Source organism: Streptomyces albidus (ex Kaewkla and Franco 2022), assembly GCF_013870515.1.
In the GTDB taxonomy this organism is placed as follows: Bacteria; Actinomycetota; Actinomycetes; order Streptomycetales; family Streptomycetaceae; genus Streptomyces; species Streptomyces albidus.
This window is the reverse complement of record NZ_JACBXA010000006.1, coordinates 1-57,671: the sequence shown is the minus strand read 5'-3', so window position 1 is coordinate 57,671 and position 57,671 is coordinate 1. Positions and strand designations below refer to the sequence as shown.

50 protein-coding genes and 1 pseudogene (1 of these 51 running past the window's edge) are annotated in these 57,671 nt (G+C 68.6%); 33 read left to right on the top strand and 18 right to left on the bottom strand.

What is annotated here, in order from left to right:
* Together H5J26_RS02545 and H5J26_RS02540 are read left to right on the top strand one after the other, a co-directional pair.
* Positions 1-230, top strand: the 3' portion of a protein-coding gene (locus tag H5J26_RS02545) for an OB-fold nucleic acid binding domain-containing protein (protein ID WP_181763995.1). It extends 181 nt beyond the left edge of the window; 230 of the gene's 411 nt are visible here — the last part of the coding sequence; its start codon lies beyond the left edge, outside the window; the stop codon is at positions 228-230.
* 3 nt (positions 231-233) lie between these two features.
* The gene (locus H5J26_RS02540) at positions 234-1,121 is read left to right on the top strand and encodes a DUF3159 domain-containing protein (protein WP_181763994.1); all 888 of its coding nucleotides are present in this window, start codon (positions 234-236) and stop codon (positions 1,119-1,121) included.
* 114 nt (positions 1,122-1,235) lie between these two features.
* Here H5J26_RS02540 and H5J26_RS02535 read toward each other — a convergent pair whose 3' ends face one another.
* Both H5J26_RS02535 and H5J26_RS02530 read right to left on the bottom strand, forming a co-directional pair.
* Positions 1,236-1,898 (bottom strand): potassium channel family protein, encoded by a 663-nt coding sequence (locus H5J26_RS02535; protein ID WP_181763993.1) that lies wholly within the window; start codon positions 1,896-1,898, stop codon positions 1,236-1,238.
* A 34-nt stretch (positions 1,899-1,932) separates the two neighbouring features.
* Complete coding sequence (locus tag H5J26_RS02530; protein WP_181763992.1) at positions 1,933-2,601, bottom strand: potassium channel family protein; 669 nt, start codon at positions 2,599-2,601, stop codon at positions 1,933-1,935.
* A gap of 78 nt (positions 2,602-2,679) precedes the next feature.
* Here H5J26_RS02530 and H5J26_RS02525 point away from each other — a divergent pair, with 78 nt between their 5' ends.
* The 15 genes from H5J26_RS02525 to H5J26_RS02455 all read left to right on the top strand — a co-directional run bounded on the left by H5J26_RS02525 (position 2,680) and on the right by H5J26_RS02455 (position 23,095).
* Positions 2,680-4,725, top strand: coding sequence for an APC family permease (locus H5J26_RS02525; protein ID WP_210770933.1), 2,046 nt, complete (start codon positions 2,680-2,682; stop codon positions 4,723-4,725).
* 402 nt (positions 4,726-5,127) lie between these two features.
* Positions 5,128-6,159, top strand: coding sequence for a hypothetical protein (locus H5J26_RS02520; RefSeq protein WP_181763990.1), 1,032 nt, complete (start codon positions 5,128-5,130; stop codon positions 6,157-6,159).
* Between the two features lie 71 nt (positions 6,160-6,230).
* A complete protein-coding gene (locus H5J26_RS02515) occupies positions 6,231-7,499 on the top strand; it encodes an FAD-dependent monooxygenase (RefSeq protein WP_181763989.1) in 1,269 nt (422 codons plus the stop codon).
* Positions 7,500-7,607: 108 nt separating this feature from the next.
* A complete protein-coding gene (locus H5J26_RS02510; RefSeq protein ID WP_181763988.1) occupies positions 7,608-9,026 on the top strand; it encodes an MFS transporter in 1,419 nt (472 codons plus the stop codon).
* A 105-nt stretch (positions 9,027-9,131) separates the two neighbouring features.
* Entirely contained in the window at positions 9,132-9,998 is an 867-nt protein-coding gene (locus tag H5J26_RS02505; RefSeq protein WP_181763987.1) for an FAD binding domain-containing protein, read from the top strand.
* Positions 9,995-12,364: a xanthine dehydrogenase family protein molybdopterin-binding subunit gene (locus H5J26_RS02500; protein WP_181763986.1), complete on the top strand. Its 2,370-nt coding sequence runs from the start codon at positions 9,995-9,997 to the stop codon at positions 12,362-12,364. The genes H5J26_RS02505 and H5J26_RS02500 overlap by 4 nt, the downstream gene beginning before the upstream one ends.
* Positions 12,361-12,930 (top strand): (2Fe-2S)-binding protein, encoded by a 570-nt coding sequence (locus tag H5J26_RS02495; RefSeq protein ID WP_303647133.1) that lies wholly within the window; start codon positions 12,361-12,363, stop codon positions 12,928-12,930. Before H5J26_RS02500 ends, H5J26_RS02495 begins: the two co-directional genes overlap by 4 nt.
* The gene (locus H5J26_RS02490; protein WP_181763985.1) at positions 12,903-13,613 is read left to right on the top strand and encodes an SRPBCC family protein; all 711 of its coding nucleotides are present in this window, start codon (positions 12,903-12,905) and stop codon (positions 13,611-13,613) included. Before H5J26_RS02495 ends, H5J26_RS02490 begins: the two co-directional genes overlap by 28 nt.
* Complete coding sequence (locus H5J26_RS02485; protein WP_181763984.1) at positions 13,610-14,302, top strand: isochorismatase family protein; 693 nt, start codon at positions 13,610-13,612, stop codon at positions 14,300-14,302. The genes H5J26_RS02490 and H5J26_RS02485 overlap by 4 nt, the downstream gene beginning before the upstream one ends.
* A gap of 28 nt (positions 14,303-14,330) precedes the next feature.
* Positions 14,331-15,185 carry an alpha/beta fold hydrolase gene (locus H5J26_RS02480; RefSeq protein WP_181763983.1) on the top strand — a complete coding sequence of 285 codons (855 nt, stop codon included), beginning with the start codon at positions 14,331-14,333 and terminating at the stop codon, positions 15,183-15,185.
* Positions 15,186-15,243: 58 nt separating this feature from the next.
* A complete protein-coding gene (locus H5J26_RS02475) occupies positions 15,244-15,726 on the top strand; it encodes a MarR family winged helix-turn-helix transcriptional regulator (protein WP_181763982.1) in 483 nt (160 codons plus the stop codon).
* A gap of 146 nt (positions 15,727-15,872) precedes the next feature.
* Positions 15,873-16,625 carry an aspartate/glutamate racemase family protein gene (locus H5J26_RS02470; protein WP_181763981.1) on the top strand — a complete coding sequence of 251 codons (753 nt, stop codon included), beginning with the start codon at positions 15,873-15,875 and terminating at the stop codon, positions 16,623-16,625.
* A 140-nt stretch (positions 16,626-16,765) separates the two neighbouring features.
* On the top strand, positions 16,766-18,115 hold the full coding sequence (locus tag H5J26_RS02465; protein WP_181763980.1) for a class I SAM-dependent RNA methyltransferase: 1,350 nt from the start codon (positions 16,766-16,768) through the stop codon (positions 18,113-18,115).
* Positions 18,116-18,867: 752 nt separating this feature from the next.
* The gene (locus H5J26_RS02460) at positions 18,868-20,757 is read left to right on the top strand and encodes a DUF2075 domain-containing protein (RefSeq protein ID WP_181763979.1); all 1,890 of its coding nucleotides are present in this window, start codon (positions 18,868-18,870) and stop codon (positions 20,755-20,757) included.
* Positions 20,758-20,980: 223 nt separating this feature from the next.
* Positions 20,981-23,095, top strand: coding sequence for a DUF2075 domain-containing protein (locus H5J26_RS02455; protein WP_210770931.1), 2,115 nt, complete (start codon positions 20,981-20,983; stop codon positions 23,093-23,095).
* 56 nt (positions 23,096-23,151) lie between these two features.
* On the opposite strand, the gene H5J26_RS31210 is transcribed toward H5J26_RS02455, so the two are convergent.
* The 8 genes from H5J26_RS31210 to H5J26_RS02420 form a co-directional block, all read right to left on the bottom strand.
* On the bottom strand, positions 23,152-23,280 hold the full coding sequence (locus tag H5J26_RS31210) for a DUF6408 family protein (RefSeq protein WP_235980347.1): 129 nt from the start codon (positions 23,278-23,280) through the stop codon (positions 23,152-23,154).
* Between the two features lie 564 nt (positions 23,281-23,844).
* A complete protein-coding gene (locus tag H5J26_RS02450; RefSeq protein ID WP_181763977.1) occupies positions 23,845-24,615 on the bottom strand; it encodes a M15 family metallopeptidase in 771 nt (256 codons plus the stop codon).
* 460 nt (positions 24,616-25,075) lie between these two features.
* The gene (locus H5J26_RS02445) at positions 25,076-25,708 is read right to left on the bottom strand and encodes a GAF and ANTAR domain-containing protein (RefSeq protein WP_181763976.1); all 633 of its coding nucleotides are present in this window, start codon (positions 25,706-25,708) and stop codon (positions 25,076-25,078) included.
* Positions 25,709-25,769: 61 nt separating this feature from the next.
* Entirely contained in the window at positions 25,770-26,519 is a 750-nt protein-coding gene (locus tag H5J26_RS02440; RefSeq protein ID WP_181763975.1) for a GAF and ANTAR domain-containing protein, read from the bottom strand.
* A gap of 78 nt (positions 26,520-26,597) precedes the next feature.
* Positions 26,598-27,278 (bottom strand): GAF and ANTAR domain-containing protein, encoded by a 681-nt coding sequence (locus H5J26_RS02435; RefSeq protein ID WP_235980350.1) that lies wholly within the window; start codon positions 27,276-27,278, stop codon positions 26,598-26,600.
* Between the two features lie 406 nt (positions 27,279-27,684).
* Positions 27,685-29,709, bottom strand: a complete 2,025-nt coding sequence (locus tag H5J26_RS02430) for a CocE/NonD family hydrolase (protein ID WP_181763973.1) — start codon at positions 29,707-29,709, stop codon at positions 27,685-27,687.
* 12 nt (positions 29,710-29,721) lie between these two features.
* Positions 29,722-31,002: an ATP-grasp domain-containing protein gene (locus H5J26_RS02425; protein ID WP_181763972.1), complete on the bottom strand. Its 1,281-nt coding sequence runs from the start codon at positions 31,000-31,002 to the stop codon at positions 29,722-29,724.
* Between the two features lie 164 nt (positions 31,003-31,166).
* On the bottom strand, positions 31,167-31,997 hold the full coding sequence (locus H5J26_RS02420; protein ID WP_181763971.1) for a SigB/SigF/SigG family RNA polymerase sigma factor: 831 nt from the start codon (positions 31,995-31,997) through the stop codon (positions 31,167-31,169).
* Between the two features lie 269 nt (positions 31,998-32,266).
* Between H5J26_RS02420 and H5J26_RS02415 the strand changes: the two genes are divergently transcribed.
* The 5 genes from H5J26_RS02415 (at position 32,267) to H5J26_RS02395 (ending at position 37,094) form a co-directional block, all read left to right on the top strand.
* Complete coding sequence (locus tag H5J26_RS02415) at positions 32,267-32,569, top strand: hypothetical protein (RefSeq protein WP_181763970.1); 303 nt, start codon at positions 32,267-32,269, stop codon at positions 32,567-32,569.
* A gap of 246 nt (positions 32,570-32,815) precedes the next feature.
* Positions 32,816-32,989 carry a hypothetical protein gene (locus tag H5J26_RS02410; RefSeq protein WP_181763969.1) on the top strand — a complete coding sequence of 58 codons (174 nt, stop codon included), beginning with the start codon at positions 32,816-32,818 and terminating at the stop codon, positions 32,987-32,989.
* Positions 32,990-33,006: 17 nt separating this feature from the next.
* Entirely contained in the window at positions 33,007-33,276 is a 270-nt protein-coding gene (locus H5J26_RS02405) for a DUF4190 domain-containing protein (protein ID WP_181763968.1), read from the top strand.
* Between the two features lie 114 nt (positions 33,277-33,390).
* On the top strand, positions 33,391-33,636 hold the full coding sequence (locus tag H5J26_RS02400) for a DUF5133 domain-containing protein (RefSeq protein ID WP_181763967.1): 246 nt from the start codon (positions 33,391-33,393) through the stop codon (positions 33,634-33,636).
* Positions 33,637-34,205: 569 nt separating this feature from the next.
* Positions 34,206-37,094, top strand: a complete 2,889-nt coding sequence (locus H5J26_RS02395; RefSeq protein ID WP_181763966.1) for an AfsR/SARP family transcriptional regulator — start codon at positions 34,206-34,208, stop codon at positions 37,092-37,094.
* 216 nt (positions 37,095-37,310) lie between these two features.
* Here H5J26_RS02395 and H5J26_RS02390 read toward each other — a convergent pair whose 3' ends face one another.
* The 5 genes from H5J26_RS02390 to H5J26_RS02370 form a co-directional block, all read right to left on the bottom strand.
* The gene (locus H5J26_RS02390; RefSeq protein WP_181763965.1) at positions 37,311-37,886 is read right to left on the bottom strand and encodes a M23 family metallopeptidase; all 576 of its coding nucleotides are present in this window, start codon (positions 37,884-37,886) and stop codon (positions 37,311-37,313) included.
* A 475-nt stretch (positions 37,887-38,361) separates the two neighbouring features.
* Positions 38,362-38,586, bottom strand: coding sequence for a hypothetical protein (locus tag H5J26_RS02385; protein WP_181763964.1), 225 nt, complete (start codon positions 38,584-38,586; stop codon positions 38,362-38,364).
* A gap of 22 nt (positions 38,587-38,608) precedes the next feature.
* Entirely contained in the window at positions 38,609-43,039 is a 4,431-nt protein-coding gene (locus tag H5J26_RS02380; protein ID WP_181763963.1) for a putative T7SS-secreted protein, read from the bottom strand.
* Entirely contained in the window at positions 43,036-43,527 is a 492-nt protein-coding gene (locus tag H5J26_RS02375) for a hypothetical protein (RefSeq protein WP_181763962.1), read from the bottom strand. The genes H5J26_RS02380 and H5J26_RS02375 overlap by 4 nt, the downstream gene beginning before the upstream one ends.
* Positions 43,524-43,886 carry an SseB family protein gene (locus H5J26_RS02370; protein WP_181763961.1) on the bottom strand — a complete coding sequence of 121 codons (363 nt, stop codon included), beginning with the start codon at positions 43,884-43,886 and terminating at the stop codon, positions 43,524-43,526. The genes H5J26_RS02375 and H5J26_RS02370 overlap by 4 nt, the downstream gene beginning before the upstream one ends.
* Before the next feature lie 203 nt (positions 43,887-44,089).
* On the opposite strand from H5J26_RS02370, the gene H5J26_RS02365 reads away from it, so the two are divergent.
* The gene (locus H5J26_RS02365) at positions 44,090-44,710 is read left to right on the top strand and encodes an L-threonylcarbamoyladenylate synthase (RefSeq protein ID WP_181763960.1); all 621 of its coding nucleotides are present in this window, start codon (positions 44,090-44,092) and stop codon (positions 44,708-44,710) included.
* A gap of 384 nt (positions 44,711-45,094) precedes the next feature.
* Here the strand turns inward: H5J26_RS02365 and H5J26_RS02360 are convergent, their stop codons facing one another.
* On the bottom strand, positions 45,095-45,745 hold the full coding sequence (locus tag H5J26_RS02360; protein WP_181763959.1) for a DUF6338 family protein: 651 nt from the start codon (positions 45,743-45,745) through the stop codon (positions 45,095-45,097).
* Positions 45,746-46,187: 442 nt separating this feature from the next.
* On the opposite strand from H5J26_RS02360, the gene H5J26_RS02355 reads away from it, so the two are divergent.
* From H5J26_RS02355 to H5J26_RS02335, 6 genes and pseudogenes are all read left to right on the top strand, one after another.
* Entirely contained in the window at positions 46,188-46,613 is a 426-nt protein-coding gene (locus tag H5J26_RS02355; protein ID WP_181763958.1) for a WXG100 family type VII secretion target, read from the top strand.
* On the top strand, positions 46,613-47,716 hold the full coding sequence (locus tag H5J26_RS02350; RefSeq protein ID WP_181763957.1) for a putative adhesin: 1,104 nt from the start codon (positions 46,613-46,615) through the stop codon (positions 47,714-47,716). The genes H5J26_RS02355 and H5J26_RS02350 overlap by 1 nt, the downstream gene beginning before the upstream one ends.
* A gap of 100 nt (positions 47,717-47,816) precedes the next feature.
* Complete coding sequence (locus H5J26_RS02345) at positions 47,817-48,185, top strand: DUF4279 domain-containing protein (protein WP_181763956.1); 369 nt, start codon at positions 47,817-47,819, stop codon at positions 48,183-48,185.
* Between the two features lie 27 nt (positions 48,186-48,212).
* Positions 48,213-48,653: a hypothetical protein gene (locus H5J26_RS02340; RefSeq protein ID WP_181763955.1), complete on the top strand. Its 441-nt coding sequence runs from the start codon at positions 48,213-48,215 to the stop codon at positions 48,651-48,653.
* 73 nt (positions 48,654-48,726) lie between these two features.
* Positions 48,727-48,879: pseudogene (locus H5J26_RS31200) on the top strand (AraC family transcriptional regulator); the annotation flags it as partial.
* Positions 48,880-48,906: 27 nt separating this feature from the next.
* A complete protein-coding gene (locus H5J26_RS02335) occupies positions 48,907-49,725 on the top strand; it encodes an endonuclease/exonuclease/phosphatase family protein (protein ID WP_181763954.1) in 819 nt (272 codons plus the stop codon).
* 137 nt (positions 49,726-49,862) lie between these two features.
* On the opposite strand, the gene H5J26_RS02330 is transcribed toward H5J26_RS02335, so the two are convergent.
* Together H5J26_RS02330 and H5J26_RS02325 are read right to left on the bottom strand one after the other, a co-directional pair.
* Positions 49,863-50,759 carry an SAM-dependent methyltransferase gene (locus tag H5J26_RS02330; protein WP_181763953.1) on the bottom strand — a complete coding sequence of 299 codons (897 nt, stop codon included), beginning with the start codon at positions 50,757-50,759 and terminating at the stop codon, positions 49,863-49,865.
* 200 nt (positions 50,760-50,959) lie between these two features.
* On the bottom strand, positions 50,960-52,129 hold the full coding sequence (locus H5J26_RS02325) for an L-talarate/galactarate dehydratase (protein WP_181763952.1): 1,170 nt from the start codon (positions 52,127-52,129) through the stop codon (positions 50,960-50,962).
* Between the two features lie 272 nt (positions 52,130-52,401).
* Here H5J26_RS02325 and H5J26_RS02320 point away from each other — a divergent pair, with 272 nt between their 5' ends.
* The 4 genes from H5J26_RS02320 to H5J26_RS02305 all read left to right on the top strand — a co-directional run bounded on the left by H5J26_RS02320 (position 52,402) and on the right by H5J26_RS02305 (position 57,590).
* Entirely contained in the window at positions 52,402-53,277 is an 876-nt protein-coding gene (locus H5J26_RS02320; RefSeq protein WP_181763951.1) for a LysR substrate-binding domain-containing protein, read from the top strand.
* 136 nt (positions 53,278-53,413) lie between these two features.
* Positions 53,414-54,187: a sulfite exporter TauE/SafE family protein gene (locus tag H5J26_RS02315; protein WP_181763950.1), complete on the top strand. Its 774-nt coding sequence runs from the start codon at positions 53,414-53,416 to the stop codon at positions 54,185-54,187.
* Between the two features lie 606 nt (positions 54,188-54,793).
* Positions 54,794-56,131, top strand: a complete 1,338-nt coding sequence (locus H5J26_RS02310) for a gluconate:H+ symporter (protein ID WP_181763949.1) — start codon at positions 54,794-54,796, stop codon at positions 56,129-56,131.
* A 121-nt stretch (positions 56,132-56,252) separates the two neighbouring features.
* On the top strand, positions 56,253-57,590 hold the full coding sequence (locus H5J26_RS02305; RefSeq protein ID WP_181763948.1) for an enolase C-terminal domain-like protein: 1,338 nt from the start codon (positions 56,253-56,255) through the stop codon (positions 57,588-57,590).
* The last annotated feature ends 81 nt before the right edge of the window (positions 57,591-57,671 follow it).

Here is a 57,671-nt window from a genome sequence, read left to right as displayed (position 1 = left end):
CAGGTACGCTGCGCACCGTCACCCTCCGGCCGCGTGCCGGGGTGCCGACCCTGGAGGCGGAGCTGTTCGACGGTTCCGCCGCCCTGGACGTGGTCTGGCTGGGCCGTCGCGCCATAGCGGGCATAGAGCCGGGGCGCATCCTGGTCGCCTGGGGCAGGGTCTCGCTCAGTCACGGCCGCCCGGTGATGTTCAACCCGAAGTACGAGCTGCGACCCCTCGGACAGGAGTAGCGGGTGACCCCCCTCGACAAGCCGGCCGCCGACGGAACCGGCGAACGGGCCGACGCAGGCCCGGAATCCGGAACCGCGACCCGAACCGACGGCGAGGCGGCGGCGCCGCGCGCCGTCACGGAAGCAGCCCTCTTCGACGCCTTCGGCGGAGTGCGCGGCCTCGTGGAGACGACGGTCCCCGGCCTCGTCTTCATCACCATGTTCACCATCAACAAGGACATCCACGCCGCGGCGCTGACGGCCCTCGGCCTGTCCGCCGTGCTGGGCGTCTTCCGGCTGATCCGCAAGGACACCGTCAAGCACGCCTTCAGCGGCGTCTTCGGTGTTGCCTTCGGTGTGCTGTTCGCGATGATGACCGGCGACGCCAAGGCGTTCTACCTGCCGGGCATGCTCTACACGCTGGGTCTCGCCCTGGCGTACATCATCACAGCGGCCGCGGGCGTGCCGCTCCTCGGCTTGGTCCTCGGGCCGGTGTTCAAGGAGAACCTGTCCTGGCGCAAGAGGAATCCGGGCCGCAAGAAGGCCTACACGAAGGCCAGTTACGCATGGGGCCTCATCCTGCTCGGCAAGAGCGCCATCCTCTTCCCGATGTACCTCTCGGGGGCCGACGCCACCAGGTTCGGCTGGGTCACCGTGGCGTTGAAGATCCCGCCGTTCCTGCTGGCCGTCTATCTGACCTGGATCTTCCTGGCGAAGGCCCCGGCGCCGATCAATGTCATCGCCGAGATGGAGGCCGAGGAGCGGGCCGAGAAGGAACGGGAGCGCGAGGAGAAGACCCTCGGGGACATCGGCGACGCTCTCTCCGACGACGCCTCCCGTGAGCTGCTCGCCGAGTCGGAGAGGCTGCCGGAGGACCCCGGCCGCGGACAGGCCGGGCGCCACCGCCGCTGAGCACACCCGGTGCGGTCTCCGGGCGCGGCATCAGGGGGAACTGCCCCAGCGCTGCGCCTGGTTGACGGTGTCGCGACGTGACTGACGTGTGGACCGCCGTGGAGCCGCGGCAGGTCAGCCCCGGACCGACAGCAGGTCCTCCAACTGCTCTTCACGCGCGGGTGCGGCGACGAACAGCAGCTCGTCGCCCACCTCCAGCGCGTCGTCCTTGTCCGGCACCAGCACCCTGTTGCCGCGGATGATGGTGACCAGGGCCGTGTCCTCCGGCCAGGAGACGTCGCCCACCCGGGTCCCGGCCAGCGCAGCCTCCGGCGGCAGCGTCAACTCGACCAGGTTCGCGTCACCCTGCGAGAAGCGGAGCAGGCGCACCAGGTCGCCGACGCTCACCGCCTCCTCGACCAGGGCCGACATCAGCCGCGGGGTCGAGACGGCGACGTCGACGCCCCACGATTCGTTGAACAGCCATTCGTTCTTGGGGTTGTTGACGCGCGAGACGACCCGCGGCACCCCGTACTCGGTCTTGGCGAGCAGCGAGACCACGAGGTTGACCTTGTCGTCGCCCGTCGCCGCGATGACCACGTTGCAGCGTTCCAGGGCCGCCTCGTCGAGCGAGGTGATCTCGCAGGCGTCGGCCAGGAGCCACTCGGCCTGCGGCACACGCTCCACCGAGATCGCTGTCGGCGCCTTGTCGATGAGCAGCACCTCGTGCCCGTTCTCCAGCAGCTCGCCCGCGATGGAGCGGCCGACGGCGCCCGCACCCGCAATAGCTACCCTCATCGGCCGCGTCCCCTGTTCGCTGTGCGTGCGCCGTTCACGAATTTCCCTCCTCGGGGCCCCTCGAGAAGACGGCCTCCACCTGATCGATCTGATCGCAGCGCATCATCACATGCACCAGATCGCCTTCCTGGAGCACCGTTTCCGAGGTCGGCAGCATCGCCTCGCCCACGCGTGTGAGGAACGCCACGCGGACGCCGCCCTCCTCCTGGAGCTTGCTGACACGGTGACCCACCCACTTCGCGGACGTGTGCACCTCCGCCAACTGCACTCCGCCGCTGGGGTCCCGCCACAGCGGTTCGGCGCCTGAGGGAAGCAGCCGGCGCAGCATCTGGTCGGCCGTCCACCGCACCGTCGCCACGGTGGGGATGCCCAGGCGCTGGTAGACCTCGGCCCGCTTGGGGTCGTAGATGCGGGCGGCGACGTGCTCGATTCCGAACATCTCCCTGGCCACCCGGGCTGCGATGATGTTCGAGTTGTCGCCGCTGCTGACCGCCGCGAAGGCGCCGGCCTCCTCGATGCCGGCCTCCCGCAGGGTGTCCTGGTCGAATCCCACACCGGACACCCGTCGCCCGCCGAAGCCCGATCCCAGACGGCGGAATGCCGTCGGGTCCTGGTCCACGACCGCGACTGTATGGCCCTGCTGCTCCAATGCCTGTGCGAGCTCAGCGCCAACTCGGCCGCAGCCCATGATCACTACATGCACGCCCGTCCCTCTCGTCACGTACAGCGGGCCGTATCAGGATCGCACGGCCGACCGCATACGATCCTCCCCGTGCCCAGGATGACCCATCTGCCAAAACGACTCCTGCTGGGGCGAGCGCTTCGCAGCGACCGGCTCGGCGAAACGCTGCTGCCCAAGCGCATCGCGCTGCCGGTCTTCGCCTCCGACCCGCTCTCGTCGGTGGCGTACGCACCGGGAGAGGTGCTGCTCGTCCTGTCCATCGCCGGTGCGTCGGCGTATCACTTCAGCCCGTGGATCGCCCTCGCGGTCGTGGTGCTGATGTTCACGGTGGTCGCTTCCTACCGGCAGAACGTGCGCGCCTACCCGTCCGGCGGTGGTGACTACGAGGTCGCCACCACCAACCTCGGCCGCCGCGCGGGTCTGACGGTCGCCAGCGCCCTGCTCGTCGACTACGTGCTGACGGTGGCGGTCTCCATCTCCTCGGGCGTGGAGAACCTCGGTTCGGCGGTGCCGTTCATCGTCGAGCACAAGACCGCCGCAGCGGTCGTGACGATCCTCCTGCTGACGCTGATGAATCTGCGGGGGGTACGGGAGTCGGGCAAGCTGTTCGCGATTCCCACGTACTGCTTCGTCGCCGGCGTCTTCCTGATGATCGCGTGGGGGGTCATACGCGGGGCAGTGCTCGGACAGGAGATGCGGGCGCCCACTGCCGACTTCGAGATCCAGGCCGAACACGGCGGCGGACTGGCGGGTTTCGCCCTCGCATTCCTCCTGCTGCGTGCGTTCTCCTCCGGCTGCGCGGCCCTCACGGGGGTCGAGGCGATCAGCAACGGCGTGCCGGCCTTCCGCAAGCCCAAGTCCAAGAACGCCGCCAACACCCTCGCGATGATGGGCCTGATCGCCGTCGTGATGTTCTGCGGCGTGATCATCCTGGCACTGGTCACCCATGTGAAGATGGCGGAGAACCCGGCGAAGGACCTGATCATCAACGGCCAGCCGGCAGGCCCGGGTTACGCCCAGAACCCGGTCATCTCCCAAGTGGCGGCCGCGGTGTTCGGGGACGGCACGGCCCCGTTCGTGTTCCTGGCCGGAGCGACCGCCCTGGTCCTCTTCCTCGCCGCCAACACCGCCTACAACGGCTTCCCGCTCCTCGGCTCGATCCTCGCCCAGGACCGTTACCTGCCGCGGCAGTTGCACACCCGCGGCGACCGTCTCGCCTTCTCCAACGGCATCGTGATGCTCTCCGGTGCCGCCGCGATACTGGTCGTCGTCTACGAGGCCGACTCCACGCGCCTCATCCAGCTCTACATCGTCGGCGTCTTCGTCTCCTTCACCCTCAGCCAGATCGGCATGGTCCGTCACTGGAACCGCCTGCTGAGCGACGAGACCGACACGAGCGCGCGCCGCCGCATGCACCGCTCCCGGGCGATCAACTCCTTCGGTGCCTTCTTCACGGGGCTCGTCCTGGTCGTCGTGCTGGTCACGAAGTTCTCGCACGGCGCGTGGGTCTCGCTCTTGGGCATGCTGCTCTTCTACGGCGTGATGACGGCGATCCGGCGGCACTACGACCTCGTCTCGGAGGAACTCGCCGCGGACGACCCCGACGAGAAGCGCGTGCGGCCCTCCCGCGTCCACTCCATCGTCCTGGTCTCCAAGACGCACAAGCCGACGCTGCGTGCGCTCGCCTACGCCCGTCTGATGCGCTCGGACTCCCTGGAGGCGCTCACCATCAGCGTGGACGCCCAGGAGACCGCACAGCTGCGCAAGGACTGGGAAGAGGCCGGCATCGACGTACCGCTGAAGATCCTGGACTCGCCCTACCGCGAGATCACGCGCCCCGTCATCGACTACGTGAAGCGGCTGCGCAAGGAGAATCCCCGCGACGTGGTGAGCGTGTACATCCCGGAGTACGTCGTGGGCCGCTGGTACGAGCAACTGCTGCACAACCAGAGCGCGCTGCGCCTGAAGGGACGGCTGCTCTACACGCCCGGCGTCATGGTGACCTCGGTGCCCTGGCAGCTGGAGTCGTCCGAGCTGGCACGCAAGCGGCTGAAGAAGCGCGCGAACTGGGCGGCGCCCGGTTCGGTGCGGCGGGGGCCCGCCGCCGGCCCCTCGTCCGGCAAGCGCAACGGGCGCGAGAAGTAGCGGGCCCGGCGAACAGGCGCGGCATACAGAGGGCTTCCACAACTCCGCCCGAACGAGGCCGAGTTGGCTCTCATCCGCGCTACGGGCCCGCCCGGGGGCGCGGTCGTACGACTCTTTCGTACCGGCGCAGACGCAACGCCTGATCGATCAGACGCCCCTGAAAAATCCCCGTGAACTCCTGCGCGAACCCTTGCCAAGGCAAGTTAGTACGTGTTCGGATTAGTTCCACCAGGCACCCAGAGCCTGCGTATTTCTGCTGGTCAAAGGCAAAGCGGAGGGCCGGATTCGGCCTGCGCTCGTTCCCTGTGATCTCAACGCGACGCATTGAGACGGACGCTCCCGTACCGGGGAGGCACCGTCCCGCGGTCCATAGCTGAAGCGAAGACTCCTGGAGGAACACCCATGTTCGATCTGTCGTCCGTCGACCTGCTGGACGCCTTCACCCGCGAACTGGAGCTGTGCAAGCTGAAGGAGGACGAGCACGTCGTCGTCCTGTCCGAGCCGGGAAGCCGAGGGGACTACGTCGCCGCGGCCTTCGGAGCCGCGAAGTCGCTGGGAGCCCACGTCATCGCCGCCACCGTGCCCGGCGGCAACGCGTCCCCGTCGGACAGCACACGCACCGGCTCCGGGCCGGGACTGACCTCCGTGCTCAACGACAGCACCGCCCAGGACCTGCTGAAGTCGGCCGACCTCGTCGTCGACCTCACCCAGGAGGGCTTCATCCACGCCCCCCTTCAGCAGGAGATCCTCAAGGCGGGCACCCGGATCATCTTCGTCTGCGACGCACCTGACGTGCTCATACGCAATCTCCCTCAGGAGGGCGACAAGGAGCGCGTGCTCCAGGCGGCCGGCCTGCTGAAGCGCTCGGAGATCATGCGCGTCACCTCCGACGCGGGCACCGATCTGACCGTTCAGCTCAAGGGCGCGCACCCCGAGTTCCAGGTGGGCTTCGCCGACGACCCCGGCCGCTGGGACCACTGGCCCAGCACGATGGTGCTGTGCTGGCCGGAGTTCTCCGACGGGCAGCTGGTGCTGGCCGAGGGCGACATCCTGCTGCCCTTCAAGGAGTACGTCCGCGACCCCGTCACGCTGCACATCGCCGACGGGCACATCGAGAAGATCTCGGGTGGCGCCGAGGCGAAGCTGCTGGAGAGCTTCTTCGAGGACGCGGACGACCAGTGGGCCCGCAGCCTCTCCCACATGGGCTGGGGCCTGATGAAGAGCGCCGACTGGTTCGCCACGGCCCTGTACGGCAAGGGCGAGCTGATGGGCATGGACGCCCGTGCGTTCGCCGGGAACTTCCTCTGGTCGACAGGTCCGCACCCGGTCCTGGGCCGCGAGTCGTACGCGCACGTGGACATCGCGATGCGCGGCTGCACCGTCTCCGTCGACGGCACGGACACCGTCGTGGGTGGCCGGCTCGTCGAGGACTGACCAGCGCCCGGTACGGCCTTCGCGGCCGCCGGCGCCCCACGAACACCCAGTTCACGCGCCTTGGAGGAACATTGGCGTCCAGCCAGTCTTTCGAAGTCACCGTCGTCGGCGGCGGACTCGGCGGCATGACCGCCGCCCTCGCCCTGCGGCACAGGGGCATCCGGGTCACCGTCCTGGAGCAGGCCCCCGAGCTGGGCGAGGTGGGAGCCGGAATCCAGACGGCGCCCAACGCAAGCCGGATCCTGCTCGGGCTCGGGCTGCGCCCGCAGCTGGAGGCCATCCACACCGAGCCGCAGGACCAGGTCCGGCGGCGCTGGAAGGACGGCAGCGTGGTCGCCCTGACGAGGCTGGGCCGTCACTGCAAGGACAAGTACAACGCCCCGTACTGGCACTACCACCGCGCCGATCTGCACCGCGTGATCATGGACGCCTGCACGGATCCGGACGGCCCCGGACCCCTCGTCGAGCTGCACACCGACGCCAAGGTCGTCGAGCTGGACCGTACGGATCCGCTGCGCCCGGTCGCCGTCACCTCCGACGGCGCCCGGTTCGAGAGCGACGCCCTGATCGGGGCGGACGGCATCAGGTCCCGCGTACGCGATCTCATGGGCGGCCGGGACACCCTGCGCTTCTCCGGCGAGATGGCCTTCAGGGCGCTCATCCCCGGAGACCTGATCGCTGCGGACCCGGCCACGCGCTGGCTCGTCGACCGCTTCCAGAGCACCATCTGGTACGGCCCGGACCGGCACCTGGTGCACTACATGATCCGCGGCGGCGAGTACCTGAACGTCGTGGCGTGCGTCCCGTGCACCGACGAGGTCGCGCAGCGGTGGGTCGTCCCGTCCAGTGCCGAGGAGCTGGCCGAGGCCTTCCCGGGCTGGGACGACCGCGTCCCGGCGATGCTCTCCAAGGCCAAGGAGGACGTCTCCTGCTTCGCGCTCTACCACCGGCTCCCCGACCCCGTGTGGATGGACGGAAACGTCGCGCTCCTCGGCGACGCGTGCCATGCGATGCTTCCCTACCAGGCACAAGGCGCCTCGCAGGCCATGGAGGACGCCGCCGTACTCGCCGAGGAGCTGGGCGCCGTCACCGTCGACGGCATCCGGCCGGCGCTGCGCCGCTACGTGGACCGGCGGGCCAAGCACGCCGGGATGGTGCAGCAGGCCTCCTTCAAGAACATGACCTTCTACCACTTCCCCGACGGGCCCGAGCAGCGTGAACGCGACGCGAAGCTCGAGCACTTCGACGGGGAGTCCGACGTCTCCTACGAGTGGCTGTGGAGCGGCACGCCGCTCAACGACCCCGACATGGGGGCCTTCTCCTACCAGTTCTCCCGGTGAGCCGCGCGGGTGCGTCGCCGTGACGTCCCGCTGAGAGCAGAGCGAACCGGCGGCTGTGCCCGTTGCCCGACACCACGAATGTGCCATCACCGAACCGTGGAGCGAACCGTGAAGACAGGCGATCAGATAGTTCAGGAACTCCCATGGAAATGGGGTGTTCAGGGCAGGATCTTCATCATCGGCGGCCTCGGCTACCTCTTCGACGCGTGGGACATCGCGCTCAACGGCTTCCTGATGCCGTTGCTGAGCAAGGAGTTCGGCCTGTCCATCGCCGAGAGCGGGCTCGTCGCGACGGCGAACCTGGTCGGCATGGCGGTCGGAGCCGTCGTGTGGGGCGGCATCGCCGACCGCATCGGCCGCAAGAAGGCGTTCAGCGCCACCCTTTTGATCTTCGCGCTCTTCTCCGTGCTCGGCGCGCTCTCGCCCGAGTTCTCCGTATTCCTGGTGCTCCGCTTCCTCGCGGGCGTCGGCCTCGGCGGCTGCATTCCCGTCGACTACGCCCTCGTCAGCGAGTTCTCGCCGAGGAAGCACCGCGGCCGCATCCTCACGGCGCTCGACCTGTGGTGGCCGATCGGCGTCACGCTGTGCGGGCTGGTGGCGACCACGATGGTGCCGCTGCCCGGCAACTGGCGCTGGATGCTCTCCACGATGGTGCTGCCCGCCCTGCTGCTGTTCTGGATACGCCGCGGCGTCCCGGAGTCGCCGATCTACCTCACGCGCGTGGGCAGGAACGCCGAGGCGCGGCAGGTCATCGACGACCTCGTCGCCCGCACCGGCGCCCTCCCCGAGCAGTACGAGATCCCCGTGCCGGCCGCCGGCGACGGCGCCGACCGGCCGAAGGGGCTGCGTGCCGGAGTCGACCAGTTCCGGAGGCTGTGGAAGTACAACCCCCGCATCACGTCGGTCTGCTGGCTGCTGTTCGTCACGATCATGCTGGTCTACTACGCCGCCCTGACCTGGATGCCCTCGATCCTCAAGCAGGAGGGCTACGACGACACCGCGTCCTTCATGGGCCCCACGCTGATGAGCGGCGTGGGCATCCTGGGCGTACTCGCCTCCACGTGGCTCGTCGATGTCGTCGGGCGGAAGTGGCTCATCGGCGTCTCGGCGCCGATCGCCACCGGAGCGCTCGTGGGCTTCGCGGCGATGCTGAAGGTCGAGACCGCCGCGATGATCTGGATCGCCGCCTTCGGCTTCCTGATCCAGCTGACCATTCCGGTGCTCTACGCCTACGCCGCCGAGCTCTACCCCACGACGCTGCGGGCCAGCGGCTTCGGCTGGGCCTCCTCGGTGAGCCGCGTCAGCACCGGCTTCGCCCCGATGCTCTTCGGCTCGGTGATGTGGCCGCTGCTCGGGCTGCCGATGACGTTCGCGGTGCTCGGCGTCGTGGTCGTCCTCGCCGTGGTCTGGATGGCTATCGCCGCTCCCGAGACCAAGGGCAAGTCGCTCGACGACATCGACGAGGGGCCGCCGCCGGAGCCGGTCGCCGTCCCGCTCCACGCCGAGAAGGAGCCCGTACAGGGGTGATCTGTACGGGCGGGGCGCGGGCCGCCCGGTTCGTGTACCGCAACTCGTGCCCCGCAGACGGAAGTCGGGTCCCGCCCGCCGCAGGGGAGTCGGAGAGGAGTGAAGATGAAGCCCGCCGCTTTCACGTACCACCGTGCGCGCGACGTCGAGGGTGCCGCCCGGCTGCTCGCCGAGCTCGGTGACGAGGCGAAGATCATCGCGGGTGGCCAGAGCCTGGTCGCGATGATGAACTTCCGGCTCGCCCGGCCGGCGCACCTGGTCGACATCGGCGGTCTGACCGGCCTCGACGGGCTGCGTACGGACCAGGACGGTGCGTTGCACGTCGGCGCGCTCACCACCCATCACGCGATGGAGACGGCACCGCCCGAGGTGCTGGGCACCGAGTTCGCGGTGATACGGGACGCGATGCGCTGGATCGGGCATCTGCCCATCCGCACGCGCGGGACGGTCGGAGGCAGCCTCGCGCACGCCGACTCCACGGCCGAGTGGTGTCTGCTGGCCTTGCTGCTCGACGCCGTCCTCGTCGCCCGGGGTCCGCGTGGTGAACGCCGCATCGAGGCGGCGGACTTCTTCCTCGGCTACTACACGACAGCCCTGGAACCAGACGAGCTGCTCACCGAGGTGGTCTTCCCAAGGCCCGCCCCGCGAGCGGCACTTGCTGAATTCGCCGAGAGGCGCGGCGACTTCGCTGTCGTCTCCGCCGCTGTGGACCTCGAACTCGCCCCCAGCGGCGGGGAGTTGTCCGGCGGGCGCGTGGCGCTGGGCGGTGTCGCACCGTCACCGGTGCGCGTACCCGAGGCGGAGGAGGTTCTGAACGGCGGCATGCCGGGCCCCGAACTGTTCGCCCGGTGCGCCGCCGTGGCCGCGGAGTCCGTGAACCCTCCCTCGGACGCGAACGGCAGCGCGCGGTACCGCCGGAGTCTCATCCGGACGCTCGTCGCGCGAGCATGCGAGGAGGCGATGGCCCGATGACCGCACCCCCTCCCCGTACTCCCGCCGAGGGCGCCTGGATCGGCGCCTCCGTCGGCCGCCGCGAGGACCCGCGGCTGCTGACCGGACGCGGACGCTTCACCGACGACCTCGAACTGCCCGGGATGCTGCACGCCCAGTTCGTACGGAGTACCGTCGCCCACGCCACGGTCACCTCCCTCGACCTGTCCCAGGTGCGCCGGGTGCCGGGCGTCGTCGCGGCGTTCAGCGCCGAGGACCTGGGCCTCGCCGACATCACCGCCCGGCTCGGCCGTCCGCTCACCGAGTTCGTCCCGACCGGGATGCCGGTGCTGGCGCGGGACCGCGTGCGTTACGCGGGGGAGCCGCTCGCGGTGGTGATCGCCCGCGACGCGTACGCCGCCGAGGACGGGCTGGAGGCGGCGAAGGTGACGTACGAGACCCGTACTCCCGTCACCTCCGAGGAGCAGGCGCTCGCCCCGGACGCACCCCTCGTCCACGACGAGGCGGCTGCCAACACCCTGCTGGACGTCTCGATGTTCGCCACCGAGGGCATCGACGCCACCTTCGACGAGGCGCCCTGCGTGGTCCACGTCGAGACCAGGACGGGCCGTCAGAACGCGCTCCCGCTGGAGACGCGCGGCGTCGTCGCGAGCTGGGACCACCGCGAGGACCAGCTGCTGCTCCAGACCTCCACGCAGGTGCCGCACCAGGTGCGTACGACAGCCGCCCGCTGCCTGGGACTCGACGAGCGCGCGGTGCGGGTGGTCGTCCCCGACATGGGCGGGGGCTTCGGCCAGAAGTGCGTGGTCGGCCGCGAGGAGATCGCCGTGGGCGCTGCCGCCATGCGGCTGGAGCGGCCCGTGAAGTGGATCGAGGACCGCAAGGACGCGCTGTCGGCTGCCTTCCTCGCGCGGGAGCAGCACTACGACGTGCGCGCCGCCTTCGACGAGGAGGGCCGGATACTCGGCCTGGACGCCTCCATCGTCTGCGACATGGGCGCCTACTCCTGCTATCCCTTCACGGCGGGCATCGAGCCGCTGATGGCGTCGGCCGAGATGCCGGGCGTCTACAAGGTCCCCGCATACCGGGTGCGGGCACGCGCCGTCACCACCAACAAGGCGCCCACAGCGCCGTATCGGGGCGTGAGCCGCCCGCAGTACGTGATGGTCATGGAACGGCTCTTCGAGCGGGCCGCCCGGGAACTCGGCCTGGGCCCCACGGACATCCGCCGCCGCAACCTCATCACCGAGTTCCCGTACACGGGCGTCAACAACGTGACCTACGACCCGGGTTCGTACCTGGAGTCGCTGAACCTGTGCGAGTCCTCGCTGCGCGAGGAGGGCTGGTACGAGATGAAGGAGAAGGCGGAAGGCGAGGGCCGGCACATCGGCATCGGCTACTCCTGCTTCAGCGAGCGCACGGGCTACGGTTCGGCCGCCTTCGCACAGCGCAAGATGGAGGTCGTCCCGGGCTTCGACATCTCCGAGGCGCGGATGGACACCAGCGGCGCCCTCGTCGTCACCACCGGCACGATGAGCCACGGGCAGAGCCACGAGACGACGCTGGCCCAGATCGCGGCGGACGAACTCGGCCTGGACATCGCCCAAGTGCGCATCCACCAGGGCGACACCGACCGCATCACCTACGGCTGGGGCACGTTCGCCAGCCGCTCCGTCGCCATCGGCGGCAGTGCGGTCAGGCTGGCCGCCGGCAAGCTCGGCGAGAAGCTGAAGGTGATCGCCGCGTCCGTACTGGAAACCCCCGCGGAGGACCTGGAGTTGGGGCAGGGGCTGGTGCGCCGCCCCCGCGACGGCCGTGCCGTGACGTACCGGGAACTGGCCGACATCGCCTACCTCAAGGCGCACCTGCTGCCCAAGGACGTGGAACCCGGGCTGACGGCGACCGCCTCCTTCGACGCTCTGGGCGACGGCACCTTCTCCAACGCCACGCACGGCGTTGTCGTCGAACTCCACGAAGGAACAGGGCAGGTGGAGATCCTCCGCTACGTCTGCGTGGAGGACTGCGGAGTGGCGATCAACCCCAAGGTCGTCGAGGGCCAGACCAGGGGCGGGATCGCCCAGGGCATCGCCGGAGCGCTCTTCGAGCAGGTCACCTACGACGAGCAAGGCGCCCCGTCCGCCGTCAGCTTCATGGAGTACAAGGTCCCCACGGCGCTGGAGATCCCGGAGGTGACCGTCCATCACCTCGAGACGCCGTGCGCCTTCACCGAGACCGGGGCCAAGGGAGTCGGTGAGGGAGGCACCATCGGCGCGCCCGCCGCGGTGCTCAACGCGGTCAATGACGCTCTGCTGCCCACGGGCGTGGAGCTCGACGACACCCCGGTCACACCGGAGACGGTGGCCGGCGCACTGGAGCGGATGCGATGACGGACACCACACGACAGGCACTGCAGCAGCAGCTCATCGGCCTGCACGTCAACGGCGAGGACCACGAGGTGCTCACCGAGCCCCGCCGCACGCTCGTCGACGTGCTCCGTCACGACCTGCGGCTGACAGGTACCCATGTCGGCTGCGAGCACGGGATCTGCGGGGCATGCACGGTGCTGCTCGACGGCAGCCCCGTGCGGGCCTGCCTGATGTTCGCGGCGCAGGCCGAAGGGAGCGAGATCCGTACGGTCGAGTCCCTGGCTCCGGGGCGCGAACTCAGCGATCTCCAGCAGGCGTTCAGCGAACACCACGGACTGCAGTGCGGCTTCTGCACTCCCGGTTTCCTGATGCTCGCCGAGGGGTTCCTCGCCGAGCGGCCGGAGGCGTCGAAGGAGGAGATACGCGAGGTCGTCGCCTCCAATCTCTGCCGCTGCACCGGCTATCAGAGCATCGTCGAGGCGATCGACGACTGCGCCACAAGCCGCCGGGCCGCGCTGCGGCACCGGATCGAGGGCACAGGAGAGGACGAGGAGGCCCCATGCAGCTCAGCAACGCGGTCGCGGTGAGAGCCACGCCGGACGAGGTGTTCGCCCTCGTCAACGACGTCGAACGCGTCGCCTCCTGCATGCCGGGCGCCACGCTGGAGGGCAGCGACGGCGACGCATGGTCCGGCAGGGTGAAGGTGAAGGTCGGCCCGATCACGGCCGCCTACGCCGGCACCGTACGGTTCCTGGAGGTCGACGCCGAGAAGCGGCGGCTGCGGGTCCAGGCCCGTGGCGCGGACACCCACGGCAGCGGCGACGCCGAGGCCGAGGTCAGCCTCGAGGTGGCGGAGGCGCCGGAGGGCGCCGAACTGCGGCTGGTCACCGACCTCGTCATCCGGGGCAAGATCGCGCAGTTCGGCAAGGGCGCGGTGGGCGCCGTCTCGGACCGGATCCTCCAGCAGTTCGCGCGCAACCTCGGCAGCCTGCTGGACCAGGACCGGCGGGGCACGGACGCCGCGGGACCGGCCCCCGGTTCCGCGTCCGCTTCTCAACTGCCCGCCGCCGCAGCGCAGTCCGGGTTCAAAGCCCCGTCCGAAGGCGCCGCGTCCGAACTGAACGGGCTCTCCGTGCTCGTCCCTCCGGCCGTCGCCAAGTACGGCCCTGTGGTGGGGGCGTTCGCCTTCGGGTTGTTCGAAGGGTGGCTGCTCGGGCGCGTACTGACCCGCGAGAAGCACCACTGCTGCGGCGCGAGGAGCACGAGGTGAACCCGGCAACCCGAGCGGACGGCTACGGCGAGGAGACCGAACGCACCTACGAGCGCGCCGGGTTCGGCGCACCCGTGCGGCGCGGCAGCCGCCCCGCCGTGGTCGTCGTCGACCTCACCCGAGGGTTCACCGAGGACTCCTATCCCTCGGGCGCCGACCTGACGGACGTCGTCGAGGCGACCGGAACCCTCGTGGAGGCCGCCCGGCCCGCCGGAGTCCCGGTCGTCTTCACCGCCATCGCCTACACCGCCGCCGAGGCGGAGGGACGCTCGATCACCTGGCTGGACAAGGCACATGGGATGCGTGCCCTCGTCGAAGGCACCGAGGCCGTCGCCCTCGACCCGAGGCTGCCCCGGAAGCCCGGGGACCAACTCGTCGTGAAGAAGGGCGCATCCGCGTTCTTCGGCACGAACCTGAGCGCCGTGCTGGTCGGCTTGGGCTGCGACACGGTGCTGGTGTGCGGTGCGACGACCAGTGGCTGCGTCAGGGCAACCGCCGTGGACGCCGTCCAGTCCGGCTTCCCGGTGCTGGTCCCGCGTGAATGCGCCGGAGACCGTGCCCAAGGCCCCCACGACGCCGCCCTGTTCGACATCCAGGCCAAGTACGGCGACGTCGTACCGCTCTCCGACGCCCTCGCGTATCTGGGCTCGCTGCCCGCCGGCGGTCCGCCCGACCGTCCCGCCCACTGATCAGCCGTCACCACCCCGAGGAACCCGCATGCCACAACGGTTCATCACCCAGCCCGCCCTCGCCGATCTCGCCGACGTCCCCGCCACCAGCCGCTGGATACGCTCCGGCTCCCTGCGGCTGCACGCCCTCGACTACGGCTCCGCGGGGGAGTCCCGAGTGCCGCTCCTGCTGCTGCCGGGCATCACGTCTCCCGCCGTCACCATGGACTTCGTCGCCCGCCGCCTCACCGACCTGGTCCGTCCGGTCGTCCCCGACATCCGGGGGCGCGGCTTCTCCGACAGCGGCGACAGCTACGACCTGGAGGCGTACGCGGAGGACACCGAGGCATGGGTGACCGGTCTCGGCCTCGAACGTCCGCTGCTGGCAGGCCACTCGATGGGCGCCCGCATCGCGGCGGTCGCGGCAGTGCGCGCGAAGGTGGCGCTGCGCGGCACCGTGCTGATCGATCCGCCGATGAGCGGCCCGGGCCGGGACCCGTACCCGACGACGCTGGCCGCCTTCCTCGGACAGCTGGAGCAGGCCGTGCGCGGCACCGACGCGGACGAGGTCGCGCGCGCCTGGCCGCGATGGCCGCGCCGCGAACAGGAGTTGCGTGCCCGCTGGCTCTCCAGCTGCGGCGAGGAAGCGCTCGCGGAGACGCACCACAGCTTCGAGTCGGAGGACTTCTTCTCCTGGTGGCCGTCGGTGCCCGGTCCGACGGAGCTGCTCTACGGCAAGGACAGCCCCGTCGTCACCGCGGAAGGCGTGAAGGAGGCCGCCCGTACGCACCTCGGGGCGCGGCTGACGGGCATTCCGGATGCCGGGCACATGGTCTTCTGGGACAACCCCGACGCCGCTCTGGCCGCGCTGCGCTCGGCGTTGAGCGCGCAGCTCGCCGGGTGAGAAGCCGGTGCCTGACGCAACCGACCTCGCCTCCCGGGGCCGTGCTTTAGTGGGCTGCATGGCTGACAAGACCTCACCGGCCCCGGGTGCGGCAGCGCCGCCCGCAGCCCTGCTCGCAGCCCCCGGCTACCAGGTTCGCCGTCTGTACCAGGCGTATCTCGCGGCATGGGTGCGCAGCGTCGATCCGACGCTGACCGGCCCGCAGTTCGCGGTCCTCACTGCCGTGAACGCCGCCCCCGGACGGGACCAGAGCGCGATGGCCTCCGCGGTGGCGCTGGACACCTCCACGATGGCGGACGTCGCCCGCCGGCTGGAGCGGCGGGGGCTCATCGTCCGCAAGACGGCCGCGGACGACGGCCGCCGCAAGCTGCTCTTCCTCACCGAGGACGGCGAGAGGGCGCTCCAGGAGGCCGACGACCGCGCGCGGGCACTGGACGAGCGACTGCTGGAACAGTACGGATCGACCACGGAGCGCAGTCAGCTGATGCGGGAGCTGACGGCGCTGGCCGACCACTGGGAGGGGCTGTCCGGCCAGGGGTGACCTGGGCGGTGTCCGCTGAACGGTTCCGGGCCCCGGAGAGCAGGACATCCGGGGCTCTTGCGCCACCAAGTAGTACGTGTTCGGATTAACTCTGTGTGCGGCGGAGACGTGAACCAGCCGATCCGCCGGAGACCCTGGAGGCCCCGATGGCAGACCACCGCATAGGCATGATCGTCCCCAGCTCCAACCTGACGATGGAGACCGAGCTTCCGCGCATGATGCGCTCCCGCGAGGAGGTACTGCCCGAAGACCGGTTCGTCTTCCACAGCAGCCGGATGCGCATGCAGAAGGTGACCCCCGAGCAGCTGAAGGGCATGAACGCCCAGACGGAGCGGGCGACCCTCGAGCTCGCCGACGCCCGTCCCGACGTCGTCGCCACCGCCTGCCTCGTGGCGATCATGGCCCAGGGCCCCGGCCACCACTGCGTCGCGGAGGACGAGATCACCTCCGTACTCCGGGGGCAGGACGCCGAGGTTCCGGTCGTCTCCAGCGCGGGTGCGCTGCTCAGCGGCATCGAGGCACTGGGAGCCAGGCGGGTCGCGGTCGTCACCCCGTACATGAAGCCGCTCACGGAGACGGTCGTCGACTACATCCAGGACGCCGGGACCGAGGTCGTCGACTCCCTCAGCCTCGAGGTGCCCGACAACCTCGCGGTGGCCCGGCTCGACCCCGGCGACCTCCGCGAGCACTGGCGCCGGCTCGATCTCGCCCGCGCGGACGCCGTCGTGCTCTCCGCCTGCGTGCAGATGCCTTCGCTCTCAGCCGTACAGCACGTGGAGGACGCCTCAGGGCTGCCCGTACTGTCCGCGGCGACCGCCACCGCGCACCGCATCCTGTCGGACCTCGGCCTGAAGACCATGGTGCCTGGCGCGGGGGCCCTGCTGGGCGGAGGGTACTGAGCGGATACGGGGCAGGTAATGGGGGGACGGGGGTGCCCGTTGCGGCAAGTAGACTGAGGGGCTGCCCGGCCCGCGGCTCCGCCGTCCGAACCTCTGCGCCGGGCACCCGCTGATCTCGTATCTCTGGAGCTGTCCCCGCCATGCCCGAAGCACCCGCAGATGCCCTCGCGCCCTCGCTCGTCGGTGAGGAGTACGAGGTCGAGATCGGCCCCGTCGCCCACGGCGGACACTGCGTCGCCCGCACGGAAGCGGGACGAGTGCTGTTCGTACGGCACACGCTGCCCGGCGAACGCGTCGTCGCGCGCGTCACCGAAGGCCGTGAGGACTCCCGCTTCCTCCGCGCGGACGCCGTCGAGGTCCTCGACGCCTCCAAGGACCGCATCCCCGCGCCCTGCCCCTTCTCCGGCCCCGGCCGCTGCGGAGGGTGCGACTGGCAGCACGCCAAGCCCGGTGCGCAGCGGCGGATGAAGGGCGAGGTGCTCACCGAACAGCTTCAGCACCTGGCCGGGATGACCCCGGAGGACGTCTCCTGGGACGGCACCGTCGAGCCCGCACCCGGCGACAAGGTGCCCGCCGGTGAGGTGCCCGCGTGGCGTACGCGCGTGCAGTTCGCGGTGGACGACGAAGGACGGGCAGGGCTGCGGCGGCACCGCTCGCACGAGGTGGAGCCCGTCGACCACTGCCTCATCGCCTCCGAGGGCATCGAGGAGCTCGGCATCGAAAGCCGTGAATGGCCGCAGATCGCCGGCATCGAGGCGACGGCGGCCACCGGCTCCCAGGACCGCCAGGTGGTGCTCACGCCGAAGCCCGGCGGACGCCTCCCTCTCGTCGAACTGGACAAGCCGGTCTCGGTGTTGAGGGTGGGGGAGAAGGCCACCGACAAGGGGACGCTGCACCGCGTGCACGGGCGTGACTTCGTGCGGGAGCGCGCAGACGACCGCACCTGGCGCATCGGCGCGGGCGGCTTCTGGCAGGTGCACCCGCAGTCCGCGGAACTGCTCGTGGACGCGCTGATGCGCGGACTCACGCCGCGCAAGGGCGAGATGGCCCTGGACCTCTACTGCGGCGTCGGCCTCTTCGCGGGCGCTCTCGCGGACCGCGTCGGCGACGCGGGGGCCGTACTCGGCATCGAGTCGTCCAAGCGTGCCGTCGAGGACGCCCGCCGCAACCTGTCCGACTTCGACCGGGTCCGCATCGAACAGGGCAAGGTCGAGTCGGTGCTTCCCCGTACGGGCATCACCGAGGCCGACCTCGTGGTGCTGGACCCGCCGCGCGCGGGCGCGGGCAAGCAGACGGTGCAGAACATCGCCGGCCTGGGCCCGCGCCGTATCGGCTACGTGGCGTGCGATCCGGCCGCGCTGGCACGGGACTTGGGCTACTTCAAGACCGCGGGGTACGTGCCGCGCTTCCTGCGCGCCTTCGACCTCTTCCCGATGACGCACCACATGGAGTGCGTGGCGATTTTGGAGCCGGTGGCGAAGCGGGGCTGAGTACGAAGTCTCGCTTGTGCGTGAGGTGCAGTGCGGCTGATGGAAGCAATGCCTTGGTGTTGAAGGGACGCTCTTTCTGACGGTCTCCCGGAAGCACGGCGCTGCGGGTCGGCTGGCCGCCGCCCGTGCTTCCTCGGTAGCGCCGAATTACGCGCGAAATGGGTGCGGTTCGAGAGACGACCGCCCCAACGCACCGACGTTCGTCCCGGCCAGGGCGACTGTACGAGCAGCGTCATGCCGTCCTCCACCTGGCAACGTCCCGACGCAGCCAGGACCCGCAGTTCCTGGCAGCGCCGGGCATCCCCATACGGAGTGTGGTCCTCCCCGAGGTGTGCAGGCCGCATCGGCAGACCGGGCAAGAGAAGGGGCCGAAAGGGCGAGCTTTGCCCAGACATCACCCTTGGTCGCGTGAGTGAACTGGTGAAATACGACTACGTATCCAGCATGGGTCGGACACGCCCCTGATGATTTGTGCTTCCTCGAGGTGCAGATCACGCCCACCCATACGCGCCTGCTGTCCTGACCCAGATGCGGCGGATCGCCGTGGGTGCGGCGCTGGCACTGGGCGTGTAACGCGATGCAGAAGAAGCATCCAGGTCGGCCCCAGCAGCCCAGGCACCGCTCGCACCGCCGCCAGGTATCCTCGAACGGATCGTCAACGCGGCCCGACGGGCTTCCGCTCCACCGCGGTGGAGGTTCGAAGGACACGCCCCCACCCGCACGAGTCACTTCGTGCTGCCTGGGGGAAGTTCTTGCTGTTCCGCGCGTCCGCGAAAACGGTCGCTGTCATGGCCCTCGAGGGCTCGCTCTACCTCCACCTTGCTGAGCAGTTCGTCCACATGCACGGTTACCGGCCGGGTGCATCGGAAATGCGCTCCTGGGAGCGAAGCATCCCCGCGCTGACGGCCGCACTCACCGACGCGGGCCTGGGCGATGTCGAGGTCATGCTGGAGTACGCGCTGCCGCTGAACAGCAAGCGTGCAGACGCCGTGCTCGCCGGGGTGCACCCGATGACGGGCGAATCCTCATTCGTGGTTGTGGAGTTGAAGCAGTGGAGTCAGGCCGAACCTGACGAGGAAGATCCTTCGTTGTGCCGCGTCGACGCCTACACGCATCCGGTTCTCAACCCCATCGAGCAGGTGCGGCGCTACTGCGAGTACCTCGTCAACTTCAACGGGGCGGTGGCCGAGCACCCCGGCCGGATCAGCGGTGTGGCATTCCTCCACAACGCCACCGAATTCGGCGTCAGCGGTCTGCGCGCGACAGACCTCGACGGCTACGGCCAGTTGTTCAGCGGTGAGCAGCGCGGAGAGTTCGTCGACCACCTCCGAGCCAGACTCAGTGACAAGCACGTGGGCGCCCGCTCGGCCGACGAACTCCTGGCGGGCAAGACGGTCCCGTCGAAGCAGCTGATGGCGGTCGCGGCCCAAGAGGTGCGTGAACGCGAGCAGTTCGTCCTGCTCGACGAACAGCAGGTCGCTTACCGGTCGGTGCTCAACGCCGTGCGTAGGGCGAAGCAGTCCGACTGCAAGGAAGTCGTGGTCGTCACCGGCGGGCCCGGCACCGGAAAGAGCGTTATCGCGCTCTCCCTGCTCGGTGAGCTGTACAGGCAGGGCGTTCCGGCCCTGCACGCCACCGGCTCCCAGTCGTTCACCAAGACGATGCGGAAGGTCGCGGGTACCCGCAAGCGTGCGGTGCAGGAGCTGTTCAAGTACTTCAACAGCTTCATGACCACGGAGAAGAACTCCCTTGACGTCCTGATCTGCGACGAGGCCCACCGCATCCGTGAGACCTCCGCCAACCGCTACACGCCCGCAGCCCACCGCACCGGTAGGCGGCAGATCGACGAACTCATCGACGTCGCCCGCGTTCCCGTGTTTCTGCTCGATGAACACCAGGTGGTACGGCCTGGCGAGATGGGCACTGTGGACGAGATCAAGGCCGCCGCGACGGCAAAGGGCCTGGACTGCCATGTCGTGCCGCTGGAGAGCCAGTTCCGTTGTGGCGGCAGCGACGCTTATCTGCGCTGGGTGGTACGAGGACTCGGCCTGGAACCCGGCGGCCCGGTGGTTTGGGAGCCGGACGATCGCATGCAGTTGTTGGTCGCCGACAGTCCGCAGGAGATGGAAGGCTTCCTCGACGGTTGCCGCGCCCAGAACTACAGCGCTCGTATGTCCGCCGGCTATTGCTGGCGTTGGTCTGAGGAGCCCGAGCCCGGGGAGTCGCTGCCGCTCGACGTCGTCATCGGCGACTGGGCTCGCCCCTGGAACGTGCGCGGCGACCGAGCCGTCTCGGGTGCGCCCCCGGCAGCGCTATGGGCGACCGACCCCGCAGGTTTCGGACAGGTCGGCTGCGTCTACACCGCCCAGGGCTTCGAGTACGACTGGTCCGGCGTCATCATCGGGCCCGACCTGGTCTGGCGCGGAGACCGGTGGGTCACGGACCGCACGGCGTCCAAGGATCCCATCTTCAAGCGGTCCACACCGGACGCCGACGTGGACCGTCTCATTCGCAACACCTACAAGGTGCTGCTGACCCGGGGCATGATCGGCACGCTCGTGTACTCGACGGACCCGGAGACCCGGGAGAAGCTGCGAGAGCTGGTGGGCCGAAGTCTGGAGCGGGACACTGCCATGGCCTGACGGCGCGCCCTGGTTCCGGCAGGAGGATCCGAGCCGGCGCCTCTACACCGCGATTCAGCCACGACCCCTGTGGTTCGCGCCGACAGCCTTGCCGTCGTTCCTCGGCAACCGGCTCATTGCCTAAGATCTCCGGAACCGATTGCGGCCCGACGGGCTTCCCCACACGAGGACATGCCCCCACCCGCACGAATCACTCGTGCCCTGGGGGAACCACCTCGTGTCCATGCTCCTGCTGAAGTTGGCAGCGCAGGATCTGCTCACCATGAACTCAAGGCGGCACATGGTGCCGTACCTCGCTCACAGATGGCGGCACTTCCGAGGCTCGGACGCCTCACTGACGGAGCGTTCCGCCTGGGCGGAGAGCCTGGTGAGCCTTGCCAACGACCTGGTTGCCGCCGGTCGAGGCAATGTAGAGATGATCGTCGAATGCGCCGCCACCCTCGATGAGACCGAAAGCCGGAGTGATCCTCGGCTCATCGACGTCGTGCTCGTGGGCCGACATCCGCAAGAGGCCCGGCCGTCCGTGCAGCTCGTCGAGTTGAAGCGCTGGTCGCTGGTGACCAGGGTGGAACAGGCCACTGCGGACCTGGTGCATGTACCGGGCATCGGAGAGAAGAAAAAGCATCCGGCTCTCCAACTGCGGGAGTACTACGAGGCTTTCACGGGCGACAGAGGGCCCATGAACGGGATCGAGTTCGAATGCGGTGGATTCGCCTACCTGCACAACGCCACGGACGATTCCGTGCAGCCCCTGACTGGCATCGATGCGCCCACCGGCCCTTACGCCCGGGTGTACACGAACGACGGCCGTGCCCGGCTGATGGCCGATCTGCGGGAGAGCTTCGCCGAAGAGGGCGGTGCCTCGGAGGCCGAGGCTCTCTTGAGGAGCATGGGGTTGCGCAACACGCCCCTGCTCGATGCGATGATCTCGTCGCGCGGTGAGGACACGGTATTCACGCTGCGGGGGCGGCAGAAGGTGCTCGCCGATCAGATCCTGGGCACGGCCTCTCAAGTGCTCCCGGACCCCTGCCACCCTGCCCTGGTGCCGGACGAGCGGCGGGTGGTCTTCCTGGTGACCGGCGGCGCCGGCACCGGCAAAAGCGCCGTCGGCCTCCAGCTCAAGGCGGAGTTCGAGGCGCAGGGGCGGTCCGTGAAGTACGCCAGCGGCAGCAGGGCCTTCAACGGTGCGCTCCAGGAACACGTCGGATACGGCGACCGGCAGTTCAGGGAGAGCTTCACCTACTTCAGCCAGTTCGTCACTCCGCCGGATCCTCCTGTGGACGTGCTGATTTGCGACGAGGCCCACCGTTTGCGGAACCGCTCGACCAACCGCTTCTGGAAGCCGGAACAGCAGGGCACAGGACCGCAGGTGGACGAGCTCCTCGCTGCCTCGCATCTGACGGTCTTTTTCCTGGACGAGGGACAGTCCGTGCGGCCCAACGAGGTCGGGACAGTGAAGCTGATCGAGGACGCGGCCGAGCGGCACGGCGCTCACCTCCAGCGGCACAGACTCCGGGAGCAGTTCCGTTGCGGCGGCAGCGACGCCTACATCCGCTGGGTACGCGGGGTGCTCGGGGTGGCGGACGAGAAGCCTGAGGAGTGGAGACAGGACGGACTCATGCACGTCGAAGTGGTGGACAGTCCGGAGGAGATGGAACGGGTCATCCGCACCGAAGCCATGGCCGGGGCGTCTGCCCGGATGGTCGCGGGTTACTGCTGGCCTTGGACGAAGCCGCTCGGGGAGGAGAAGAGGCTTGAGCCCGATGTCCGCATAGGTGATTGGCACCGTCCGTGGAATGCGTACAGCGAATCCTTCTGCGAGAACGGCGCACCGCCGTCAAAGATCTGGTCCGTGCATGAGAACGGCCTCGACCAGGTCGGCTGTGTGTACACGGCGCAGGGCCTCGAATGGGACTGGTGCGGCGTGATCATGGGCGATGACATGGTGCGTCGGGGCGACCGGTGGGTCTTCCGCAGGGGCAAGCACTGCGCGGGTCCCGAAAAGGGGGTCAAGCGCGTTGCAGAACCAGGTTCGTTCGATCCGAAGGTGAAGGCCGGCAGCGTCGACGAGGACGAGTTCGCCCGTCTCGTCCGTCATGCGTACCACGTGTTGATGACCCGTGCGAGCCGTGCAACCGTGCTCTATTCCACGGATGAAGAGACCCGCGACTACCTGAAGGAGTTGGTCGGCACGGTCGACGTCCAAGGACTGCGCCCCACCTGGGAGAACCTGCCGCAGGAGGCACGCATACCGCACGTTTCCCGGCCGCGGAGGGGGAAGCGTCCCCGCAACAGGAAGAAGTCGCGCTCACGGGAAGCGGATCCGAAGCTGTTCTGACCGGAGTTTCGGGCAATTCGGTGTGGCGGGCTCTCCGGACCCGCCACACGCCTGGGTCAGAAGACCAGGTGTGCTGCCGCGATAAGGGCCATCACCACGAGATTCGCGATGACGCCTACGGCGACGTCGGCCAGAAACTTGCGAAGCTGGCTACGACGTGCAGGCTTGTACTCCACGGGGTTCATACGGACCACTCCTGGGCGTGAGCTGGAATGGCAGGGGGCCCTGCCGGGCCCCGCACTCACACCGCGTGAAGCACGCGCTGGAAACCACTCGTCAGTCACGGTCGAGGACCGGCACTTGAACACCGCCGACGTACCCTCCGGGAAGGTGCGCAGCGTCAACAACACTAGTACACACGTGAGTTGACCGTGATCCCATTTCTTGACGTTGCCCGGCCGACGGACGCATGCCGGAGGCGTGGCGCCCTCGGTGGTTCATCTCGGCAGCGTCGGTGTACCGCTGTCGGCATCGGTGCCTGCCGAACCGACAGTGACCCCGCTTCTTCGTCAACGGGATCCACGAGCCCAACTTGAACCGCGCACCTGCCTGTCTCGTTCTTCGTGCAGGGCTCCCGACCACGCACCACATGGAGTGCGTGGCGATCCTGGAGCCGGTGGCGAAGCGGGGCTGACTGACCTGGCATCTCGCTGATGTGCCCCTGTTGCAGACCATGTCTGCAACAGGGGCACATCAGCAGTCGCGGCCGTCAGGCGTCGCGACATCGAACCGCCAGGCGGCCCTTCGGCTCAGATGCCGCAGCTGGGGGCCGACCAGAACCGGCCGTCGCCGCCCGCGACGTGGGTGTGGTCGTCGTGACCGGGGTAGCCCGGGCCGAGGATCTCCGTGAAGCCGTGGTTGCGGGCCGCCTGCGCCAGGGCGCAGAAGCCTTGCGAGCCGGCGCCGAGGTCGGCCGCGTGCCCGTACATGTGGCGGCTGTTGGCCGCGCCTCCGACCGAGCTGTTGCAGGCGACGCTGCGGAAGCCGCCGTTGACCGTGATCGGCTTGTCGCCCATGGCGTGCCTCATGGCCTGGAGCTTCCACATGGTGACGAGGGCGTTGGCGCGGGCCGTGGCGGCGCTGACCTTGCCGCCGGACCAGTCGGAGTTGCAGTTGTTCAGCTCGCCGTAGGTGAAGTTGACCGGGGAGCAGTCGTCGTCCTGCAGCTCGTAGATCTTGTTGAAGGTCGCCGCGCCCGCGACGCCGTCGGCGGACAGGCCGTAGGCCGACTGGAAGCGCTGCACCGCGGCCTTGGTGCCCGGGCCGAACTGCCCGTCGATGGCCAGCTGGCTGCCGCTCCCCGGGTAGCCGGCGACCCTGATCTGCAGCTGCCGTACTGCTTCACCGGACGCGCCCTCGCTGAGCGCCCCGCTCCAGGTGTAGCAACCGTCGGTGACGGTCGCCTCAGCGGCAGCGACGGGTGCGGAGCTCGCGAAAGCGGGCGTGGCGGCGGGGACGGCGAACATCAGGCCCGCGCCCGTCAGCACCGACAGCAGCGCTCTGGCAGAACGTGAACTCATGTGGGGTTGCCTCTCCTTGAACAGTGGGGCACCGGATAGAGAGGCTTGAGATTGGCCGCATTCGCATGTTCTTGTCAAGAACGCGTCAAGAAACGGTGAAAACCCGTCAGCGGGTGTTCAAGTCAGGCTGAATCCGCCTCGGTCATCACATGCGAGGTGGTCGCAGCCGGACCGACGAGCAGGCAGTCCCGCGATGCCCGACGTCTTCGAACACTGGAGACAACCCCGACGTCTTCGAACAGTGGAGACAACGTGGCCACTGGAGACAACGCAACCTGGCGCATCGGCCGTCGAGACCCCGGCACTCATCCGTCCCGAGTTGAAGGCGGCCTCATCGGCTGCTGTTTTGAACCGATGAGACCTGAGCTGCTGTGGAACCCGGGTTCATCGCAGCCTGCGTGTCCACTACCCCCCAGTTGAATCCACACGCCTCCGATTCAGGACGAGACGTGATCAGCTCTCAGGGAGTGCCCGATGGGGGCGGAAAAATCCGTGTGGCCACGAGACGTTCGGCGATCTCCCGCAGCTTGGTGTTCGAGTTCTGTGAGGCACGCACGAGCATCGAGAACGCCTCTTCGGAGGGGATCCCATGACGTTCCATGAGGATGCCCGTCGCTTCACCGATGTGCTTACGGCTTTGGACGGCCGTGTTGAGGGACTCGATCAGCAGCACCTGCGTGAGTACGGAAGAGGCGTGCACGGCGAACACCGCAGCCGTCTCCGCTGCGGTCTCGTTGAAGGCCCCTGCCTCTCGCGCGTGCAGGTTCAGCGCTCCGCGGGTGCCGTGCTCGGTGAGGAGCCGGCACGAGAGCATGGAGCGGATGCCGAGTTGGTGGGCGCGCCGGGCGAAGCGTGGCCAGCGTTCCTCGCGTTCCATGTCGGTGATGATCAGAAATTCTTCATCGTCGTCCATGGCTTCGAGGCAGGGCCCTTCACCGGTCTCCTGCTGAAGCAGATCGATCTGCCGGACCAAGTCGTTGGTATAGGCCGGGCTTTCGAACTGGTTGTTCCTGCTCAGGACCGATACTCCGGCGTAGTCGGTGCCCTGCACGAGCGTGGTGGCAGAGGCCACCACCTCCTGCAGGGCACCCACGGACGAGTGTTGGGAGCGCAGCTTCCCTGCCGGTCTTGAGGAAGCTGCCGTCGACGTTTCCTCAGCCTCCGACACTGCCGCTCCCTTCGGTGCCCGCGATGCTTGAGCCTGCCCCGTGAGCCGGCTCGTCGGCGAACACGACATCAGGAGCGAGGTTCCTGGAGGTGAGCGCGTCAGCGATGTCGACGAGGCGCGCGCCCCGTCGCTGGGCGTAGGTGCGCAGTGTGCGTGCGGCCGTGGGGAACGAGACGTCGCCGTGCTCCGCGAGGATCCCCTTGGCCATCTCCAGCGAGGCCTTCGCCGCGATCACGCTCTGCATCCTGGTCAGGAGGTCGTCGGCACGCGACGGCTCCGTCGACCACTGCACCAGCGCCAGCACGGTCGCATCAGCCAGCCCCTGTGCCAGAACCTGATCGTCTGCCGGCAGTGACCCCTTCTCGGTGCGGAAGAGGTTGACCGTGCCCACGACATGCTCGTGCAGCCGCAACGGCAGGGTGAACATCGACGCGAATCCGGCCCCGAGGGCGTACGGCACCACCTCCGGCCAGCGTTCCCGCTCCTTTGCCAGGTCAGGGACGTCGATGCGGCGCCGCTCGTAGTAACTCTTGAGGCAGGGACCGGAGTTGTTCTGCAGCTGGAGCAGCTCCAGCAGGACGGCCTCCTCGCTGGAGGCCGCCATCGTCCGGAGGCTGCCCCGTGCGTCCTCCATCATCACGCCGGCCGCGTCCACTGCGAGCAGCGCGGTGCAGTGGTCTATCAACCGCTGGAAGAGCGCCAGCGGATCGAAGTCTTCGGTGAGGGTATCGGCCAAGGCAACAAAGGCCCTGCTTACCCGGGTCTCGCGGCTCATTGGGGATGGTCTCCTGTCGCGCATGCTGAGAAAGGGGCCTCAATCACTGGCACCGAAGTCGTCCGTACGATTGACGATGTCCTTGGCTACCTCAGTGACGGTTCTATCCAGCGAGAAAGCCCGGGCCCGGAGCCTGGCCATTGCCTCGTCGGCCCCTACGCCCAGCCGCACCATCAGCATGCCGGCCGCTCTGTAGACCTCTTCATGATTGGCTTCAGCCTGCAAGAACCAGGCTACTCCTGCCTCGCTCCCAGTGGACTGCTCGTGGTGCAGCGTCCCGAGGGCAAGCGTGACGGCCTCAGCCGCCCGGAGGGCCACGGGGATGTAGCGATCAGCCAGGCGGCGCGGAACGGGGTCGTACAGGTCCATCGTTCCCAGCACGCTGCCGCCCTGGCTCAGAGGGAACGAGAAGACGGCGCTCGCCCCCGCAGCCACTGCCTCTCGGGCGAACAGCGGCCACCGCCGCGAATCCGGACCGTCTGTCAGATCGCCGGCCAGGACGGGTGCCTTCACTTGCGTGGCATAGCGGCACGGCCCTTCACCCAGCGTGTACTGGATCTCCGCCAGGCGCGCAGCCACCCCGTCGCTGGCGCACAGGGTCACGGGGGAGCCTTCGCTGCCGACTATGGAGATGGAGGCTCCCGCTACGGGAAGCAACCGGACACACGCACTGCACAAGCGCGGCGGAAGCTCCGCCGCAGTCGCCCCCTGAGTGGTCATCTCCGCCATGAAGTCACGCCATTGCGCACTGTCACTCGCGGACTGTTTCCAGCTCTCAGGTTCGCCGGGGTCCTCTGCTGAGGAGCCCCAACCTGTTCGCACCGTGCTTCACCTCCCACACTTGCTGCTCCCTGCCAATGATCTCCCAGGAAGCCGGCAAGTCGACCCCGGCGACCACAGTCATACCCCGGGGCCCGTACGGGGGCCGTTGCAGACCGTTGCAGACTACCGCCATGATCTGGGTCCCCCTCCCCGTATACAAGGGACGAGCTCGACCAGTTCCTGGCCGTCGGCGACGGAAGCGTCACCGGGAGTCGTGATCGACCGTGACGCGGTGCTGCGCCACCGGAAGGCACCGGGTGGCGCCGTGGTCCGGTGGCGCGAAGGAAGCACCGCGCTCGGGCTCCTAGACGCCATCACGGGGAATCGTCCACTCCCAGTTGCGGGAGCGCACGCGGCGGGCGCCCTCGTAGGCGTCCATCGTGGCGTGCAGATAGAAGTTCGACGAGTCGGATGTCAGCCTCGTACGCGTCGTGGTGCGCACGTCCCAGTCGTCGCGGGCGAAGCCCATGACCCACTCGATGTCCCCGGCCACGGAGTCGAAGTCGTCCCCGGTCCAGGTGTAGCGCTCGCGGCTGCTGCGGGTCAGCGTGAGGTCGATGTCCTCCATGTACGTGACGCCGAGATCCTTCACGACTTCCAGAGCGGACCCGTAGTCGACGAGATCACGCGAGACCGTCCAGCGCTGCTCTCCGGGCCGGACCACTTCGCTCGACAGCGGCGGCGCGCCTTCGGGCTCGCCGAACAGCGGCGTCGGCAGCTCGTCGGGTTCGGAGATCGGGCGGATCGGCAGTTCGAGCGTGCTCTCCTCCGGATGCACCGTCATCAGCACCGGCTCGGGCGGCGGCCAGGCCAGCGGCCAGTAGGACGTCGACAGCGCGATGCGGATCCGGTGACCCGCCGGGAACGCTTGGGCCACGCCGTTGAGTTGCACGCTGACCTGGTAGCGCTCACCCGGCACCAGGACTTCCGGCTCGGCGTGCCCGTTGCGGTGAGTGAGATTGAGCAGCCCGTACGTCACCCGCGTCGCGCGTCCGTCCGGCGACACGTCGGACAGCCGGACCGCCGCCATCGCCACGGGACGGTCCACTTCCAGCGTCGCGTGCAGGACCGGCGCACCGAGGATCTCGCAGCGTTCCTTCAACGGTTCGCTGTCGAAGACCAGCGAGCCGCCGTCTTCTTCCCGCTGGTCGTAGGGCAGGTCCGGAGGTGCGTTGTAGGAGCACCACTTTCCAGCGAACTGGCCTACCGACAGCGGCGACTGCACGTTCAGCGGCGGCGAGCTGAGCTTCTCGTCGGCCTTGCCGATCCGGTGGTCGCCCAGAGGGTGCTGCACGCGTTCGACGTGCGGTGAGAGCCAACCGGGTTCGCCCACCCAGCGTCCGGGACGCTCGTCGTAGGCCGTGGACGGCGGCATGCTCTCCTGCATCCACGTGCACAGCATGGGCCCGTCCATCGCGCCGTTGTCCTCGTCCTTGAGCCAGTGATCCCACCAGCGGACGAGTTCCTGCAGGAAGCCGATGGCGGGTCCCGGCTGGCCGAGGTGCGGGTATTTGTGCGACCACGGGCCGATCAGCCCCCGCCGGGGCACGTCGAGCTCCTCCATCAAGCGGAAGACGGCGTTGGAGTAGCCGTCGGCCCAGCCGCTGACCGCGAGGACCGGGCACTCGATGTCGGAGTAGTCCTCGCACACGGAGCCGTGGCGCCAGTAGTCGTCGCGACGTTGATGGGTCAGCCACTCGGCCAGCCAAGGGCTCATCCCGTCGAGGCGCTCGTACCACATCTCCCGCCATCGGGAACCGACCACCTGCGGGTCGGGCGGGCAGGAGATGTAGGCGAGCATGGTCGACGCCCATGACAGGTTGTCGCTGAGCAGGCACCCGCCCATGTAGTGCACGTCGTCGGCATAGCGGTCGTCGCTGAAGCTCAGCGCGGCGACGGCGCCGAGGCCCGGGGGCCGGCGCGCGGCGAGCTGAAGGGCGTTGAAGCCGCCCCAGGAGATGCCCATCATTCCGGTGCGGCCGTTGCACCAGGGCTGCTCGGCCACCCACTGGAGGATGTCCTCGCCGTCGCGGAACTCCTCCTCGAGGTACTCGTCGGCGAGCACGCCCTCGGAATCCCCGCTCCCGCGCAGATCCACTCGCACGCATGCGTAGCCGTGGCCGGCCATGTACGGGTGGTGGATCGAGTCCCGTACGGCGGTCAGATCACGCTTGCGATAGGGGATGAACTCCAGGATTCCCGGCACCGGGTCGGTGTCGGAGGCGACCGGCCGCCAGATGCGGCCGGCCAGCCGCGTCCCGTCCCGCATGGGGATCCAGACGTGCTCCTCCTCCTGGACGGTCTGCGTCGAGGCGCTGACCTCCCTCATTCTGGGTGTCTCCTACTCGTCGAATTCGAATGGCAGAAGTTCCAGGCAGCGCTGGTACTTCTCTTCGAGCCCGGCTTCGTCGTCGGCTCCGATGTGGAAGGCCGCCAATTCGTAGCTGTAGCTGTCCTGGAGCGTCAGGTCCGACAGCCGCTGCCCTTCCTCGGCGGTGATGTCGACAATGGTGTCGGGAACCTCCCGCTCGACCCGGGATATGTCGCTCCCGCTCGGGACGCGGCGTACGTAGGCGTCCGAGAAGTGCCGCAGGAACCACTTCGCGGCGTGCTTGTACGGGCCCTTGCGGTACGGCAGTTGCGGATCCCGGCCGAGCGCGAGGCGGATCAGGCATTCGTGGTTGGGCACACCGTCGACGTACTCGAACAGCGGGGCGTGCGACTGCGACAGCCGCGGATTGACCTCCACGATGTTGAGCTGGTCCTGCTCGGGGTCCCAGAAGTACTCGATGTTGAACGTCGAGTTGTTCAGACCGATCTGCCGGATGACCCGGCTGGAGATGTCCGCCAGCCGGTCGGCGATCTCGTCCGGAACCCGGGACGGGTACTGGTACCGCAGGAAGCTCGACGTGTCGGGGTACAGCACGGAGTCGATCACCCCGTAGACGTGAACCTCGCCGTCGTGGCAGTAGCCCTCCACGGTGAGTTCCTGGCCGGAGATCTCCTCCTCGGCCAGACAGGCCGCCTGGCCGCCCGCCTCCGCTACGTCCGGCGGAAGGTCCAGCATCGACAGCACGTAGTCGAACGCCTCACCGATCCTGCCGACGCCCTCCCGGATCCGGGCGATCGCGTCGTCGAACTGCTCGGCGTCCTCCACCTTGAACGCCAGCTCCGAGGAGAAGGCCTTCACCGGCTTGACCCACATCGGGAAATTCACTCCCGGCGGCGGCTTCGGGTTCTCCAGGTCCACCAGACCGAACGCCGGGTGGGCATCGCAGGCCTTCTGCTGCTCCAGCCGGCTCCAGTACTTGTCCTCACACTTGACGACCGATTCCAAGGAGGCCGACGGCAGACCGTAGCGCTCGCACAGAATCGGCACCATCGAGCTCACCGGGAAGTCCCAGTACCCCACGATCGCGTCGATCGGGCCGTCGAACGCGTTCAGCCTGCTCTCCGCCTTCTCCAGCAGGCTGCGCAGCGGGACGGATTCGTCCTGCATGAGCTCTTCCTGCCCCAGGAGTTCATGGAAGCGGTACGCCTCGAGTTGGGGCAGGTCGTGCAGGAGCTCGCGATTTCGCTCGTCGAGACCCAGCACGAAGATGTTCTCCGGCCTCTTTGCCATGCCGCGCCCAGTACCCTTCTCTTGCGCTCTCATGTTGCCGTCCTGTGCGTTGGTTCGAGATGTGGACCGCCGTTCCGCTCCTGCTCGCTACACGGCCGTGGCGAGCAACGGAGCCGGGCGGATCCCGTTCAAGCGCCCGGCGTCGCCGGGCGGAGCCGCCTGTCTCACGCGGCGATCAACTCGGCGTCCTCAGCAGCCCGGTCGCGTTCCGCTTCGCGGCGCAGGTGCTCGCACGTCCGGGAGATGAGGCGTGAGATGTGCATCTGGGAGCAGCCGAGCTGCTCGGCGATCTGGGACTGCGTCTGACCACGGAAGAACCGCAGATAGAGGATTCGGCGCTCGCGGTCGGGCAGGCGGCGCAGGAGGGGCTTGACGGTCTCGCGCCACTCCGTCAGTTCGAAGCCGGGCTCCGTGCGTCCCATGCCGTCCAGCAGCGCGAAGCCGTCCTCTTCGCTTCCTCCCGCGGGTGCGTCCAGGGAGAGCGACTTGTAGCTGCCCAGCGCCTCCAGGCCTAGTTGTACGTCTTCCTCCGACAGGCCGCTGTGCTCGGCGACCTGGGCCACCGTCGGCTGCCGGGAGTCGAGGCCGGTGCTGAGGGCCCGGATGCTCGTACGGACCTGGTTGCGCAGGTTCTGCACGCGGCGGGGCACGTGCACGTCCCACGTGTAGTCACGGAAGTGGCGCTTCAGTTCGCCGATGACGGTGGGAATCGCGAAGCTCTCGAATGCCACTCCCCGGTGAGGGTCGTAGCGGTCCACCACCTTGAACAGCCCGAGCGCGGCGACCTGTTCGAGGTCTTCCAGCGGCTCACCGCGGTTGCGGAACTTGCGGGCAAGGCGGTGCGCCATCGGCAGCCACGCCGACACGAGCTTCTCGCGGAGCTCGTCTGCCTCCGGGCCGGGCGGCAGGGCCGCCAGCCTCTCGAAGTCGGCGGCCGTGTCGGGGGCGTCGTCGTGGGAATGCCGGGGCTGAGAACGAAGTGGCGTCACGCTCATGGGACTGCATCCCTCCCGGAGAACTGCGGATCGAGGAGTTCGCGGGAGGACGCTGCACAGCCTGAGGAGATCCCAGCTCAAGGCCGGTTCGTCTCCCGCGGATGTGCCTGCTGTCCGAAGCACTGCGGATCCGTATGACCCCGGTGTGCGGACTCAAACACGCAGCCGCCGATTCGGTTGCGGCCGGCCCGGCAGCGGGGGCTGCGAGAGGCGAAGCGCCGCTGGAGAAGGCTGGTGTCGGCACCTGACGGGGAGGGGACTCGACGGACATGGCACGGGAGAAGAACTTCGCGGTCGCGGCTTCGAGTCAGTGGACCGACGAGGAGGACGGTGTGCGGCTGCCCGCCGGAGAGGTCCACGCTTGGCTGCCCGGGCAGAACCAGACGGTCTGCGGGCTCCCGCTTCACCGTGCGCAGCTGAGCCGCTTCCCTCACGTCAGCTGGGCGGATGCGCTGCCCGAATCGGGCGGCAAGGCGGACGGTGTGAAGCGGGTGTGCCCGCGCTGCCAGTCGGTCGCCGGGCGTGGAGGCAGCGGACGTCGGTCGTGGCGACGCATCGACCCGCGTCCCTGAAGCCACCGGGCCCATAGCCGCGGGGCAACTGCCGTCGCCTCGCGGGGCTTCGATGCCACGGCGGTACGAACTCGCGGATCTCGCGGGCTCGTCGAGGCGGCGAGCACATCCGAGGCGGTCCGCCTCGATGGGCCGAGCTGCTTCACGTTCGTGAAGACCTTGCAACTACCTGATCCCTCATGGGCGTTGACGGAATCGAACCGCCGGGACGGGACACCCGCCGCCGGTCAGCGAACCGTCAGCCCCATGAGAAGAGAGGTATCCGTGATCTTCCCCCTTCTGATCCCGCTGCTTCTGGAAGCGGTGCTGGGTGCATCGGCACACGTCCCTCTGCCCGTCGCCCTTGTCGCCGCAGCAGCCATCGGGCTGTATCTGCTCGTGTTCGCCGTGCGTGAGCGCGGACGTACCCGGACCGCCTGAGACGAAGGAGGCAACCGATGGAACTCACCGCAGGTCCCCGCAGGCGGACCGGAGCGCGCGACACCGAAGGCATGGCGGTCACCTCGTTCGTACTGGGGCTGATCGGCCTCCTCGTGCTGAACGTCGTGCTCGGCCCGATCGCCGTCGTACTCGCCGTCCGCTCCCTCAAGCGCGGCACCGCACGCCGCTCCCGTGCCACGGCGGGACTCGTGCTCGGCATCGCCGACATCGTGGTCTTCGCCGTACTCGTCGCGACTGACAGCTCGGTGCTCGCACCGGGCATGTGACGGGCCCGGCTCCTCTGCCCGGCAGGCGGCGCACGGGCGGGCGGGCGCCGCGAGTTTGCGGAGTGCCACGACGTCTGTGCAGTCTGGCCCGGAACCGATCGAAGGAGGCCAGCCATGCTGATGGCCCACTCGGCCGTTCTGAGCAAGACGCTCAAGCAGTACGAGATTCTCCGTGAACTCCACGCCGACGAGGGCAGCCCCGAAGCCCGGCGGCGCCTGGACGACGTGGCCTACAGCCTGTGCATCGCCACGGGCACCAACGACATCGACGCGGCGCTGATCGCCGCACGGCACCGGCTGCCGGGCGCCCGCCCGCACGACGACTCCCTCCTCGCAGGCCGGCGCTCGCGTACGCGCTGAGCGGCGTGAGAGGGGCATGGCCCGGTGCGGACCGCCGAGGCCGCGGATCGGCTCCTGTGAGCGGGCGTTGGCCGAGAGGCGAGCTGTTCGACGGTGTGTGGATCGGGGTCAGTGCGGGCGCGTGGCAGACCTCGCTGTGAGGTGAACCCCGCTCCAGTGGGTGCCGGTCAGCGGCCGAGCGCCTGCTTGTTCATGGAGGAGCGGCCCTTGATGCCGCGCTCCCGTGCCTCGTTGTGGAGCTGGTCGCGAGTCGGGCCGCCCCTGGAACCCTGCGGTGGCCGGAGCGCTTCCCGCCGCGCTCCGGGGCGGACTTGCCCTTCACGGAAGTGCGGCTCTTCCGGTCGGCCTCGCCTGTACGCGCGCGCTCCCTGGGGCACCTACTTGCTCCGCGAATCCCTGCCCACGCTGAACCGTGACCTTCCGACGGACCGGCTCCAGCCGCCTGCCTCTGCGTCGAGGGCCGTCCCGGCCCGGAGGGACGGCGGCAGACATCGACCGAAACCCTGTTCGGCGTCCCTCGTACACCGGTACGCTGCGCCGCAATTGAGGAGCACCGCGGAGGCGTGCGGATGGGGGAGCCGACGTTCGGAGTCCTGGGGCCACTCCAGGTGCGGGTGGACGGTGTCCCCGTCCGGATAGGCGGGCCGAAGCCCAGAGCGGTTCTGGCCACGCTGCTGTTGCAGCCGAGCGGGTTCGTGTCGCTCGACCTGCTGACCGAAGTCCTCTGGCCCGGCGGCGCCCCGAGGTCCGCGGTCGCCAACGTCCGTACGTACGTACGAGCGTTGCGGCAGGCACTGGCCACGGCGGGGGTCGACACCGACGGGCTGCGGACGGAGCCGTCGGGCTACGCCCTCGACGTCGCGTCCGGAGACGTCGACATGCTGCTCTTCGAAGAGCGACTTGAACGCGCCCGCGCGGAACGCGACCACGGCAACGAGGCCGCGGCGCTGCGCAGTTACGAGTCGGCACTCGGACTCTGGCGCGGCGGCGTGCTTCAGGACGTGCCGTCCAGCGTGGTGTGGGATCCGGCGGTCACCAGGATCGAGGGACTGCGATCGGTCGCGGTCGACGAATGCCTGGAGATCCGGCTGCGATTGGGGGACTACACGTCCCTTGTCGCCGACTTACGGTCCCGGCTGACCGAGAACCCGCTGCGCGAGGACCTGTGGCGGATGGTCGTACAGGCGCTGCACAACTCAGGCCGCACGACCGAGGCCCGTGCGGCGTACGCCGAGGCGGAGCGCATCATCGCCGCCGAGCTCGGCATCGAGCCGAGCGAGCCCCTGCGCACCATGGGGGAGGAGATCAACGGCTACGCCGGCAGGCGCCGTTCGGCCACCCCCGCACCGGTGTGCCAACTGCCCATGGACGTACCGGACTTCACCGGGCGCGCCGAGGAGATCGCCGTACTGGAACGGCTGTTGGCGGCGGCCGGGCGGCAGCCGGTCGTCGCGACCGTGTCGGGCCCGCCCGGATGCGGGAAGTCCACGCTCGCGGTGCATGTGGCGCATCGCGTGAGTGACGCCTTCCCGGACGGCCAGCTCTACGTCGATCTCGGCGGGACCAGCGATCAGCCGCGCGAACCCGCCGACGTACTGGCCGAGATGCTGCGCGGTCTCGGAGTCATCGACAGCACCATCCCCGGTGAACTGAGCGAACGTGCAGCCCTGTTCCGCTCCCGCCTGGCTCAACGGCGGTTCCTCATCGTCCTCGACGACGCCTCCGGCAGCGCGCAGGTGCGTCCCCTGCTCCCGGGCACGGGCGGTTCGGCGGTGCTCGTCAGCTCGCGGCGCCGCATGCCCGGGCTGCCCGCGTACCAGTCCCCGCTCGGCGTGATGAAACGCGAGGACGCCCGCGCGCTCTTCGGCGCCATCGTCGGACCGGACCGGCTGCGCCTGGTGGAAGCCGAGGTCGACCGGGTGGTCGCCGGCTGCGGGTCGCTGCCGCTGGCCGTACGGATCGCGGGCGCCCGGCTGGCGAACCGTCCAGGGTGGACCGTCGGCGCGCTGGCCGACTTCCTGCACGACGAGCGCGGACGGCTGGACCAGCTCCGTACAGGCGAGATGGAGGTACGGGCGGGCGCGGAGCTGAGCTACCGGCATCTGCCCGAATCCGCCAAGAGTGTCTTCCGCGCCTTCGGTCAGCTGGCGGACGTCGCAGTGGCGGGCTGGACCGCCGCGGTGGTGATCGGTCACGCCGACGAGGCGTCCGGTGCGCTGGAGACACTTCTCGACGAGCACCTGGTCGAGGTCGTGGGAACGGACCGCGTCGGACTCCAGCGCTACCGCATGCACGACCTGCTGCGCTGCTACGCAAGGGAGTTGGCCGAGGCGGACGGCCGGACAGAGCGGGTGCGGCAGCAACTGCTCGTCACCGACGCCCTGATCGGGCTCGCCCGCACCGCGAACTCGGCGATGCCCAACCGCTTCCTCGGCGTGCTCGGCGATCCCACACCGCTGACCGGCCCCGAGTCCGCGCTGGCGGAGACCGTACGGGCACGGCCCGTGGAGTGGTTCGAGAGCGAACGGCGCATCCTCGTCGGCGCGGTGGATGCCGCGGTGCGGCTCGGCCAGACCTCCCGTGCCGCCGATCTCGCCGTCGAGCTGGCGAGCTTCTTCGACATGCGCGGCTACTACGGCGACTGGCTCAGGACGCATCAGCTCGTGCTCGACGCGATGCCGGACGCGTCCGACGCGCGGGCGGCGGCCCTGCTGCGCAACCTCGGTCAACTCCACCTCTACCAGGACCGCTACGCCGACGCCCTCGCGTCGTTCGAACGGTCCCGCGAGATCTTCGCCGACATCGGCCATCTGCCGGGTGAGGCAGTCGCATCGGCGGGCATCGGGTCCGTGTACCGGGTGGTCGAGGATCTGGACTCCGCGCTGGACGCGTTCGTCCACGCGCTGCACGCCTTCGGCAAGGCAGGCGACCCGCACGGCGAAGCGGTCGCCCACAACGCGATCGCGTCGGTCTGGTTGGAGCGCAAGGATCCGCAGGCCGCGTCCGGATGGCTCGACGGGGCGCTGGAGTTGTCGCGTGCCGTCGGAGACAGGCACCGCGAGGCACAGGTGCGCCGCCGGATCGCCGAACTGCACGAGCTGCGCGGCGAACCGCACGTGGCGCAGGCCGAGTTGGAGCGGGCGCTCGGCATCTTCGACGACCTCTCCGACACGCACTGCGCTGCCTATGTGCAGCAGAGCATCGGAGAACTGTGTCTGCGCCAGGGCAATGCGAGGGAGGCCTCAGCCTTGCTGACCGGAGCGCTCGCCGTGCAGCAGCAGCTGGGGGACCGCCGCGCGGAGGCCCGAGTGGCGTGCCTGCTGGGGGAGTTGCACCACGCGACCGGCCGGGAGCAGACGGCCCGGCGCTACTTCCACCGGTCGCTGTCGACGTGGCGCCGCCTCGACGCACCCGATCAGGCCGAGCTCGTGGACGCGAAGCTGCGGTCGTTGCGGTGACGCGGTGACGCGGTGACGCGGTGACGCGGTGACGCGGTGGTCCGGGGCCCGGGATGCTACGGAGCGCGGCGAAGCGGGGGCGACGCCGGGGTTCGGCCGTCCGTACCCGCTTCGCCGCGCTGGCAGCGCCGTCCAACGTGCTTGTAGCCGTGAGGAGTTGACGCCACGCCCCCGATCGATGGTGGCGGCAGACACGGCACTCGCGCCGTTGGACCGTCAGCTGCACCGGTTCTTGCTGGTCTGGTTGCGCTTGAGATAGTCGCCCCACATGACGCCCTGGACGACCGAGACGACGGTGTCCCCGTCGTGCATCTGCTCGTAGTGCAGGTGCGCGGTGATGTCGTACTTGGCCGACGACTTGCCGACCTGCCCGATCCTCTGACCGACCTTGACGGTGGCACCCTTCTTCACGTCACGGGCCTTCAGATGCGCGTATCGGGTCTGCCAGCCGTCTCCGTGCCCGATCACGATGGTGTTGCCGTAGCCGGTGTCCGTCGAGTAGTACGAGGCCAGTACCTTGCCCCCGGCGCTGGCGAAGACGCGGCGGCCGAGGTCGTCCCGGTTGCCGTTGGCGTCGTAGTGGTTCCAGTCGATCGAGTGGCCCGGGCTGTGTCCCTGCCAGTTGCTGCCGAGCCATCTCTGGCCGCACTCGAACGGCATTCTGAAGGCCGGCCGTGCGCTCGCCGTGGCGTCCGAAGACGCGTCGGGCGTCGCGACGGCGATCGGCGTGGTGACCGCGGCGGCCACGACAACGCTCATGGTGATCAGCGAACGGCGAACGTGCTTGTGCATGTTGCTCCCCTCGTCGTCGGGTGACCGAGCGATTCAAGGGGGCGGGCATACAAAGCGGATACATTCCGGTGGGGCGGACCGGGGGGCGACCGTGTGGGCGCCCCCTGGCCGGCTTGTGAGCACATGCGGGCCGAGGGGACGGGCGGCGGGGGCGAGTTGGTGACCACTCACTGGGCAGCGGGCCCTTTCGGCGGGCGGTCCTGCTTGCGTCTCGCTTCATGCTCGCCTCCGCCTTCGACGGAAGGAGGAAGCAACGTCCAGGGAAGAGGCTGATCGCTCCCTCGAACACAGAACAAGTTGCCTGACGTACCTCTCGGCCTCCCGGAGGCTGCGTGACGCAGACTTGTCCGGGTCCCAGCAAGAAGCAAGACGTTGAATTCGTCCCGGGTGGCCCTGTTGTCGCCAGCCAGATCATGCCTAGCAACTAACTCGGGATTGCGAATTCGTTCTCGGGCAATGTCAAGGCGATGAGCAACTATCCTACGTTCTCCCAGCTGACCACCCAACGTGCCTCTTCAAAGAATTGTCGCAGCGACTCAAAATCCTCTACCCATTCGTCGCCGCCCTCAGTCATGAAGGCGTCATCCGCTGCGGTGAGAACCAGGTAACTCGGTGGCTCGTCTGCCAGTTCCTGAACCTTCACGAACTTGCCCTGATCATCTCCGGATTCAATTCTTCCTACGACGCCGATTTTGATCATCAGGACTCCCGCTTCCGTGTCATCAGTCCTCCAATGGAACGTGATTGTTGACTCGCGCCTTCTTATCACCTGCATTCTCGAATATCTCAAAGTGGACGTGCGGAACATGGGGCCAATGGTTCCCGTCCAGGGAGTCCTGGTCCATTCGAAACTGCCGCAATCCGTCTGCGCTTCGGAAGACGCCCCGGTTCGTCCCTAGCTCCTTGTACCCATCACCCAAGAAGTCCTTACCAGCCGCCAACGCCTCGTCGGAGGTCATCGGGTGCTTGCTGACGATGCTCCCCTTGCCGGTCCGCGTCTCGTCGATCGCTGGTGGCTCACACCCCATCAACCCGAGTGGGTCAGCCCATGTCTGCGGGTTGTGGACGTACGTGTGGTGGTTCGGGGCCGGGGTGAGGCCGAGGGGGTCCGGGGTGATGTAGCGGGCGGTCTCGGGGTCGTAGTAGCGGAAGTAGTTGTAGTGGAGGCCCGTCTCAGGGTCGTGGTACTGCCCCGGAAAGCGGAGAGGACAGTACATCTCGCCTGCGGGGGCTGGGAGTTGTGTGCCCCAGAGGGTGGTGCGGTGTTGCCAGGTGATGCGGCCGTCCGCGGTGACCAGCTCGGTGGGGGTGCCGGTCAGGTCGGTCAGGATCGCGTGGAAGCGGACCGAGGCCGGGTCCTCCAGCCCGGCGAGCAGAGACGTTCCGGACTGGGCCTTCGTGGAGGTGTGGTTCGTCTGGGTCAGGGGGCGGTGGGTTCCGGGGGCGTAGTCCCAGGTGAGGGTCGCGCCGTCGGGAGTGGCTTGTTCAGCCAGCCGTGTGCCGTCCCAGATGAAGGTGAGGGCGCTGCCGTTGGAGCCCGTCTTGGAGATGCGGCGACCGAGCGGGTCGTAGGTGTAGGTCCAGAGTTCGCCGTCTGGAGTGGTCGCCGTGGTGAGTCGGTCCTGTGCGTTCCACGTGTAAGCCCAGCTGCGTGTCTGGCCGTTGAGCAGCTTTCGCGTCTTGCGCGTCATGCGGCCTGCGGCGTCGTGGGTGTAGGTGGTGCGTCCCGCGCTGAGCAGGAGCGTGCCGTCGTGGGCGCGTTCGCCGGGTGAGGGGTGGTCGGGTGCTGCGGCTTGAGTCTGGTTGCCGACCGTGTCGTATGCGTAGGTCTCAGTCCAGCCGTGTGCCTGTACCCCGGTGACCCGGCCGACGGGGTCGAGTTCGAAGTGGCGTGTGCCGGAGGTGAGTTCGCGGATCTCGGTGACGTAGCCGTCCGGGCGGTAGCGGTAGCTGCGGTGCTGAAGGAGTTCCTCGGCCGGGGAGTGGAGCGTCTGGGTGGTGAGGCGGCCGGTGGCGTCCCAGTCCTGGGCGAGGGTGACGCCCGTGGACTTGTCGGCCTCGTGGACGACCCCGTCGATGTGGCGTTGGGTCTCGCGACCGCCCGCGTCGTAGGCGAAGGTCAGTGTGCCGTGGTCGGTGCCGAGCGAGGCCGGGCGGCCCGCCTCGTCGTAGGTCCAGGTCGAGGTGAGGCCCGACGGTGTGGTGCGGCATGTTCGCCGACCGATCGCGTCGTAGGCGTACGACGTGGTCGCGCCGTTGACCGTTTCGCTCAGGATGCGGCCGAGCAGGTCGCGTTCCAGGGTGATCTCGGCGTCTGCATTGGCAGCGCCAAGTAGGTCACCTGTCGGCCCGTAGGCGTAGGTGGTCACCTCGCCGGTTGCTTCGTCGTGTTGCTCGACGGGTCGGCCCAAGGGGTCGTGAGCGAAGCGCAGGGTCTCGCCCATCGCGTTGGTCTGGGCGAGGAGTTGGCCGGTCGCGCTCACTTCATAGGTCCGCGTCGCGCCGTTGAAGTCTGTTTCGGATACGAGGCGACCCGTGGCGTCGTAGTCGTAACGCCACTGCCGTCCCTGCGGGTTGGTGACCTCGGCGAGACGGAGTTCGGTGTCGTAGGCGAACGCGTAGCGGGCGCCGTCGGGGTCGGTGCGGCTGGCCGGCAGGTCGAAGTGGGTGTGCGTGTATTCGGTGGTGTTGCCGGCCCTGTCGGTGTGCGTGACGAGGTTGCCTTCGCCGTCCCACTGCCATGTCTCGCGGGCGCCGTCAGGGAGTTCGCGCCACGCGGGCTTGCCCTCGATGGTCCAGCCCTGCCGCGTGGTGTGGCCGAGTGGGTCTGTCAGGGCGGTGATGCGGCCGTGCGGGCCTCTGCTCACTCGGGTCGTGTGGCCGAGCGGATCGGTGACGGTGAGGGGGAGACCCGCCGCATCGGTGGTGAGCGTCGTGGTGTGGCCGAGGGCATCGGTGACGGACGTCAGATGGCCCAAGTCGTCATAGTCGTAGCGGGTTTCGGCGCCCCTGGGGTCGGTGGTGGAGGTGCGGTTGCCCTCGTGGGTGTAGGTGTGGTGCCAGGTCGCACCGTTCGCCTCGCGTATCTCCTCCGGGAGTCCGAGGTCGTTGTAGTCGGCCGTGGTCATCGAGCCGTCGGGCAGTTCGACGGCGGTCAGGCGCCCCTCGTCGTAGGTGTACCTGGTGGTGCGGCCCGCGGGGTCGGTGACCGCCGTACGGAGGCGGTTGGTCTCGTCCCATTCCGTGCGGGTGGTGTGGCCGAGCGGATCGGTCTCCGAGATCACCTTGTACGCCTCGTTGTAGACGTACGAGGTGCGGTTGCCGAAGGAGTCGGTGTAGGTGGTGGTACGAGCCGCCGTGTCGTAGTGGAAGCGGCCGGACATCATGCCGTCCGGGCCGACCGTGCGCAGGACGCGTCCCCGGTGGTCGTAGACGTAGGCGAAGGTGGTGCCGTTGCGGTCGGTCCAGGACGTGATGCGGTGCTCGTCGTCGTAGGCGTAACGCAGCGGCTCACCCGTGGAGTTGATGACCTCCGTGAGGTCACCTGCCGCGTTGTAGCCGAAGGACACCAGGGTCGTGCCCTCCCGACTGCCTTTGCCGGCGCCGGTGTTCAGCAGCCGCAGAGCAGTGATGCGCAGCAGCGCCGGATCGGTGTCGATGCCGATGCGGTAACCGCCGGAGTGGACGATCTCCTGCGGCGCTCCGCCGGCTTCGTAGCCGATGGTGATGCTCTGTCCGTTGCGGTCGGTGATCTCCCGCAGCGCCAGTTCGGGACCGCCCGCCGGCAGTGGCGCGAAGGTGAGGGTGCGGCCTTCCTCCGGAACGGTGAGGGTCATGGTGCCGTCGGGCTTGCCGTCCCAGCACAGAGGCCAACTCGGGCCGCTGGTGGGCATGGTCGGCACGTCGGGCTCGGGCACGGGGTAGGTCAGGAGCATGCCGTCGTCCGAGATGTAGACGATGCCGCTGTCGTCCAGTTCGAGGCGCTGATCGAGCGTGGCTGCCCAGGTGCGTCCGAACCAGCCGCCGCACGGATGCCCCGACACGTAGTTGCGTGTCAGCGTCAGAGGCATGACGCCGGGCAGGGAGACGTCCGTGGCTGACATGACCATCTCGCCGGTGGCCACATCGATCGGCTCTCCGGCCTTGCACTTCTCCCCATCGCACTTGTCGTGCTTCTCCGGGTCGTCGTCGGCCCGGTCCCGGGCGCTGCCGTCCCGGCCCAGCCCTTTCTCGCGGCTCTTGAGGCGTTGAGCCGCCTCCTTGGCGATCGCGCCTCCACGACGCAACGCGCCGGTGCCACCCGAGGCCAGGGCCAGCAGCACATCGGGCGTGAGCTGCCCGGCGGCCCGGGACGGATTACGGCTCCACTCGTCCCAGTTGACGGCGGCTTTGGCGAACTCCTTGGGGTGCTCGGCCGCGTATGCGGCACCGTCCACCACCCCTGCCAGCTGCATGCCGACGCCCTTGAAATCGGCGTCGGCCAGCGGCTCGAAGCCCTCCAGGATGCCGCTGACGCCGTCCTTGAAACCGTCGACGAAGTCGGAGCCCTTCTGCTTTACGGCATCCCACCCCTCGGGCTTGTCCGGAGCCTTCTCCGCCGCCTTGTCGAGCTTGCCCTTGGCGGCGTCGACGACGCCCTGCAGCTCCGCTTCAAGCTTGTCCAGGCGGGCATGGCAGGCGTTCATCGCGGCGATGCCCGGATCGTCCTCGGGTGGCCGCTCGGGCAGCACGTCATCCTTGCGGTCCACGGCGTCGTTGTAGGCCGTGACCTTCTTCCAGTGCCGCTTGGAGGCCGCTCGGGCTTCGTCCGCATCCTCGATGAGGGGTCTGCACCGCTTCTGCACCGAGCGCAACTTGTCGGCATAGGCGTCCAGTGCGTTCGCCGCAGCCGAGAAGTACTTGTGCGCGGAGGCCAGTTCCTTCGGAAGCTTCTCCGTCGCACGCTCGAAGGCACCGGCTCCTTCACCGGACCAGTCCTTCATCTCGAGGACGTCCAGCTGATCGCGTCCGTCCTTGAACGCCCCGGAGTAGGCGCGGAGTTTGCGGACCAGGTCGTCGACGTCTCCGGGATTGCCGAAGATGACGTCACCGGGTTCGCTGTGCGGCGGTATGCGCTCCTGAGTGCCGCCTTCCATGGCGTCACGGGAGGTCATGCGACCGGCCCCGTCTCGGGCCAGGGCTCCTGCATGATCTTGCGTGGTGGATCGAAGTTGGGCCTGGCGCCGTGTTCCCAGGCCCACTTCCCGGCGTCGCCGATCGGCAGCTTGGCTATGTTGTCCTCGGTCGGCGTGAAGTGCTGCACGCCGAGCATGTCGGCCAGGATGTAGGCGGCGATGGTCTGGTTCAGCCGTTCCACGATCGCGTCCGTGTGCTCAGCGACGCGTCCCATGGCGAAGCCCCACGAGGAGAGCACCTTCTTGGCCGAGTCCTCGATCTCGAACGTGGCCGAGTTCTGGATCAGTTCGGACAGCGACTTCCAGTCGCCCTTGATCTTTCGTGCGGCGACGACCGACTCCTCCAGCGGATCCAGCATCCTCCGGACCGAAGCGATCTCGATCCTGTAGCCGCCTCCAGGCTGTGTGCTCCCGGAGCCGGAAGGGTCTCCGCTCTGGCGGCCGTACATCGCGTCGTGACTGGTCACTTCTCGATCCCCCCGTTTGCCGACCTCTCGTCGGCCACTTCGACAACTCGCAGTGCTTCCACGTCCAGCAGCGACGGCCGCGGCCCCAGCGGATCAACAAGCGGGCGCACGCCCTCGGGAAGCAGCTCCACAAGGTCCGCGACCGTCGTCGACGCCCACGCGCATGCGCCGGCGAACAACGCCAGCCGCTCCCACGACGTGAACACCGGCACCACAGGACCGGCTTCGGTCTCGGACACGAAGAAGCCCGGCGCTTCGGGCCGTTGGAAGTACAGGCGCGCCGACCGTGCCGCGATCAGCCGCTCCTCCGGTGACATCCGTGCGGTCATCTCACGGCGCACCAGATCCTGCAGTGTCATCGAACCCCCCAGTCACACCGCACCGGTTCCCCCCGGAACCGTGCGCACCATGATTCCACGTACCCCCTCACGTGTTCGAACGGGTATCGGGCTCATGATCAAGCGCGGCATCACGACTCGTTGTTCGCGTTGGCCGACCGGCTCCGCGGCGGCGGGAGCCTCGTCATCTGTGCCCTGCTTGCGTGGTCACATAGGGTCGAGTGATGGCGAAGTACTACGACGTGCACCCCGAGAACCCGCAACGCCGCACCATCAGCACTGTGGCCGACAGCATTCGCTCCGGCGCGCTCGTCGCGTATCCGACGGACTCATGCTTCGCGCTGGGATGCCAGCTCGGCAGCCGCGACGGCATCAGCAGGATCAGGTCGATCAGGAACCTGGACGACCGTCACCACTTCACTCTTGTGTGCGAGAACTTCGCGCAGCTCGGCCAGTTCGTACAGGTCGACAACGACGTGTTCCGCGCGATCAAGGCGGCGACGCCGGGGAGTTACACCTTCATCCTCCCCGCGACCAAGGAGGTGCCCCGGCAGCTGCTGCACCCGAAGAAGAAGACCGTCGGGGTGCGCATCCCGGACCACGTCGTCACTCAGGCCCTGCTCGCCGAGCTCGGTGAGCCGGTGCTCTCCAGCACCCTGCTCCTGCCCGACGAGGAGGAGCCGTTGACGCAGGGCTGGGAGATCAAGGAGCGGCTCGATCACGTGGTGGACGCGGTGATCGACTCGGGCGACTGCGGCACGGAGCCCACCACGGTCATCGACTTCTCCGGCGGCGGCGCCGAGATCGTACGGCGTGGGGCGGGCGACACCGAGCGGTTCGAGTAACCGCCACGACGGACGACCAAGTGCCGGTCACGGGCGCACGCTCCACGCCGCGAACGCGTAGGTCCCTTAGGCCGGCGCGTCGGTCGTCCGGGACCGTAAGGCGCGTGTCCCGCACCGGCACCTGCACAGAGCGGCGCGCCGGCAGGCCGCTGGCCTCGACCGGCGCGTCGTTTGCTCGCTCGCGCTCTTCCCCGAATGTGGATGCTCGTGACCTCCGCCTGAGGGGCGGTCTTCGGAGCTGGGAAGGCTCAGTCCTCGTTGTCGGCTGTCTGCTCAGACGGTTCACTGATCGGCGGCGGCGTTGGGGGCGCCTCTGTGGGCTCGGGCACTTCGCCGCATGGCCTGTAGCCCCTCTCCTCGTGAGGATCGGTCAGCAACCCTGGATCATCCATCGGTACCGCTTCCAGACGCGGGAGGCACATCAATGAAGTCGAGGCACTCGACCTCGTCCATCCGAATGTAGATCCCTCCCGACCGTTCGAGGGGACGTTCGAGCCAACCCGAGCGTGACACGGCCCATGCCGACTGGAGATACAGGTCGGCGGGTTCCGGGTAGCTCGACGCGTATGCCTTCTCGCCGTACCAACCAGCAAGCCACCGGCCGCTCTTGAGGCGGATCCGGACAAAACAATGGCCTCGGCGGCGAAAGGCGTGATCCCAGGCCGTCGGCGTCTGGGTTCGTACGGCTCCACTCCCGCGCAAGCTCAGCCGGGAGATCAACAACGCGACTCCTGCCGGGAATGCGACCAACAAGAGGAGTGCCCCCAGAGCCGCCAAGCGAGGCTCGTCAGCCATCCCGGTCAGCCAACCACGTCGGCGGTCATAGACGAATGACACTAGCCACGAACCGCCTGCGGCGACGTAGAGAGTGTCCAGGACGATGCCCGCCGCCACCGCTCTGAGTATTCGCTCTCCCAAGTCCCGGTGTCCCGGTGTGACACCTCGCGCCCGTTCACGCACGAACTGGTACATGACGCCGGGTAGGACCAGCAGGAGAACGATCACGACTTGCGTGATCGTTGCGGGTACAGACACTTCCGCTTCTTCCTTCCGATCGGGGAGTTCGCCCGGATCCTTGCACGACGGATGGCAACTGGTGCCACACGCCCGTTAGTTGGGGGTCCTCTGCCGACGTGAGTTCCCGCGCTGGCGGTGAGTGTGAGGCTCGCGAACGATTCCGGGCTCCCGATGGTCTCGACGGCGGCCGTCTCAATTGAACGCCGCGGCCCATGGTTCGAGAGCGAGGCCGGTCCGGCGGACCTCAGCCTCGGTGAGTAGTACCGGATGGTAACTTTCTGTCACCGAAATACGCCGGACGTCGGGGCGGTCGCCCTGCGGTACTGGGAGTCGCATATGCCAAGTGCCCATGTAGCTAGGGCTGTTGGGGGTCGACTTGCTCGACCCGATGCGCGCGTTGTCACCACCCTGTGTCACAGTGACCCCTTCGTGAATCAGTGCGCACGGGGGAGGGGACGGCATGGGGCAGCCGAACGAAGTGCTGAACATCTCGACGGCCGACCTGAAGGAGGCAGCTCCGGTCTTCGGCAAGCAGAGCGAGGCTCTGGCCGAAGCGGTCGGCCGACTGACGAATCGTCTGGAGACCCTCGGTCTGCCGTGGGGCAGTGATGCGCCGGGGACGGAGTTCGGTGACCTGTACGGCCCGCGGCGCCGCACGCTCGAGAGTGCCGTCGAGATCCTCGCCACGGGGCTTGCGAGTGTCCATCACGCGATGAGCGACATGGCGGACGGCCACATCGACAACGAGGAGAACATCAAGGGGGTCTTCGCGGACGAGGACCCCGTGCCGGGTTCGCTCTCCGCCGCGCTCGGGGCCGGCGGTGAGCGCATCGGTCCTGCGGCAGTGCAGCGGGCGACCGGTGGAGCGGGGCTGCACCAGAGCTGATGGATCCCTTCGAGCAAGCGAAAAGGTTCATGATCGATGCGTTCGGCATGTGGTGGCCGGACGCCGAGGTGGGACAGCTCCGCGAGGCCGCTGATGCGTGGCGGAACTTCGCCGATGTCGTGGGCGACGCCCGTCAGGCGACGAATCCCAAAGCGGGATCCGTCATTCACCACAACAACGGCATCGCGATCGAAGCGTTCGAGAACTTCTGGGGGCGCTATCACCGAGCTGATCTCTCCGGCACGGCCAGCGCTGGGTGGCTCGACGACCTTGAGCGAGCAGCTCTCAGCATGGCCAAGGCGCTTGCGGAGTTCGCCTGCGACGTAGGAGAAGCCAAGAACAAGATCACCACCGAACTCGAGATCCACGCCCCGACGATCGTCGAGGGCATCTCTTCGGGAACGCTCACCTCCGAACGTGCGTCGGGGCACGCGGGGGCAGCCGCGAGAACCCTGGTCGAGTTCGCCGCGCGGATGCGCCAAGCAGTCTCCATGGGGGCGGCGCGTATCGACGCCACCGTCTTCAGCGACGTGGCGTTCGCCGGCGTCGAATCGATCACTGCGGAAACGGCGGTCGCGGAGGCTATGCGCCCGCAGCTGCGGCATCAGGCGGGAACGTCTGAGCGTGGGGCGGAAACGGCGCGTCCCTCCGAGGCGGAGATCAAGGAAGCGCTCAAGCAGACCGGTCCTCGGTACCTCCCGGAAGGGAACTGGCCGTCGGGCGACGGGCGTTCATTCGCCAACCGGGTACTGGAAGGCGGAAGGCCCGATGGAGAGACGGTCTTCGCGGGGCACGGTTATCTGAGAGAAGGTGCCGGGACGGCCACGGTGCCGCCCGGAACGACGCTCGACTTCTACGTGATGGAGGGGGAGAAGCTTCCCGGGTTGCATGGGCTCTCGGTCGAAAGGGGCGTCTATCCCGGCCCCGCCGTGGAGAGCTTCGGGCCGGGTGACGAAGTGCCCAATTACACCCTTGCGCCGCCGCAGTCAGCATCGAAGCAGTTCTGCGTGTACGAAAATTCCACGACCGTTGCTGCTCCTGCGACTGTCTCCGACCTGCTACGGCCTGGTATGGGTAACGTACACTGGGCTGCCTGCCGTTGACGGGCTGAAGGCACGGCTGTGTCATCCGACGGGTCGGGCTGTCTTGGAGGGTGACATCATCGCTGCGCAGGATGAACCCCGAGTCTGGACCCTCACGGAAGTGACCCTCGTCGTAGAGGGCATGAATCTGGACCCCGGTTCCGTGACGGAGCGTCTGGGGAGTGACCCCACCCGCTCTGCCGCCCCGGGCGAAGATTCGCAGATTCCCGATGGAGCAGGCTTCTGGGGGCTGGATTTCGGGATGGGATTCTCAGCGGAATTCCATCGCCAGTTGAGTGGCGCGCTGGATTTCGCGGAGCAGAGAGCCGGTCAGCTGAGTAGCTTGCAGGCTGCGGGTCACGACGTGCGCCTCGCCGTCTACGGATTCTCGGGGAACGAGTCGAAACTCCCGTTGTCGCCCGAGGAGCTGGGCCGCCTGGCCGGTCTCGGCCTCCCGTTCCGCATCACGCCGAACCTGAACCAGCGCTGAAGCGTTCATCATCCATGGAGCCTCCTGATGACCAAGGGCCGAGGGCACTGGGAGTCCCCAGTGACGGCTCTGGTGGTCACGCTTCGGGGCGAACCGGATGAGGCCGTCTCCCATCTACTCTCATCGGAGGTTCCCGGAGACGTCCCCTCGAACGCAAGCGTGCTCAGTGGCAACGGCTGGCGGGCGCTTGTCCTCGACGAGAGCCATTCCCCGACGATTGATGAGCAAGTACGAGCGCTGGCACGCGTACTGGCCTCACGGAAGAGGCAGCTCGCGGACCTGATCGAGTCGGGGCACGTCGTGCATATCGACATTTCGGGCACGGTGGGGACCGGCGATCAGCTCACTGTCTCTCCGGCTTCGTTGGAACGCCTCAAGGAGTTGGCGCTTCCGGTCACGTTCACCGCACTTGCGGACCAGGAGCATCACATGGACGAGGATCCTCTCGCGTGGCTGGACGGTCTGTAAGAGCACAATCCCGCTTCCGCGGCAGACCTTTGGACGGTCGCCCCTTCCGCTTAGGCCCCCACATCCCGTTCCGCCTCGCGCCGGCTGGTCTTCGGCCAGTTCGTTCATCGACGTCTTCCGGCGCACCTTCGGGTACACCCCCGGGACACACCGGAGCTCCGTCAACGGGCCGGTCCACGGCCGAAGAACCGCCCCTGACGTCGCGCACGCCCCCGCGAGCCGGTGATACGGATGTCCCATGGACCTTCGCGTCATGACGTTCAACCTCCGGTATGCCGACTACGACAGCGCGTCCCCGCGCTCGTGGGGCCGGAGACGCCCGGCCGTGGCGGCCCTTCTCCGGCAGGAGGCGCCCGAACTCATCGGCACTCAGGAGGGGTTGTACCGGCAGTTGCGGGAGATCAATGAGGACGTCCAGCAGCCCGGGAAGCGGTACGACTGGATCGGGACGGGCCGTGAGGGCGGCAGCCGTGGCGAGTTCATGGCCGTCTTCTACGACACCGGCCGACTGGCCCCCCTGGAGCACGAGCATTTCTGGATCTCGCACGACCCGCACCTCGTCGGGGAGAAGTGGCCCGGCGCCGGATCCCCGCGGCTGGTCACCTGGGTGCGCTTCCAGGACCTGGCCACCGGTGGGGAGTTCTACGCGCTCAACACCCATCTGGACAACGTCAGCGAAGAAGCCCGCCTCGCCGGCGCCCGGCTGCTCGTCCAGCAGATGCACCGCCCCGAGGAGCCGCTGCCGCCCTTCGACGCGAGCCTGCCGTGCGTCCTCATGGGCGACTTCAACGTCCCGGCCGTCGCGAAGAAGGGCAGTGTCTACGAAACGCTGCTGACGGAAGGCGAGTTGGTCGATTCCTGGACGGAGGCACCGCCGGAGGCGCGCGGCGAGGAGTACCGCACGTGGCACGACTACAAGGGGCCCATGCAGCCCGGTACGCGCATCGACTGGATCCTCACCTCGCCCGGTGTCCGTGCGGCCTCGGCGAGGATCAACACCTTCACGCTCGACGGCCAGTACCCGAGCGACCACTTCCCCGTCCAGGCCACTCTCCGGATCGGAAACCCCTGATCGGATCCCTGGCCGGAGCTCTCGTGACCGGCGGCTGCCCCTGAGGCTGCAGCCCGGACCCGCCTGGCCCCTTCCCCGTCGTCCTGCGGCATGGGGGAGGGGCAGGCGGCGTCAGCGGAGCCGAACTCCCGCCGTCCTCAGGCGAGTTGCCCGAAGGTGTGGGTGACGTGCTGCGTGAGCATCGGGAGTTCGGGCTCGGGGCGGTCGAAGGCCGTGGCGCTCTCAGGGATGGAGCGGTGGTGGAGCTGCCAGCCCAGGCCGGTCAGTTGACGCTCCACAGGCTCGCGTTCTCCCCGAGGGAAGAGCGAGGGGAAGTCGAGGCCGAACTCCTCGGCGCGCTCCTGCATGGCCGGATCGTCCACCAAATGGGCGACGTTGTCGATGCGCTCGACGGCGAACCGGCTTCCGGAGGCCGAGAGGCGGGTGACCTCCTTGAAGAGGTGCGTCTCGGCCTCGGGCGGCAGATACGGAAGCAGTCCCTCGGCGAGCCACGCGGTCGGCCGGGACGTGTCGTACCCGGCGGCCTCCAGGGCGGCGCCCCAGTCGTTGCGGAGATCGATCGGCACCGGACGGTGATCGCAGCCGGGAGTCGCGCCCTCCTTCTCCAGGGTGGCCGACTTGAAGTCCAGTACGGCCGGCTGGTCCAGCTCGAAGCAGACCGTGCCGGACGGCCAGGCCAGCCGGAACGGGCGGGTGTCGAGGCCCGATGCGAGGATCACGACCTGCGTGATGCCGTCCCCGGACGCGCGCTGGAAGTAGTCGTCGAAGACCCGCGAGCGCAGACCGACGTAGTCGGAGGTGCCGTTCCACATCTCCTCGTCCACGCCCCGGAGGCCGTCCGTTCCCACCGTGCCCGGGCTGCCGGAGGTGAAGGGGAGCGGCGCGGAGGGCTGCGCCGCGGCGACGAGTGGCGCCGCGTAGGGGTCGTTCATCAGCGCGTCCGGCCGTGCCGACTCTGCTGCTCTGCCGGCGGCCACCGCGAGGGCGGTGAGTCCGACTCCGGTGACGATGTCCCACTGCTGGTCCGCGCTCAACGGACACCTCCGTGCTTCACAGGGCGTGCTGGTCAGGTGCGTCCCGCGGGCAGGCGACCGGAAAGGTCCCCTGTGATCTCGCGGGAGCCACCGGGACGGCACCCTAGTAGATGGTATCCACAGGCAACTATTAGGTTTTCGGCCCTGCCCGTCGAATCCCGTCCTGCCCGCCCCTGTTGAGGGCCCGGGGGTTCAGCGGCTCAGGGCCGCTCGCCGATCTCGCACTGCTGCCGCGTCCACGCGCGGGCCTGCTCGCTGAGGGAGACGCCGAGGCCGGGCCGGGTCGGCAGGTGCATGCGCCCGTCGCCGATCTCGAGGCGTTCCTCGAACAGCGGCTCCAGCCAGTCGAAGTGCTCGACCCACGGTTCGAACGGGTAGGCCGCGGCCAGGTGGAGGTGGATCTCCATGGCGAAGTGCGGTGCGAGCTGCAACTGTTGGTGCTCCGCGAGGGCGGCGAGCTTGAGGAACTGGGTGATGCCGCCGATCCGCGGGGCGTCGGGCTGGATGACGTCCGCCGCCCCTGCCCGGATCAACTCCCAGTGCTCCGCGACGGAAGCGAGCATCTCTCCGGTGGCGATCGGGGTGTCCAACGAGGCTGCGAGGGCGGCGTGACCCTGCGCGTCGTAGGCGTCGAGGGGCTCCTCCAGCCAGACCAGCCCGAACTCCCCCATGGCGCGGCCCATGCGCCGGGCGGTCGGCCGGTCCCACTGCTGGTTGGCGTCGGCCATGAGCGGCACGTCGTCGCCCAGGCGCTCGCGCAGGGCGGTCAGCCGGCGCAGGTCTTCCCTGCGGTCGGGGTGGCCCACCTTGACCTTGATGCCGCCGATGCCGTCGGCCAGTGAGGCGGAGGCGTTCTCCAGCAACTCGTCGAGCGGGGTGTGCAGGAAGCCGCCGGAGGTGTTGTAGCAGCGTACGGAGTCGCGGTGGGCGCCGAGGAGCTTGGCCAGCGGCAGGCCAGCGCGCTTCGCCTTCAGGTCCCACAGGGCGACGTCGAAGGCGGCGAGCGCCTGCGTCGCGAGTCCGCTGCGGCCCACGGACGCCCCTGACCACACCAGCTTCGTCCAGAGCCGCCCGATGTCGTTGGCGTCCTCACCGATGAGGTCCGGCGCGACCTCCTGCGCGTGTGCGAACTGACCTGGACCGCCGGCCCTCTTGGAGTAGCTGAAACCGATGCCTTCGTGGCCGTCGGCGGTGGCGATCTCCGCGAACAGCAGGGCGACCTCGGTCATCGGCCGCTGCCGCCCGGTGAGCACCTTCGCGTCGCTGACGGGAGTGTCCAGCGGCAAGGAGACGGAGGAGAGCCTGACCCAGCAGATCGCGTCGCGGCTCGTGTCACCGGCGTGAGTGGCGTGGAGTGGGGTCGTGTTCACGGCTTCGCTGCGTCCCTGGGGTCGAGGTGGATGGGTGCCGGGCCGATTCCGATTCCACGTCCTGCCCGGGGTGCTGAGCCGGTGAGGCCGGCCGGTGCAGCGACCAGGTCGATCCTTCCGTGGGGACCGTGGAGATCCAGTCGATGCGCCGAGGGTCGCCGGACTGCCGAGAAGCGTCCGGCAGGGCACTGCGGACCATTCGGAGAATAGGATCGTCGATCGATCCACGTCCAACACGATTTCTGGATCCATCGATACCAGGAGAGCATCGTTTGTTCACGCTGACGCAGCTGTCCAACTTCGTGGCCGTCGCCGAGGAGCTGCACTTCGGCAGGGCCGCCGAGCGGATGCAGATGACTCAGCCGCCCCTCAGCCGGCAGATCCAGTTGCTGGAGAAGGACTTGGGGGTGCGGCTGCTGGACCGTACGAACCGTTCGGTGCGGCTGACCCCGGCCGGGCGTGCGTTTCTCAACGAGGCGCGCCGCATCCTCCGGCAGGCGCAGCACGCCACGCTCGCCGTCCGGCAGGTCTCCGCCGGAGAGGCGGGCAGCATCGCCATCGGCTTCACGGCTGCCAGCGCGTACTCCATGCTCGACACTCTGCTGGAGACGGCGAGAACGGCAATGCCCGGCGTCGAGATCGTCCTGCGGGAGATGATCACCCGCGACCAGTTCGAGGCGCTGGCCGAACACGGCCTGGATCTGGGCCTGGTGCGCCCGCCGGTCACCGATCCGGACCTTCGCTCCCGCGTGGCCGTGCGGGAGCGTCTGCTGGCGGCGCTTCCGGCCGGGCACCCGCTCGCGGCCGGTGACCAGCCCTTGGGCATCGCGGATTTCGACGGCCAGGACGTGCTGATGTACTCGCCTCTCGAAGCGCGCTACTTCCACGAGCTGCTGATCGGCATCTTCCGCTCCGCCGGTGTCGTGCCCGTCCACAGCCAGTACCTCAGCCAGGTGCACAGCATCCTGGCGCTGGTCGACGGAGGTTGGGGAGTGGCGCTCGTGCCTGAGGCCGCAGCGCGGCTGCGCTACGCCGGGGTCGTCTTCAAGGAGGTGCACCCGGTCGATGCCGAGCCGGTCGAACTCACGCTGGCCTGGCGGAAGAACAACGACAACCCTGCTCTGCACGCGCTGCTCGGCCACCTGTGAGGAAGCGCATCCGTCTCCCTATGTAGACACTGTCTTGGATGTGAGACGTGAAGACTGCAGTATGAGACGGCCCCGCTGAACCGTCGCGCCTGGACGGGGCGATGCCAGCGGCGTACGTCGACCGGAGGGAGGCCCGGTGGAGGCCGGCTCTGCAGTCCTGCTCACCGGGGCGGGCATCGCTTCCGGTCTCGTCGGATCGGTCGCCGGTCTTGCTTCGCTCTTCAGCTACCCGGCGCTGCTCGCCGTCGGCCTGCCGCCCGTGAGTGCCAATGTCACCAACACGGTGGCGCTGTTCACCAACACCGTCGGCACGGCCGCCGGATCGCGGCAGGAACTGCGCGGTCAGCGCAGCCGCCTGCTGCGGCTGGCGGGCATCGCGGCCGTGGGCGGATCCGTAGGTGCCGCGCTGCTGCTCGGCACGCCGTCCTCGGCATTCGAATACATCGTGCCGTGGCTGATCGCGCTCGGCTCCGTGCTGATACTCGTCCGTGAACCGCTCCGGCGGCTGAGCGCGAGGCTGTCGCGCGGCGAGGAAGGCAGGTCGCGTGCACTGCCGGCGCAGGCCGGTGCGGTGCTCCTGGTCGGCTTGTACGGGGGGTACTTCGGGGCCGCCGCGGGCGTGCTGATGCTGGCGGTGCTGTCGCTGTCGGCGAGCGAGCCGCTGCCGGTGACCAACGCGGTGAAGAACATGGCCACCGGGGCCGCCAACGTCACCGCGGCCGTCGCCTACGCCTTCCTGGCACCTGTCGCCTGGGGTCCCGCGCTGGCGCTGGGTCTCGGCTGTCTCATCGGCAGCCGCGTGGGGCCCGTGGTCGTGCGGCACATTCCCGAGACTCCGCTGCGCATCGCCATCGCGGTCGCCGGTCTGGGTCTTGCGATCTCCCTGTGGAGCGGGATCTCCGCCTCTTGAGCCTGGTCGGCGGGTGGCCGGGGCGGCGGTGCTCTCCGTGTGCCGACGGCGAGTTGGAGCCGTTGCGCGTCCGGGCTCGGCGCCTCCGCGGCCTCGGCGGTGGGCGGACCGTGGAACCGGCGGCCGTTCCCCATTGACCGCGCCGGGTCACAACCTTAGCCTGCATTCTCATACGTAGACAGCGTCTCCGCATGGGAACACCCACCCCGAGGCGGAGCCGCGTGGAGGCCTTCATCGCGGCGAACTCCCGCAAGGGAGGCGGTCTCCAGCCGGAAGTGCACCGCACGAGGCCTCACCGCCCGACCGGGCGTCGGCCCGTACGCCGTGCGTCTCCTCGACGCGGAACGGGAGGTTTCACAACCCTGAACGAACGGGGGCCATGACGGCCGGCCCCAGCCGCGTTGCGTCTCCAGGCGCGCCGAAAGTGCCTCTTGATCCGTGGCGTCGAGCCCGCTCGGTTCCGACGGCCAGACGGCCAGACGGCCAGACGGCCAGACGGCGAGACGGCGAGACGGCCCGACGCCAGGAAGAACTTCACCCGCGGGACGAACGGCTCGTCATCCGCGAGATCCACAAGCACACGTCACGCCCAAGGAGTCCTGACACATGCCTCTTGTCGCTGTCGGGGTCAGCGTCCTGATCCTGCTCTTCCTCATGACCAAGGTGAAGCTCAACGGCTTCTCAGCCCTGCTCCTGGTCGCCGTCGGAGTCGCCCTGGTCCAGGGGATACCGATGGAGAAGATCGCGGAGGTGCTCGCGGGAGGCATCGGGGACCAGATCGGCGACACGATGCTCATCATCGGCCTCGGTGCCATGGTGGGCCGCGTCATGGGGGACTCCGGAGCCGCACAGCGCGTGGCCGACAAGCTTCTCGGAGCCTTCGGGCCTCGCTACGTCCAGGTGGCCATGGTGGTCACGGCCATGCTCATCGGCGTCACGATGTTCTACGAGGTCGCGTTCGTCATCATCGTGCCGGTGGCGTTCACCATCGTCCGCGTCACGCAGAAGAACCTGCTGTGGGTGGGGCTCCCGATGTCGATAGCCCTGTCGACGATGCACAGCTTCCTGCCGCCCCACCCCGGCCCGACCGCGGTGGCCGCGACCTTCCACGCGTCGGTGGGACTGACCCTGTTCTACGGGCTCTTCATCGCCGTCCCGCTCGGTGCGCTCATCGCGCTGGTCTGGCCGCGACTCCCGTTCGTCCGGGCGATGAACCCCTCCATACCCAAGGGCCTGGCCAGCGAACGCGTCTTCACCGACGAGGAGATGCCCGGCCTTGGCTGGTCGCTGTCCGTGGCCCTCTTCCCGGTCGTGCTGATCGCCGGAGCCGCGGTGACCGACATGGCCGCCTCCGGGGACGGTCCCGTCCTGCACTTCATCGCCTTCATCGGTTCCGCGCCGATCGCGCTCCTGCTGACCCTGCTGCTGGCGATCTGGGCCTTCGGCCCGCGGATCGGCCGCAGCCTGTCCGAGGTCAGCGCCTCGTGCAGCTCGGCTGCCCAGGCGATGGCGATGATCCTGCTGGTGATCGGTGCCGGCGGCGCCTTCAAGCAGGTCCTCGTCGAAGGCGGGATCTCGGACTACATCAAGGACGTCACGCACGGCTGGTCCATCTCGCCGATCATCCTCGCGTGGCTCATCGCGGTCATCCTCCGGGTGGCCCTCGGGTCCGCTACGGTCGCCGTCGTCACCGCCTCGGGCGTGGTGCTGCCGCTCCTGTCGGGCAGCGGAGTCCACCCCGAGATCATGGTGCTCGCCGTCTCCTGCGGATCGATCGCCTTCTCGCACGTCAACGACCCGGGCTTCTGGATGTTCAAGGAGTACTTCAACTTGTCCGTCATCGAGGCGATCAAGGCCCGTACGACCTATACGACGGTGCTGGCGATCCTCGGCCTGGGCGGCGTGCTGGTCGTCGAACGATGCCTCGACGCCCTCAACGTGTGACGCTCCGGCGGCCGTTGCCGGATTCCGCACCGGGCCCCGTGCGGACGGCAGCCCGAATCACCGCCCGGGCACTCGCGATTCCCGAACCCGAACCCCGATTCCCCGCCGGAGGAACCCAGCCATGAGTCAACCGTCCGTCACCAGGTTCTCCGTGTATCCGGTCGCCGGCCGGGACTGCATGACTCTCAACCTCTCCGGTGCGCACGGCCCCTACTTCACCCGCAACGTCGTTCTCATCGAGGACTCCGAGGGGCGTACGGGCGTGGGGGAGGTGCCGGGCGGCGAGAAGATCACGCAGACGCTGCGGGACGCCGAACCGCTGGTCGTCGGCGCCAAGCTGGGCGACCACAAGCGCGTCCTGCGCGAGATCGCGGCGAGGTTCTCGGACCGCGATTCCGGTGGGAGGGGCGAGCAGACCTTCGACCTGCGCACCACCGTCCACGCCGTCACCGCGGTCGAGTCGGCGTTGCTCGACCTCCTCGGGCAGCACCTCGACGTCCCGGTCGCGGAGCTGCTGGGCGACGGCCGGCAGAGGGACTCGGTCAGGGTTCTGGGCTACCTGTTCTACGTGGGGGACCCGGACCGCACCGACCTGGCCTACGCACGCGAGGGCGACTCCGACGTGGAGTGGTACCGGATCCGGCACGAGGAGGCGCTGACGCCCGAGGCGATCGTCCGGCAGGCGCAGGCGACGTATGACCTGTACGGCTTCCGCGACTTCAAGCTCAAGGGCGGTGTCCTGGAGGGCGGTGAGGAGGTCAAGGCGATCCGGGCGCTGAAGGAGCACTTCCCCGACGCGAGGATCACGCTCGACCCGAACGGCGCGTGGTCACTGCGCGAGGCCGTCGAGTTGTGCAAGCCGCTGCTCGGCACGCTCGCCTACGCCGAGGACCCGTGCGGCGCGGAAGAAGGCTTCTCCGGCCGCGAGGTCCTGGCGGAGTTCCGGCGGGCGACCGGACTTCCCACGGCGACCAACATGATCGCGACGGACTGGCGCCAGCTCACTCACGCGCTCGCGCTCCAGTCGGTCTCGATCCCGCTGGCGGACCCGCACTTCTGGACGATGCAGGGCTCGGTCCGCGTGGCTCAGCTGTGCAACGCCATGGGCCTGACGTGGGGTTGCCACTCGAACAACCACTTCGACGTGTCCCTGGCGATGATGGCGCACTGCGGCGCTGCGGCTCCGGGCGAGTACAACGCCCTGGACACGCACTGGATCTGGCAGGAGGGCCTCGAGCGGCTCACGGTCGACCCGCCTCGGATCACCGGCGGGGAGGTCGCCGTTCCCGACCTCCCCGGGCTCGGGATCAGGATCGACATGGACCGCCTTCTCGCAGCACACGAGCTCTACAAGGAGAAGGCGTTGTCGGACCGGGACGACTCCGCCGCCATGCAATACCTCGTCGAGGGCTGGAAGTTCGACAACAAGCGCCCCTGTCTCGTGCGCCCGGTTCCGTAGAGCACCGTGCCGTGACGCGGGGGGGGGGGGGGGGGGGGGGGGGGGGGGGGGGGGGGGGGAAGGGGGGGGGGGGGGGGGTGG

Bases quoted from the DNA above. Each gene is read 5' to 3' on its own strand.
- H5J26_RS02535 (WP_181763993.1), bottom strand. From the start codon at position 1,898: ATGAGGGTAGCTATTGCGGGTGCGGGCGCCGTCGGCCGCTCCATCGCG.
- H5J26_RS02525 (WP_210770933.1), top strand. From the start codon at position 2,680: ATGACCCATCTGCCAAAACGACTCCTGCTGGGGCGAGCGCTTCGCAGC.
- H5J26_RS02520 (WP_181763990.1), top strand. From the start codon at position 5,128: ATGTTCGATCTGTCGTCCGTCGACCTGCTGGACGCCTTCACCCGCGAA.
- H5J26_RS02505 (WP_181763987.1), top strand. From the start codon at position 9,132: ATGAAGCCCGCCGCTTTCACGTACCACCGTGCGCGCGACGTCGAGGGT.
- H5J26_RS02500 (WP_181763986.1), top strand. From the start codon at position 9,995: ATGACCGCACCCCCTCCCCGTACTCCCGCCGAGGGCGCCTGGATCGGC.
- H5J26_RS02495 (WP_303647133.1), top strand. From the start codon at position 12,361: ATGACGGACACCACACGACAGGCACTGCAGCAGCAGCTCATCGGCCTG.
- H5J26_RS02490 (WP_181763985.1), top strand. From the start codon at position 12,903: ATGCAGCTCAGCAACGCGGTCGCGGTGAGAGCCACGCCGGACGAGGTG.
- H5J26_RS02480 (WP_181763983.1), top strand. From the start codon at position 14,331: ATGCCACAACGGTTCATCACCCAGCCCGCCCTCGCCGATCTCGCCGAC.
- H5J26_RS02475 (WP_181763982.1), top strand. From the start codon at position 15,244: ATGGCTGACAAGACCTCACCGGCCCCGGGTGCGGCAGCGCCGCCCGCA.
- H5J26_RS02470 (WP_181763981.1), top strand. From the start codon at position 15,873: ATGGCAGACCACCGCATAGGCATGATCGTCCCCAGCTCCAACCTGACG.
- H5J26_RS02465 (WP_181763980.1), top strand. From the start codon at position 16,766: ATGCCCGAAGCACCCGCAGATGCCCTCGCGCCCTCGCTCGTCGGTGAG.
- H5J26_RS02455 (WP_210770931.1), top strand. From the start codon at position 20,981: ATGCTCCTGCTGAAGTTGGCAGCGCAGGATCTGCTCACCATGAACTCA.
- H5J26_RS31210 (WP_235980347.1), bottom strand. From the start codon at position 23,280: ATGAACCCCGTGGAGTACAAGCCTGCACGTCGTAGCCAGCTTCGCAAG.
- H5J26_RS02450 (WP_181763977.1), bottom strand. From the start codon at position 24,615: ATGAGTTCACGTTCTGCCAGAGCGCTGCTGTCGGTGCTGACGGGCGCG.
- H5J26_RS02435 (WP_235980350.1), bottom strand. From the start codon at position 27,278: ATGACCACTCAGGGGGCGACTGCGGCGGAGCTTCCGCCGCGCTTGTGC.
- H5J26_RS02430 (WP_181763973.1), bottom strand. From the start codon at position 29,709: ATGAGGGAGGTCAGCGCCTCGACGCAGACCGTCCAGGAGGAGGAGCAC.
- H5J26_RS02425 (WP_181763972.1), bottom strand. From the start codon at position 31,002: ATGGCAAAGAGGCCGGAGAACATCTTCGTGCTGGGTCTCGACGAGCGA.
- H5J26_RS02420 (WP_181763971.1), bottom strand. From the start codon at position 31,997: ATGAGCGTGACGCCACTTCGTTCTCAGCCCCGGCATTCCCACGACGAC.
- H5J26_RS02415 (WP_181763970.1), top strand. From the start codon at position 32,267: ATGGCACGGGAGAAGAACTTCGCGGTCGCGGCTTCGAGTCAGTGGACC.
- H5J26_RS02410 (WP_181763969.1), top strand. From the start codon at position 32,816: ATGAGAAGAGAGGTATCCGTGATCTTCCCCCTTCTGATCCCGCTGCTT.
- H5J26_RS02405 (WP_181763968.1), top strand. From the start codon at position 33,007: ATGGAACTCACCGCAGGTCCCCGCAGGCGGACCGGAGCGCGCGACACC.
- H5J26_RS02400 (WP_181763967.1), top strand. From the start codon at position 33,391: ATGCTGATGGCCCACTCGGCCGTTCTGAGCAAGACGCTCAAGCAGTAC.
- H5J26_RS02395 (WP_181763966.1), top strand. From the start codon at position 34,206: ATGGGGGAGCCGACGTTCGGAGTCCTGGGGCCACTCCAGGTGCGGGTG.
- H5J26_RS02390 (WP_181763965.1), bottom strand. From the start codon at position 37,886: ATGCACAAGCACGTTCGCCGTTCGCTGATCACCATGAGCGTTGTCGTG.
- H5J26_RS02385 (WP_181763964.1), bottom strand. From the start codon at position 38,586: ATGATCAAAATCGGCGTCGTAGGAAGAATTGAATCCGGAGATGATCAG.
- H5J26_RS02380 (WP_181763963.1), bottom strand. From the start codon at position 43,039: ATGACCTCCCGTGACGCCATGGAAGGCGGCACTCAGGAGCGCATACCG.
- H5J26_RS02370 (WP_181763961.1), bottom strand. From the start codon at position 43,886: ATGACACTGCAGGATCTGGTGCGCCGTGAGATGACCGCACGGATGTCA.
- H5J26_RS02365 (WP_181763960.1), top strand. From the start codon at position 44,090: ATGGCGAAGTACTACGACGTGCACCCCGAGAACCCGCAACGCCGCACC.
- H5J26_RS02355 (WP_181763958.1), top strand. From the start codon at position 46,188: ATGGGGCAGCCGAACGAAGTGCTGAACATCTCGACGGCCGACCTGAAG.
- H5J26_RS02350 (WP_181763957.1), top strand. From the start codon at position 46,613: ATGGATCCCTTCGAGCAAGCGAAAAGGTTCATGATCGATGCGTTCGGC.
- H5J26_RS02340 (WP_181763955.1), top strand. From the start codon at position 48,213: ATGACCAAGGGCCGAGGGCACTGGGAGTCCCCAGTGACGGCTCTGGTG.
- H5J26_RS02335 (WP_181763954.1), top strand. From the start codon at position 48,907: ATGACGTTCAACCTCCGGTATGCCGACTACGACAGCGCGTCCCCGCGC.
- H5J26_RS02310 (WP_181763949.1), top strand. From the start codon at position 54,794: ATGCCTCTTGTCGCTGTCGGGGTCAGCGTCCTGATCCTGCTCTTCCTC.
- H5J26_RS02305 (WP_181763948.1), top strand. From the start codon at position 56,253: ATGAGTCAACCGTCCGTCACCAGGTTCTCCGTGTATCCGGTCGCCGGC.